Source organism: Spirillospora albida (assembly GCF_000718255.1).
GTDB classification, from domain to species: Bacteria; Actinomycetota; Actinomycetes; order Streptosporangiales; family Streptosporangiaceae; genus Spirillospora; species Spirillospora albida.
Genome location: NZ_JOFJ01000012.1, coordinates 227,158 through 283,780, shown reverse-complemented (window position 1 = coordinate 283,780; position 56,623 = coordinate 227,158). Strand labels below are relative to the sequence as shown.

At 72.8% G+C, this 56,623-nt stretch carries 49 protein-coding genes, 1 tRNA gene, 1 pseudogene and 1 riboswitch (2 of these 52 running past the window's edge); of the genes and pseudogenes, 21 read left to right on the top strand and 30 right to left on the bottom strand.

Going from position 1 to position 56,623, the window contains the following annotated elements; all coding sequences use genetic code 11:
* A protein-coding gene (locus tag IE99_RS30420; protein ID WP_157610357.1) for an SseB family protein crosses the window boundary here: on the bottom strand, positions 1 to 371 show its 5' portion. 2,761 nt of this gene lie to the left of the window's left edge; 371 of the gene's 3,132 nt are visible here — the first part of the coding sequence; its start codon is at positions 369 to 371; the stop codon falls past the left edge of the window.
* Between the two features lie 180 nt (positions 372 to 551).
* A pseudogene (locus IE99_RS29340) lies at positions 552 to 1,297 on the bottom strand (aminotransferase class V-fold PLP-dependent enzyme); the annotation flags it as partial.
* A 39-nt stretch (positions 1,298 to 1,336) separates the two neighbouring features.
* Positions 1,337 to 1,453, bottom strand: a riboswitch (SAM riboswitch).
* 49 nt (positions 1,454 to 1,502) lie between these two features.
* Between IE99_RS29340 and IE99_RS0117530 the strand changes: the two are divergent.
* Positions 1,503 to 1,895, top strand: a complete 393-nt coding sequence (locus IE99_RS0117530; protein ID WP_030171465.1) for a hypothetical protein — start codon at positions 1,503 to 1,505, stop codon at positions 1,893 to 1,895.
* A 9-nt stretch (positions 1,896 to 1,904) separates the two neighbouring features.
* Here IE99_RS0117530 and IE99_RS29335 read toward each other — a convergent pair whose 3' ends face one another.
* The 7 genes from IE99_RS29335 to IE99_RS32435 all read right to left on the bottom strand — a co-directional run bounded on the left by IE99_RS29335 (position 1,905) and on the right by IE99_RS32435 (position 9,934).
* Positions 1,905 to 4,556: a transglycosylase domain-containing protein gene (locus IE99_RS29335; RefSeq protein ID WP_051712619.1), complete on the bottom strand. Its 2,652-nt coding sequence runs from the start codon at positions 4,554 to 4,556 to the stop codon at positions 1,905 to 1,907.
* A 205-nt stretch (positions 4,557 to 4,761) separates the two neighbouring features.
* Entirely contained in the window at positions 4,762 to 5,904 is a 1,143-nt protein-coding gene (locus IE99_RS0117520) for an FKBP-type peptidyl-prolyl cis-trans isomerase (protein WP_030171461.1), read from the bottom strand.
* 158 nt (positions 5,905 to 6,062) lie between these two features.
* The gene (locus IE99_RS0117515) at positions 6,063 to 6,662 is read right to left on the bottom strand and encodes a methyltransferase domain-containing protein (protein ID WP_030171459.1); all 600 of its coding nucleotides are present in this window, start codon (positions 6,660 to 6,662) and stop codon (positions 6,063 to 6,065) included.
* 48 nt (positions 6,663 to 6,710) lie between these two features.
* A complete protein-coding gene (locus IE99_RS0117510; RefSeq protein ID WP_051712618.1) occupies positions 6,711 to 7,490 on the bottom strand; it encodes a class I SAM-dependent methyltransferase in 780 nt (259 codons plus the stop codon).
* A 23-nt stretch (positions 7,491 to 7,513) separates the two neighbouring features.
* Positions 7,514 to 8,560, bottom strand: a complete 1,047-nt coding sequence (locus IE99_RS32445) for a hypothetical protein (RefSeq protein ID WP_030171455.1) — start codon at positions 8,558 to 8,560, stop codon at positions 7,514 to 7,516.
* A 115-nt stretch (positions 8,561 to 8,675) separates the two neighbouring features.
* Positions 8,676 to 9,446: an SAM-dependent methyltransferase gene (locus tag IE99_RS32440; RefSeq protein ID WP_051712616.1), complete on the bottom strand. Its 771-nt coding sequence runs from the start codon at positions 9,444 to 9,446 to the stop codon at positions 8,676 to 8,678.
* A complete protein-coding gene (locus IE99_RS32435) occupies positions 9,443 to 9,934 on the bottom strand; it encodes an ATP-binding protein (protein WP_030171447.1) in 492 nt (163 codons plus the stop codon). The genes IE99_RS32440 and IE99_RS32435 overlap by 4 nt, the downstream gene beginning before the upstream one ends.
* A 213-nt stretch (positions 9,935 to 10,147) precedes the next feature.
* Between IE99_RS32435 and IE99_RS0117490 the strand changes: the two genes are divergently transcribed.
* Complete coding sequence (locus IE99_RS0117490; RefSeq protein ID WP_030171445.1) at positions 10,148 to 10,342, top strand: hypothetical protein; 195 nt, start codon at positions 10,148 to 10,150, stop codon at positions 10,340 to 10,342.
* A gap of 23 nt (positions 10,343 to 10,365) precedes the next feature.
* Here IE99_RS0117490 and IE99_RS0117485 read toward each other — a convergent pair whose 3' ends face one another.
* From IE99_RS0117485 to IE99_RS31940, 7 genes are all read right to left on the bottom strand, one after another.
* On the bottom strand, positions 10,366 to 13,146 hold the full coding sequence (locus tag IE99_RS0117485) for a DUF5682 family protein (RefSeq protein ID WP_245623240.1): 2,781 nt from the start codon (positions 13,144 to 13,146) through the stop codon (positions 10,366 to 10,368).
* Complete coding sequence (locus IE99_RS0117480) at positions 13,143 to 14,258, bottom strand: ATP-binding protein (protein WP_030171439.1); 1,116 nt, start codon at positions 14,256 to 14,258, stop codon at positions 13,143 to 13,145. The genes IE99_RS0117485 and IE99_RS0117480 overlap by 4 nt, the downstream gene beginning before the upstream one ends.
* Positions 14,259 to 14,268: 10 nt before the next feature.
* Complete coding sequence (locus tag IE99_RS0117475; RefSeq protein WP_030171436.1) at positions 14,269 to 15,564, bottom strand: VWA domain-containing protein; 1,296 nt, start codon at positions 15,562 to 15,564, stop codon at positions 14,269 to 14,271.
* Positions 15,561 to 16,931, bottom strand: a complete 1,371-nt coding sequence (locus tag IE99_RS0117470) for a hypothetical protein (RefSeq protein ID WP_030171433.1) — start codon at positions 16,929 to 16,931, stop codon at positions 15,561 to 15,563. The genes IE99_RS0117475 and IE99_RS0117470 overlap by 4 nt, the downstream gene beginning before the upstream one ends.
* Positions 16,931 to 17,416, bottom strand: coding sequence for a hypothetical protein (locus IE99_RS0117465; protein ID WP_030171430.1), 486 nt, complete (start codon positions 17,414 to 17,416; stop codon positions 16,931 to 16,933). The genes IE99_RS0117470 and IE99_RS0117465 overlap by 1 nt, the downstream gene beginning before the upstream one ends.
* 90 nt (positions 17,417 to 17,506) lie before the next feature.
* Positions 17,507 to 19,699: a hypothetical protein gene (locus IE99_RS0117460; protein WP_030171427.1), complete on the bottom strand. Its 2,193-nt coding sequence runs from the start codon at positions 19,697 to 19,699 to the stop codon at positions 17,507 to 17,509.
* Positions 19,700 to 19,701: 2 nt separating this feature from the next.
* A tRNA-Gly gene (locus IE99_RS31940) sits at positions 19,702 to 19,773 on the bottom strand.
* 81 nt (positions 19,774 to 19,854) lie between these two features.
* Here IE99_RS31940 and IE99_RS0117455 point away from each other — a divergent pair.
* Together IE99_RS0117455 and IE99_RS0117450 are read left to right on the top strand one after the other, a co-directional pair.
* Entirely contained in the window at positions 19,855 to 20,973 is a 1,119-nt protein-coding gene (locus IE99_RS0117455) for a CoA transferase (protein ID WP_051712651.1), read from the top strand.
* A gap of 31 nt (positions 20,974 to 21,004) precedes the next feature.
* The gene (locus IE99_RS0117450; protein ID WP_030171423.1) at positions 21,005 to 21,676 is read left to right on the top strand and encodes a helix-turn-helix transcriptional regulator; all 672 of its coding nucleotides are present in this window, start codon (positions 21,005 to 21,007) and stop codon (positions 21,674 to 21,676) included.
* Between the two features lie 80 nt (positions 21,677 to 21,756).
* Here IE99_RS0117450 and IE99_RS0117445 read toward each other — a convergent pair whose 3' ends face one another.
* On the bottom strand, positions 21,757 to 22,518 hold the full coding sequence (locus tag IE99_RS0117445; protein WP_030171421.1) for a DUF2249 domain-containing protein: 762 nt from the start codon (positions 22,516 to 22,518) through the stop codon (positions 21,757 to 21,759).
* Positions 22,519 to 22,566: 48 nt separating this feature from the next.
* On the opposite strand from IE99_RS0117445, the gene IE99_RS0117440 reads away from it, so the two are divergent.
* Positions 22,567 to 23,679, top strand: a complete 1,113-nt coding sequence (locus IE99_RS0117440) for a hypothetical protein (RefSeq protein ID WP_211258835.1) — start codon at positions 22,567 to 22,569, stop codon at positions 23,677 to 23,679.
* 61 nt (positions 23,680 to 23,740) lie between these two features.
* On the opposite strand, the gene IE99_RS0117435 is transcribed toward IE99_RS0117440, so the two are convergent.
* Positions 23,741 to 25,873 carry a TerD family protein gene (locus IE99_RS0117435; protein WP_037559605.1) on the bottom strand — a complete coding sequence of 711 codons (2,133 nt, stop codon included), beginning with the start codon at positions 25,871 to 25,873 and terminating at the stop codon, positions 23,741 to 23,743.
* Positions 25,874 to 26,177: 304 nt separating this feature from the next.
* On the opposite strand from IE99_RS0117435, the gene IE99_RS0117430 reads away from it, so the two are divergent.
* Entirely contained in the window at positions 26,178 to 27,638 is a 1,461-nt protein-coding gene (locus tag IE99_RS0117430; protein ID WP_051712614.1) for a hypothetical protein, read from the top strand.
* 8 nt (positions 27,639 to 27,646) lie between these two features.
* On the opposite strand, the gene IE99_RS0117425 is transcribed toward IE99_RS0117430, so the two are convergent.
* Positions 27,647 to 29,983, bottom strand: a complete 2,337-nt coding sequence (locus IE99_RS0117425) for a WD40 repeat domain-containing protein (RefSeq protein WP_030171413.1) — start codon at positions 29,981 to 29,983, stop codon at positions 27,647 to 27,649.
* Between the two features lie 127 nt (positions 29,984 to 30,110).
* Here IE99_RS0117425 and IE99_RS0117420 point away from each other — a divergent pair, with 127 nt between their 5' ends.
* Positions 30,111 to 30,683, top strand: coding sequence for a TIGR03086 family metal-binding protein (locus tag IE99_RS0117420; protein WP_051712611.1), 573 nt, complete (start codon positions 30,111 to 30,113; stop codon positions 30,681 to 30,683).
* 35 nt (positions 30,684 to 30,718) lie between these two features.
* On the opposite strand, the gene IE99_RS0117415 is transcribed toward IE99_RS0117420, so the two are convergent.
* The gene (locus IE99_RS0117415) at positions 30,719 to 31,147 is read right to left on the bottom strand and encodes an ATP-binding protein (RefSeq protein ID WP_157610355.1); all 429 of its coding nucleotides are present in this window, start codon (positions 31,145 to 31,147) and stop codon (positions 30,719 to 30,721) included.
* Positions 31,148 to 31,245: 98 nt separating this feature from the next.
* Between IE99_RS0117415 and IE99_RS0117410 the strand changes: the two genes are divergently transcribed.
* From IE99_RS0117410 to IE99_RS0117350, 13 genes are all read left to right on the top strand, one after another.
* Entirely contained in the window at positions 31,246 to 32,061 is an 816-nt protein-coding gene (locus tag IE99_RS0117410) for a helix-turn-helix domain-containing protein (RefSeq protein ID WP_030171404.1), read from the top strand.
* Positions 32,058 to 32,258: a DUF397 domain-containing protein gene (locus IE99_RS0117405; RefSeq protein ID WP_030171401.1), complete on the top strand. Its 201-nt coding sequence runs from the start codon at positions 32,058 to 32,060 to the stop codon at positions 32,256 to 32,258. Before IE99_RS0117410 ends, IE99_RS0117405 begins: the two co-directional genes overlap by 4 nt.
* 164 nt (positions 32,259 to 32,422) lie before the next feature.
* Positions 32,423 to 33,163 (top strand): hypothetical protein, encoded by a 741-nt coding sequence (locus IE99_RS30410; protein ID WP_051712609.1) that lies wholly within the window; start codon positions 32,423 to 32,425, stop codon positions 33,161 to 33,163.
* Positions 33,164 to 33,428: 265 nt separating this feature from the next.
* Positions 33,429 to 34,391: an alpha/beta hydrolase gene (locus IE99_RS0117395; RefSeq protein WP_030171397.1), complete on the top strand. Its 963-nt coding sequence runs from the start codon at positions 33,429 to 33,431 to the stop codon at positions 34,389 to 34,391.
* Positions 34,392 to 34,402: 11 nt separating this feature from the next.
* Positions 34,403 to 35,266 (top strand): SDR family NAD(P)-dependent oxidoreductase, encoded by an 864-nt coding sequence (locus IE99_RS0117390; protein ID WP_030171395.1) that lies wholly within the window; start codon positions 34,403 to 34,405, stop codon positions 35,264 to 35,266.
* Positions 35,267 to 35,361: 95 nt separating this feature from the next.
* On the top strand, positions 35,362 to 36,474 hold the full coding sequence (locus IE99_RS0117385) for a S1 family peptidase (protein ID WP_037559604.1): 1,113 nt from the start codon (positions 35,362 to 35,364) through the stop codon (positions 36,472 to 36,474).
* Between the two features lie 38 nt (positions 36,475 to 36,512).
* Positions 36,513 to 37,460: a DNA polymerase domain-containing protein gene (locus IE99_RS0117380; protein ID WP_030171390.1), complete on the top strand. Its 948-nt coding sequence runs from the start codon at positions 36,513 to 36,515 to the stop codon at positions 37,458 to 37,460.
* A 138-nt stretch (positions 37,461 to 37,598) separates the two neighbouring features.
* Complete coding sequence (gene hsaA, locus IE99_RS0117375) at positions 37,599 to 38,765, top strand: 3-hydroxy-9,10-secoandrosta-1,3,5(10)-triene-9,17-dione monooxygenase oxygenase subunit (protein ID WP_030171388.1); 1,167 nt, start codon at positions 37,599 to 37,601, stop codon at positions 38,763 to 38,765.
* Between the two features lie 67 nt (positions 38,766 to 38,832).
* A complete protein-coding gene (locus tag IE99_RS0117370; protein ID WP_051712607.1) occupies positions 38,833 to 40,455 on the top strand; it encodes a ferredoxin reductase family protein in 1,623 nt (540 codons plus the stop codon).
* A 30-nt stretch (positions 40,456 to 40,485) separates the two neighbouring features.
* Positions 40,486 to 40,974: an FMN-binding protein gene (locus IE99_RS0117365; RefSeq protein WP_030171382.1), complete on the top strand. Its 489-nt coding sequence runs from the start codon at positions 40,486 to 40,488 to the stop codon at positions 40,972 to 40,974.
* A complete protein-coding gene (locus IE99_RS0117360; protein ID WP_211258833.1) occupies positions 40,974 to 41,720 on the top strand; it encodes an FAD:protein FMN transferase in 747 nt (248 codons plus the stop codon). The genes IE99_RS0117365 and IE99_RS0117360 overlap by 1 nt, the downstream gene beginning before the upstream one ends.
* Positions 41,721 to 41,810: 90 nt before the next feature.
* Entirely contained in the window at positions 41,811 to 42,659 is an 849-nt protein-coding gene (locus IE99_RS0117355; RefSeq protein WP_084219574.1) for an SAM-dependent methyltransferase, read from the top strand.
* A 1-nt stretch (position 42,660) separates the two neighbouring features.
* Positions 42,661 to 43,569, top strand: a complete 909-nt coding sequence (locus IE99_RS0117350) for a helix-turn-helix domain-containing protein (protein ID WP_030171376.1) — start codon at positions 42,661 to 42,663, stop codon at positions 43,567 to 43,569.
* Positions 43,570 to 43,617: 48 nt separating this feature from the next.
* On the opposite strand, the gene IE99_RS29330 is transcribed toward IE99_RS0117350, so the two are convergent.
* The 8 genes from IE99_RS29330 to IE99_RS0117310 form a co-directional block, all read right to left on the bottom strand.
* Complete coding sequence (locus tag IE99_RS29330) at positions 43,618 to 44,049, bottom strand: GerW family sporulation protein (RefSeq protein ID WP_051712605.1); 432 nt, start codon at positions 44,047 to 44,049, stop codon at positions 43,618 to 43,620.
* 94 nt (positions 44,050 to 44,143) lie between these two features.
* Complete coding sequence (locus IE99_RS0117340) at positions 44,144 to 44,608, bottom strand: DUF4232 domain-containing protein (RefSeq protein WP_169744446.1); 465 nt, start codon at positions 44,606 to 44,608, stop codon at positions 44,144 to 44,146.
* A 177-nt stretch (positions 44,609 to 44,785) separates the two neighbouring features.
* A complete protein-coding gene (locus IE99_RS31935) occupies positions 44,786 to 45,118 on the bottom strand; it encodes a hypothetical protein (protein WP_030171371.1) in 333 nt (110 codons plus the stop codon).
* A 19-nt stretch (positions 45,119 to 45,137) separates the two neighbouring features.
* Positions 45,138 to 46,397 (bottom strand): TIGR02679 family protein, encoded by a 1,260-nt coding sequence (locus IE99_RS0117330; RefSeq protein ID WP_030171369.1) that lies wholly within the window; start codon positions 46,395 to 46,397, stop codon positions 45,138 to 45,140.
* Complete coding sequence (locus IE99_RS0117325) at positions 46,394 to 50,452, bottom strand: TIGR02680 family protein (protein WP_037559603.1); 4,059 nt, start codon at positions 50,450 to 50,452, stop codon at positions 46,394 to 46,396. Before IE99_RS0117325 ends, IE99_RS0117330 begins: the two co-directional genes overlap by 4 nt.
* Positions 50,449 to 51,612 (bottom strand): TIGR02678 family protein, encoded by a 1,164-nt coding sequence (locus IE99_RS0117320; protein WP_030171366.1) that lies wholly within the window; start codon positions 51,610 to 51,612, stop codon positions 50,449 to 50,451. The genes IE99_RS0117325 and IE99_RS0117320 overlap by 4 nt, the downstream gene beginning before the upstream one ends.
* Positions 51,612 to 53,144, bottom strand: coding sequence for a TIGR02677 family protein (locus tag IE99_RS0117315; protein WP_030171362.1), 1,533 nt, complete (start codon positions 53,142 to 53,144; stop codon positions 51,612 to 51,614). The genes IE99_RS0117320 and IE99_RS0117315 overlap by 1 nt, the downstream gene beginning before the upstream one ends.
* A 66-nt stretch (positions 53,145 to 53,210) precedes the next feature.
* Positions 53,211 to 54,335, bottom strand: coding sequence for a hypothetical protein (locus IE99_RS0117310; protein WP_030171360.1), 1,125 nt, complete (start codon positions 54,333 to 54,335; stop codon positions 53,211 to 53,213).
* A 130-nt stretch (positions 54,336 to 54,465) separates the two neighbouring features.
* On the opposite strand from IE99_RS0117310, the gene lhgO reads away from it, so the two are divergent.
* Positions 54,466 to 55,671 (top strand): L-2-hydroxyglutarate oxidase, encoded by a 1,206-nt coding sequence (lhgO, locus tag IE99_RS0117305; protein WP_030171358.1) that lies wholly within the window; start codon positions 54,466 to 54,468, stop codon positions 55,669 to 55,671.
* 39 nt (positions 55,672 to 55,710) lie between these two features.
* Here lhgO and IE99_RS0117300 read toward each other — a convergent pair whose 3' ends face one another.
* Together IE99_RS0117300 and IE99_RS0117295 are read right to left on the bottom strand one after the other, a co-directional pair.
* A complete protein-coding gene (locus IE99_RS0117300; RefSeq protein WP_030171356.1) occupies positions 55,711 to 56,292 on the bottom strand; it encodes a DUF305 domain-containing protein in 582 nt (193 codons plus the stop codon).
* Between the two features lie 66 nt (positions 56,293 to 56,358).
* Positions 56,359 to 56,623: the 3' portion of a DUF6153 family protein gene (locus IE99_RS0117295; protein ID WP_030171355.1), read on the bottom strand. The gene runs 92 nt beyond the window's last position; only the last 265 of its 357 coding nucleotides appear in the window; its start codon lies off the right edge, out of view — the gene reads right to left on this strand; its stop codon occupies positions 56,359 to 56,361.

Genomic DNA, 56,623 nt, shown 5'->3' with positions numbered 1-56,623 from the left:
GCCTCGATGGGGAGGGACACGCCGTCCCCGCCGGACGCGGCGTCGATTGCCAGCCACCAGCGGGCGTCCGGCCAGGTCGCGGCCAGGTCGCGGAAGCGCAGGCGCAGGAACGGGCGCTGCGCGCGGCCCAGGCACAGGCGCATCGCGGCGGCCGAGGTGTAGGCGAGGACGTGCACGCGGCCGTCCTCCTCCCGGGTCGGCCACGGCGGCTGCGCGCGGTTGGCGAGGACGTCGTCGAGGACGTCCGGGGGGACGGGGACGACGAGCTCGCTGTCCGCGACGAGGCGGAAGTAGCCCTCCTGGTCTCCCGTCCGGACGGAGTCGTGCAGCCGGCGTTCCAGTTCCGACGCCGGTCGCCATACGTCGGCCACGGTCGCCACCCCCTGTTGTCTTCCCGCCGTGTCTTGCCCGTCCCCGGCCCGCCGGAGCCAGGTGGGCGGCCCCGGCGGGAAAGTGCGCGACTGCCTACGGTACATGTGCCGCCGGCGCCGCAGAGCCCCGTCCGCCGGTCAGTACGCGGCGAGCGCCGCGACCAGCCGGTCGATGTGCGCGGCGGTGCTGCCGAGCACGTTGGGGGTGCCCGCCTCGTGCCGCCGCTCCGCGTCCGGCGCCCAGCGCGTCCCGGACGCGGTGACGGACGCGCTGGCCCCGCCGCCCCTCAGGTAGGGGTCGGCGGCGCGCAGCCAGTCCGGGCGTCCGGCGAGGACCCCGGCGCCGAACGGCGCGTACGGCTTGTGCCCGGAGAACGCGACGTAGTCGAGGCCGAGCGCGGTCATGTCGAGGGGCCGGTGCGGGACGAGCCGCGCCGCGTCCACGGCGACGCGGGCGCCGTGGCGGCGGGCAGCCGCACCGTGCGCCGCCGCGCCCCCTCCCACGGCAGGAGCGTCGCGTGGTGCTCGGTGCCGAATACGACGACGGTCGTGCCGGCCGGAAGGCAGTGGGCGAGCAGGTTCATCGCGTCGGTCGTGTTGCGGGTGAACACGATGGCGTCCCGCCGCCACGCCCGCAGGAAGCGCCGGACGGTCTCGCGCGCCCCCTCGTAGGCGTCCGTCGTGGCCTGCGACGCGTACCCCGCGCCGCGGTGCACGCTGCTGTAGAGGGGGAGCGCCCGGGTGACGGCGTCGTGCACGGCCTCCAGGCACGGCGCGCTGGCGGCGTAGTCGAGGTTGGCGTACGGGACGCGGCGCCCGTCGGACAGCGGGACGGGAACGTCCGCGCCGATCACGCGGGGAGCGGTCCGAACCCGAAGCGCCCGGACGGACGTCGAAGCGGGGGAGATGGTGAGTGCGGCGGGCATGGCGGTGCCTTCCTGGCCGGGGGATCCCGGCGAGGGCGGGATCCGCGCTTGCCGGGACGCGGTGCCGCGCCCGGCCTGGTCCTCACCCGGGGCACCCCATCGCGGACGAAGGGTTGCCGGCCGGCAAGCCGGGGCTTGACGCTGGCGCTCATGACCTGATGCGGAAGTATAGGCGGACGCCGGAGAGGCGCAAAGAGGAGGGTCAATGCGGAATCGGGTGGTTCGGTCGCTGGCGGGAGGGCTGAAGGCGGGCATGGCGGTCCTCGCGGCGTCCGGTCTGCTGAGCGCGTGCGGGACGCTGGGCGGCAACTCCGACGCCGTCTGCGCCGACACGAAGAAGGCGTTCCAGCAGTTCGTCACCCAGGTGCGGGGCGTTCCGGCGACGGACGCGGCGCAGTGGCGGCAGGCGACGGAGCGGCTGGCGGGACGCCTGGACGCGCTCGCCGCCGACGCCGAGGACGCCGAGCTGGAGAAGGCGCTGAAGTCCGAGGCGGACGCCCTGCGCGCCGCCGCCCCGGGCGTGGGCACCGGCGACGTCTCCCGGCTCAACACGGTCCTGACCGGGACCCCGAAGCAGATCGGCGACGCCTGCGCCTGACGCCCGGCGTCAGGAGTTGCCGGGGCGGCCCGGTTCCGGGTCGCCGCCGTCTCCACCGCCGCCGTCACCGTCGCCTCCGCCGTCTCCGTCGCCCGGACCGGTCGGGACGACGGTGGGAGTCGGTGTCGGCTCCTCGGGCTTGGACGGCTTCGGTTCGGTCGTCGGCGGCGTCCGCGTGGGCTCGTCCGTGGGGCGGGACGTCGTCGGCGATTCGGGACGCGCCGGATACGTCGGGCGTTCGTAGCCCCCCGTGTACTCGGACGGCTCGCCGAACTCCTCCTGCTTGAAGCCCTGGATGGAGACGGCCTCGTTCGTGTAGGAGTTCCAGATCCGGGCGGGGAGCTGGCCGCCGTACGAGCCGTATCCGGGGATGTCGAGCTTCTTGCCGTCGCTGCGGAACATCGCCACGGTCGTCGCCAGCTGCGGGATGTACCCGTTGAACCAGATGGCGCGGCCCTTGTCGGTCGTGCCGGTCTTGCCCGCGACGTCCCGGCCGTCCGGGAGCTGGGCGTTGCGGCCGGTGCCGCGCCGCACGACCCGCTGCATGGCGTACGTCGCGTCGCGCGCCACCTGGGCGCTGAACGCGCGCTCGCCCTTCACGGTGAACGTGCGGGTGTGGTCGCCGTTGTCGGTGACCGACCTGACCACGTACGGCGTCCGGTACACGCCCTCGGCGGCGAACGTGGCGTAGACGCCCGCCATCTCGACGGGGTGCATGGACGAGACGCCGAGCGGGAACACGGCGGCCGACCGCTGGGCGGGGGTCATCCGCGCGGGCGGGATGCCCATCTTCTCGGCGAGCTCGGCGATCTTTCTGTTGCCGACGTCCTGGCCGAGGTTGACGTAGGCGGTGTTGACCGAGTGCTCGGTCATGTAGACCAGGTCGATCATGCCGAAGTTCTCGCCCTGGTCGTTCTCGATGTCGTGGCCGGCGAACCGCTGCGGGGAGCTCCCGTCGTAGGTGTCGGAGAGCTGCTTGCCGTCCTGGAGGGCGGCGGCGAGGGCGATCGGCTTGAAGCTCGACCCGACCTGCGCCCAGTCGCCGAACCCGCTGGTCATCGCCTCGGTGAGGTAGTCGCGTCCGCCGTAGAAGGCGACGACCTGGCCGGTCGCCGGGTCGATCGAGACCACCGCGGTGCGGATCGACCCGCTCATCTTCTTCGGCGTGCTGGACGTCACCGCCTGCTTCGCCGCGTCCATCAGCTTCTTGTCGAACGTCGTGGTGATCTTGAGCCCGCTGCGGTTGATCTCGTCCTCGGTGTAGCCGTGCTTCTCGATCAGTTCCTTCTTGGCCAGGTTGACCATGTAGCCGCGCTGGCCTTTGAGGATGTCGGTGACCCGCTGCTTGACCGGCGCGGGGAACGTCAGCGCGGCGGCGCCGGCGTCGGTGAGCGCGCCGTCCCGCACCATGTTGCCGAGGACGGCGCGCCAGCGCTGCTCGGCGTGCGCGCGCTGCGCGTCGGAGGGGTCGGCGAAGCTGCTCGGCTGCTGGATCGCGGCGGCGAGGTAGGCGCCCTCGGCGGCGGTGAGCGCGGAGACGTCCTTGCCGAAGTAGGCCTTGGCGGCGGCCTGGACGCCGTACGCGTCGCGCCCGAAGTAGATCGTGTTCAGGTACTGCTCGAGGATCCAGTCCTTGTCCTTCTCGCGGCCGACCTTGAGCGCGACCATGATCTCTTTGAGCTTGCGGGTGACCGACCGCTCCTTGCCGATGCCGCCGTAGTAGTTGCGGACCATCTGCTGGGTGATCGTCGAGCCGCCCTGCAGCTGCTCGCCCGTCGCGGTGGACCAGAACGCCCGCGCGGTGCCCTTCAGCGAGACGCCCGGGTCCTGGTAGAAGCTGCGGTTCTCGGCCGCGATGACCGCGTCCCGGACGCTCTTGGGGATCTGCTCGAGGTCCACCGCGTCGCGGTTGACGCCGGTCTTCGCGATGCGGGTCTCGCCGTCGGAGTAGTAGAACGCGGGGCCCTGCGCGATCGCCTGCCGCTGCGGCGACGGGACGGGGGTGAACGCGTACGCGACGCCGAACGCCAGCAGGAAGAAACCGGTCGCGCCGAGCGCGATGAACAGGGCGCGGCGGGCGATGCGGGAGCGGCGGCTGCGGGCCTTCGTCGCGCTTTTGCCGCCGAACCGTGATATGTCGTTCTTTGTGGCCTTCGTTGCCCCTTCGAGGTCGTTTCCGGACGCGATCGAGGTCGCGGTCGCCGCCGCTTCCGCGGTCTTCTCCGCGTCCGCCTCTTCGGGCTCATTCCCGATGGGCTCTTCGGCCGGGTCCGCGACGCTTCCGTCCGTTTCCGGATCGGCCGGCGTTTCAGGTTCGGGTGCCGTTTCCGGTTCGGCTTCCGTTTCCGTTTCGCCCTTCAGAGCGCCGTTCACAGCGGTATCCGCCGCCGCTTCCGCCGCGCCGTCCTCCGCTGGGTCTTCCCCGTGGTCCCCGGGGGTGTCGGCCGTGGTGTCGGCCGTGCTCTCCGCAGGGTCGTCCGTGCTCTCCGGCGCGTCGTCCGGCGCGCCCGCGGCCGTCTCCTCCGCTGCCTCCCCGGCGGTTCCCGCCGCCGCGCCGTCCGGCGTCTCCTCGGTCAGCGTGGTGGTCCCGGCCGAAGCCCCGTCCATGTCCGTCGCCGTCTCGGGGCCGCCGACCCCGGACGCCTTTTCCTCGCTGCTCACAAGCCCCCCGTGATTATTGCGCCACCGACGATACCCGAGGGGAACCGCACACCCGACCGCCCATTCACACCCATCGGCCTCCTGAGAGAAGGACGATCAAAGAACGCCTCCGGTTGTCCGCGTCCCGTACCGCGACGCGCCCAACTTGTGGAAAAGCCGGAGCGGCGGGACCCCCGAGGATTCCGCCGCTCCGCCCGCGACCGTGCTACTTCTGGACCTTCGCCACCACGTCCACGATGAACACCAGCGTGTCGGTGCCCTTGATCCCGGCGGCCTCGTTGCCGCCCTTGCCGTAGCCCTCCTTGGGCGGCAGGACGAGCATCAGGCGGCTGCCGACCTTCGCGCCGGTCAGGCCCTTGTCGAAGCCGGGGACGGTGCCGCCGGTGCCGATCGGGAACTTGGCGGGCGTCCCCGACTGCCAACTGGAGTCGAAGATCTTGCCGCCCTTCCAGATCTGCCCCTGGTAGTTGACGACCGCCTCGTCGTTCTTGGCGAGCGCCGGGCCGGTGCCCTCGACGAGGGTGGTGACCGCGAGCTTGCCGGGCGCGTCCACCTTCGGGATCGTGACCTTGGGGGCCTTGCCGGCGCCCTGGTCCTCCACCTTCGGCAAATTCTTGTCGTTCTGCTTCTTGGCGGTGCCCTGCGGGGCGGCGTTCTTGCCGACCGTCGCCTGGACGTCCACGACCATGACGACCGAGTCGTCCTTGCCCATCCCGTACTGGGACGCCTGGTCGCCGAAGCCCTGCGACGGCGGGATCTGCAGGAGGACGCGGCTGCCCGCGGTCTGCCCGACGAGCCCCTTGTCGAGGCCCTTCAGGCCGCTCTTGCCGACGACGAGCGGGCGGTCCTGCTGGCCCTGCTGCTGCTCGTAGGACGAGCCGATCTTCTTGTGCGCGCTCTTCTTGCCGTTCTCGTCGCTCGCGTCCTTGCTCCAGGAGTAGAACACGAACTTGACGTACATGGTGTCGCCGTCCGCGATCTTCGGGCCGGTGCCCCTGATCGGCGTGGTCACCACCAGCTTCTTACCCGGCAGCAGCTTCTCGGGGATCGTCACCTTCGGCTCGGCGCCGAATCTCCCGGACACCGAGATCTCCGGGCCCGGGCGCGTGACCAGGTACGTGGTACCGCCGGCGATCGCCAGCGCGGCCACCACGAAACCCGCGATCATCCACCGGCGGCGCTTGCGGGCCTGCGCGGCTGTCAGCCCCGACGGGCGGCCCAGCCCGCTGCCCCGGCCCGCGCTGATCCCGTGGGGGGTGAACTGGGGGCTCCGGATGTTCTTGGCGTTCGGGATCTTGGCCTTCGCCTTGACCGCCGGTTCGCCCCGGGGCTTGTCATCCTCGGCCATGTTTCCTCACTCGCTGGTCATCAGTCGCAAGAAGACCACCCTGCCAGCTGCGTTCTAAGAACAGCGTGAAATCCGTGCAAAGGCGGCCAATCCCGCAATCTACCGGTCGCGGGAGCGGGCGGCGGGAACCGCCAGGATACTGCCTCGCCGCGCCCCCGTCAGGTGGGCGATCTCCGGGCGAGCAGCCGCCGTTTGCCCGTTTCCAGGACGTCCACCTGGCTGAGGACGGTGAACCCCGGGGGCAGCAGCGCGGCGGGCTCGCCGGCCTTGAGGCACCACTCGGCCGGCAGCTGCGGCCGGGCCGGCCGCCCGCAGGCGGCCCCGGCCGTGAACGCCTCCCAGGCGAGGACGCCGCCGTCCGGCAGCACCGCCTCGGCGGCCGGGCCGAACAGGCCCGCGTCCCAGTACCCGGTGCACAGGACGAGCGCGAACCGCTCGGGCTCCGGGCGCCATTCGCCGAGATCGGCGTGCACGAGCGTGATCAGCCCGGCCAGGCCGCGGCGCTCCGCCTCGGCCGCCAGCCGGTCGAGGGCGACCTCGGAGATGTCCACGGCGGTCACGCGGCGGCCCGCCGAGGCCGCCGCGAGGGCGCTCCCGGACGGCCCGCTCGCCAGATCCAGGACGGGGCCGTCCGGCGGCGGCAGCGCCAGCGCCCGCTGGAGCAGGGGATGCGGCGGCGCGTCGGCGCCCCCCTCGTACTTGGCGTTCCAGCGGAGCCGGTCCGGATGGCCGGCGAGCCGCGGCGGAACATTCCTCATGCCCCGACCCTACCCACGGGCGGGTCGGGGAGCCGTCACGCCGGGTGATCAGCGCTTCTCGGCGATGAGGAGCATGAACAGGGCGGTCGGGAAGCCCTTGCGCCACCACGGGTCGTCGCGCAGCAGCTCCGGGGACGGGTGCGGCTCGCGCAGGTCCGCGATCACGAACCCGGCGTCTCGGAGCGTTCCAGCGTAGAACTCCAGCGGACGCAGCCAGGACGTGATCATCGCGGGCGAGTCCAGGCCGTCCACATGGAACCGCTGGTCGATGCCGCGCGAGCCGAAATAGCGCTCCGCGGGGATCCCGGTCAGCGCGCCGGCCTCCGCGTCCTCGACGTAGAAGCACGGGTGCAGGGTCAGGATGATCAGCCGTCCGCCGGGGCGCAGCACCCGGGCGAACTCGCCGATGGCGCGCGACGGATCCGGCAGATGGCTGAACAGGTGGTTGCACAGGACGAGGTCGAACCCGTCGTCCTCCACCGGGAGGTCCTCCACGCTGGCCCGGGTGAACGACACCGACCCGGGGCCCTCGCACGGGAAGGCGGAGGCCGCGTCGACCAGGTTCTGCGCCGCGTCCACCCCGACGACGTCCGCGCCGAGGCCCGCCAGCGTCCGCGAGAAGTAGCCCTCGCCGCACCCGGCGTCCAGGACGCGCAGCCCGTCGCACGGCCCCACCGCGTCGAGGACGGCGGCGTCGGTCAGCTCCGTCCGGTAGCGGTCCCGCCGCTCACGGATGATCTTGACCCAGTAGCCGGCGTTCGTCTCCCACCGCTCCCGCGTCAGCCGCGCGAGCGATGCCGTCGTGCCCGCCGGTGTGCCCTCCACCATCGACCCCAACCTTCCGCATTGGATCACGCCATGCCCCTGAGCCTCCGCGCGAGTGCCGCGCAGGCGTGCCGGACCCTTCCGTCCTCGCATCCCGCCCCGCGCCTGTCGACCGCGACCGCCAGATCGGCGACCCTGCCGCCGAACGCCGGGTCGCGTCTCAGCGCGAGCGGGATATAGGTCGACACCAGGTAGTACACGTAGGCGTCGTTGTAGACCGCCAGCTCCCGCAGGATCTCCCGCGCCGTGTTCCGCAGCGACAGCGAATTCGGCAGGGTGAAGTCGGAACTGATGCGGCTGTCGCGGGTGTAGGTGGGGAACGACCATTCCTCCAAAGCCGCGTACACCGGTGTCGTCTCCAGTTCCCGCCGGTACCTCTCCGCGAGTTCCACATCACCGGAACTGATCAGCGAGCCCATCACGACACCGCGCATCATGAACGCCGACCTGCGCCCCGCGGCCTCGAGCCCGAGATCGCCCTCCGGGGTCCCCATCACCTTGCTGACCTGGTGCGTCAGAATGTTCAGTGCCAGAATCGAATGGAACGAGTACGTCTTGCGGTTCAGCCGCGGCGCGAGGTCGATGGACGCCTCGAACAACCGGTGCGGATCGTCCAGCAGGCCCGTTCCGGGCTCGTTCGAATAGAGCGTCTCGAGCGCGCGGTCCTGGTCGCGGCCCCAGAAGCGCGCGATGTAGGACGACACCCGCTGGTTCGCCTGCCCGCGGACGATGAGCACCGCCGCCTCGAGGGCGTTCAGCAGATGCGGCTGCGCCACGTCCGAACCCTCCAGCGCCCCGGGATCGACCGAGAGGCCCTCCCGGTCCAGCGCCGTCATCAGCGCGTCCCGGCGCCGGTGGAGGGAGTGCGCGGCGGAGTACTCCGCGATTCCCGGAACGGACGACATCAGGTTCTGCAGCGACCGGCCGGTGATCCGGTCGAGCCATTCGGGGTTGTCCCACAGCCGGCAGACCGTGCTCTCGTCCAGCCCCGAGAACGCCGCGACATCGGACATGTTGAAACCCATGTCCCGGGTGATCTCGGAAAGGGACTTCGGCTCGCTGTCCGCGGTCATCGCTCGCCTTTGTAAGGACCCTGATCGGACCCTCGATCCTAGCGAATACTCCGCATCCCGGGACGCATCATCGCCATCCTGGACGGGCGGGACCAGCAGCGCGGCTCGCATCGGTTCAGCCGCGTCCGCGGCCCGCGCAGCCGATCAGCGGAAGCGGCGCGGACGGCGCCGCCGGAAGCGGAGCCGGGAACGGCTCCACGATGTCGATTCCACCGCAGATCTCCGCGATCTCCGCGCGGCTCCGCGGCGTGAACGGCACGTCCATCGCGCCCCGGCCGGCCAGCCGCGCGATGTCCGGCGTCCGCTCCGTGTGCGTGAGGACCAGCGCGCTGCCCGGCGGCAGCCCGCCCATCAGCGCGTCGACGATGCCGCGCGGGTCCTCGGCGTCCGTGACGAAGTCCAGCACCCCGAACAGCAGCACCGCCACGGGCCGCCCCGGCTCGAACAGCCGCCCCGCCGCCCGCAGCAGCGCCGCCGGCTCCCGCAGGTCCGCGCCGAACACGCCCGTGCCCGCGTCGACGTCCAGCAGCGCCCGCGCGTGCGTCAGCACCAGCGGATCGTTGTCGACGTACGCGACCCGGCATTCCGGGTGGACGCGCCGGGCGACGTCGGCGACGCTCGCCGCCGCCGGCAGCCCGCAGCCGATGTCGAGGAACTGCCGGAACCCCTTCTCCGCCAGGCGGGTCACCGCCCGCTCCAGGAACGCCCGGTTCTCCCGCGCCATCCGGGTGAGGACCGGCGCCTTCCGCAGCGCTTTCTCGGCGAGCTCCCGATCGGACGCGTAGTTGTCCTTACCGCCGAGAAAGTAGTCGTAGATCCGCGCGACGCTGGGCGCGATGACGGGTGCCGTCCGCACCGGTTCCCACGCCAGCGTCCCGAAGTTCACGGCAGCCTCCACCCCGCACCGACCAGGACCCCGAACCAGAAGGTCGCCGTGCCCCGTCCGCCCCGGTGCGTCCCGTAGTCGGCCGAGAGCTCCCGGATCAGCGCGAGCGCCCGCGCCGGCAGCGGCTCCTCCGGAACCCGCGCGCCCCCGTCGATCACCTCGATCCGGACGTACCGGTCGACGTGCAGCGCCGCGATCGTCACGGTCCCGTTCCGGCGCGGCTTGGAGTGCAGCACCGAATGCGTCATGACCTCGCTGGTCAGCAGCTCGAGGTCGCCGAGCTCGGAGCGGTCCGCGCCGAAGTACTGGCCGACGAGCTCCCGCACGTACGACCGCGCCGGCCGCACCGCGGCGGGCGTCGACGCCAGGTCGATCTCGCCGAGCAGCCGCGCGGGCGCGGCCCCGCCGCCCCGGGTTCGCGGGGCGCCGAGTTCCAGCGACGGCGCGGGACCGGTACGCGTCCCGGACCATGCGTCCGATCCGTTCATCGCAGCGACGGTTTCACGTCTCCGTGTCGGGCTGTATCCGAACATGCGCTCTCTGGGCCTGGTTGGCGGGGGTGGGCCGACTCCCACTCTGACGCAGTGCCCGACCCCCGGTCACCGCCCCTTGCACGCACGCAACCCCCTTGCTCCCACCTGCGCGACCGCTGAACGCCGGACGGCCCGGCCCCGGCGGGCGCATCATGGAACTCCGGACCGATGGACGGAGGTCTCCCGCCGGACGACCACGCGGAGGGCACCCGCAGCCGTGCCGGGGTGTGCACCTGGGGCGGCGAGGCCACCTGCGGGGCCGCCGTCGAGTTCAGCGTGCGCGACCGGGCCGGGGCACGCTGGGCGGCGTGCCCCGGCCACCTGGTCGACTACGTCCGCGACCGCCTGAAGCACGGCGCGTAGGCGAGCGCCAGGACGTCGGGACGTCAGGGCGTCAGGGCGCTGAGCGCCTTCGCGGTGTCGGGATACCGGGCCAGGAGATCCGCCACCGCCCGGTCGTCCCCAAACGACGGCGCCCGCCACTCGAGCGGCTGCCCGAGCAGACCGGCCAGCGCGTCGGTCGCCGCCGGGTGGGCGGCCAGCAGCTCCGTGACGGGCCCCGGCGGCGCGGCGGCCGACGGCGCCGCCGGTCGCGCGGGCGCCTCCCACGGGGGCGTCCAGGCGTCGAGGGCGTCGAGCGTCGCGGGGAACGTGCGGGCGGCCTCGCGGACGAGGGTCGGGACGAGCTCGCGGGCGTGGTCGCGGAGCGTCGTGATCAGGCCCGGCAGCCACGGCAGCAGGACCTGGTCGGGGAGACGCGCGAACGCCTTCGACAGCACCTCCACCACGAACGGCGCCAGCGTCGGCACCGGCTCGAGGGCCTGCACGAAACCGCTCAGGTAGAGCGGGAACGACCCGACCGTCAGCGGGCCGGCGATCAGCTCGTCGCAGCGGGCGCGCAGCTCGTCCCTGGACATCAGGCCGAGCTGGGACCGCGCCGCCCACAGCAGTGCCGCCTTCGCGGGCGCCTCCGGATGCGACTGCCGGACGGCCAGTTCCAGCTGGGCGTGGTCGCAGCCGAGGGACAGCGCGAGGCTCTCCATCCCGAACAGGAACCCGAGCATCGCCGCGACCTGCCGCACCCCGATGTCGTCGTCGGTGAACGCCGTCGGCAGCAGCGTGCAGTACCGCGCGTAGCCCTCGGTGACGAACGCGCCGCACCAGGCGGGCAGCTCGGGCTCCGTGGCGCGGAAATGGGTGAGGAGCCGGCGGATCCGGCGGAGCACCTCGGGCGCGTCGTCGACGGTCCGCTCGGCCGCGAGGAGCTCCACCGCGCGGGCGCCCAGCTCGTCGGCGACGCGGCGTCCGCGGAGGAAGAGCAGCGCGTCCTCGACCGCGGCGAGCGCCACCGCGGCCGTCGCGCGGGGCGCGTGCACGGCCCTGCGCAGCCGCCGCTCCAGGACCTGCTCCACCGTGACGCCCTCGTACCCGAGCTCCACCAGCTCCCGCTGGTACTGGCCGAGCGCGAGGTCCCAGCTCTCCTGCCGCGACCGCTCCCCGAGCCTCCGCGACCCCATGATGGGGCGGACGGCCCGCTCCGGCATGAGCCGCTTCAGCGTCCACAGCAGATGCGAGCACGGGACGAGGTCCGGGCTCGCGTCCAGGTCGAGGAGCGCCCGCTGGATCGTGCGCTTCTCCAGGTCGAGGCCCAGCGGCGCGAGCCGGTCGAAGACGTCGCGGGCCAGCGGCGGCAGCGACGCGTAGCCGACGGAGCCGATCCGGTCGCCGCCGAGCAGGATCTCGCACAGGTGCCGGACGTCCCGGCGGCCCGGCACGGTGTCCTTCTCGATGCAGGTGACCGCCGCGTCCTGGAAGTCGTACGGGGTGGGGCGCGACCGGCCCCGCATCCCGGCCAGCAGCACCGACGTCTCGAACACGGCGATCGCGTCGGCGGTGCTCGACAGGTACCCGTTGCGGCGGGCGAGCCGGACGATGTCGACGCACCAGCCGAGCAGCTCCGCCTCGTCCAGGCCGCCGGGTTCGGGCGCGGTGGACAGGAAGCCGGTCAGCCGGTCGGCGCCCGGGGCGTCCGGCGCGCCGGCCTTGAGCGGTCTGCCCTTGCCGGGCTGGTCCTTCAGCCGGAACGGCGTGACGCCGCCGCGCTTCACCTGCTTCGCGAACGTCGCCGCCGCGATCGACACCGAGCCCCGCGCCAGACCGAACTGCGCCTCGATCGCCGAGTGGCTGGACGGGATCAGCCCGTACTGCCAGCGGGTCTCCGTCCGCGGCGAGATCTCGTACGCCGTGCCGGCCGCGTCCAGCCCGAACTGCTCGACGCGACCGGCGGCGTGCGCCGCGCCGCACACGTACAGGCAGGCGGACGGGTCGGTGCCGGTCGCCGCGAGGTGCTCGCGCATCCGCGTCCACATGTACCGCTCGCGCTCCTCGTCGCGGCGGTCGCGGTCGCCGCGCTCGGGGGCGAGCCGCCGGAACAGGCTGCCGATCAGCACCATGACCTGCCGGTACGTGGCGTGGTCGGCGCCCGCGAGGGGCTGCTCGACGTACTGGTCCCACCATTCCGACCAGTGCCGCACCTTCCCGTGGTGCAGGAGGTGCTCCTCCAGCTCCGCGAACCGGGGCCGCAGGTCGCCGATCTCGACGCCGACCGCGTCGCCGTGCAGGGCCTCCTCGTCGTCGGGCCCGGCCTGCTCCCGCTCGTCCGGCTGCCACTGGAAGACGTGGTCGGCGGACCGGTCGACGAGGACGATCTCGACGCCCGGGGTGTCGAGCGCGTACGCGATCGCCTGGTACTCGGCGGACGCCTCGGTGATCGGCGCGACCACGCTGAGCGGCGCCCACTCCTTCGGGAAGCCGGCGGTCTCGTTCGCGAACGCCTGCAGCGCGACGGGCAGCCGGCAGTTGCGGAGCTCGTCCAGCAGGGGCCGCAGGTCCTCGCAGAGCTCCAGGTAGATCACGGACGGCCGCTTCTCCCGCAGCCGCCGCGCCATCGCCAGCGCGGACGCCGGCGAGTGGTGGCACACCGGGAAGATCTCCAGACGTTCGCCCAGCGCCCGGTCGACGTCGTCGACCATCCCCGCGAGGATGCCGGACACCGCGTCTCCGCCGAACGCCTCCGCCGCGCCGAGCAGCTGCTCGCGCAGCGCCGCGAACGTGTCCGCGCCCCCGCGCGCGCCCTCGATCTCCGCCTCCCTTCCGCGCCCGGTCACGACAGGGTCTTGATCGCGTCGCGGCCGCCCTCCAGGAAGCCCTGCCAGGTGCCGTCCCCGTCCTTCTTCGTGCGGGGCTCGACGACGCCGTGCCAGTACTTGTTGAGGATCGCGAGGTCCTCCGGGGTGCGGCGGGCCAGGGACCCGACGAGCGAGGAGCCGAGGGTCTCCGGGCGCAGCGTCCGGTCGCCGAAGAACTGGCTGTGCAGGATCGCGTCCTCCAGCACGCCGATCTGCTCGGCCGTCGACAGCGCCGATTCGAGCTTCTCGTCGTCGCTGGTCGCGGACGCGGCGGCGGTGCGCAGATCGGCGAAGCTCTGCAGCAGGACGTCCAGCAGCGTCGGCGGCAGCTCCAGCTCGATCTCGTGCCGGCGCAGCAGCTCCGTCGTCCGGAACCGGACGATCTCCTCCTCGCTGCGCTTGTTCGTCACCACCGGGATCTTCACGAAGTTGAACCGGCGCTTCAGCGCGGACGACAGGTCGTTCACGCCCCGGTCGCGGCTGTTGGCCGTCGCGATGATGGAGAACCCGGGCTTGGCGAACACGATGTTGTCGTCGTCCAGCTCCGGGATCGACACGTACTTCTCGGACAGGATCGAGATGAGCGCGTCCTGCACGTCGCTGGTGGAGCGGGTCAGCTCCTCGAACCGGCCGATCACGCCGGCCTCCATCGCCGTCATGATCGGCGAGGGGATCATCGACGCCCGGGACTGGCCCTTCGCGATGACCATCGAGACGTTCCACGAGTACTTGATGTGGTCCTCGGTGGTGCCGGCCGTGCCCTGGACGACGAGCGTCGAGTTGCGGCAGATCGCGGCGGAGAGCAGCTCGGCGAGCCAGCTCTTCCCGGTGCCGGGGTCGCCGATCAGCAGCAGCCCGCGGTCGGACGCGAGCGTCACGATGCTGCGCTCCACGAAGCTCCGGTCGCCGAACCACTTCTGCGGGATCTCCCGGTCCAGTCCGTCGGCCCGCTCGGAACCGAGGACGAACAGCCGGACCATCTTCGGGCTGAGCCGCCACGAGAACGGCTTCGGGCCGTCGTCGATCGACTCGAGGTAGTCGAGCTCCTCGGCGTACTTCACCTCGGCGGGCGCGCGCAGCATGTCGGTCATTCGCTCTCCTTCAGTCGAGGAAGTTCTTGAGCTCGAAGACGAGCTTGCGGATGTGGCCGGAGACGACCGGGGTGCCGAGCGCCTTGAAGCGCTGCCGGAACCACGGGTTCACGATCTGCGTGCCGGAGCTGTTCACCGAACCCACGGGGATGAACTTCACCCCGGACCGGTGCAGCCCCTCGATGCCGGTGAACAGCGGCTGGGAGCGGTCGAACTCGTAGAAGTCGGAGATCCACACCATGACGGTGTTGCGCGGATCGGTGATCTTCGGTCTGGCCGTCTCCAGCGCGACCGGGCCGTCGTTGCCGCCGCCGAGCTTCGTGCGCAGCAGGACCTCGAACGGGTCGTGCACCCACGGCGTCAGGTCGATCGCCCGCGTGTCGTAGGCGATGAGGTGGACGTCCACCTTGGGAAGCCCCGCGAAGATGGACGCGAGGATCGTGCAGTTCACCATGGAGTCGACCATGGAACCCGACTGGTCGACGACCACGATGAGCTTGGCGGGGGTCGTCCGCTTGGCGGTGTGCCGGTAGAAGAGCCTGTCGACATAGAGCCGCTCGTCCTCGGGGCTCCAGTTCGTGAGGTTCTTCCAGATGGTGCGCTCGAGGTCGAGGTTGCGGAACACGCGCTTCGGCGGGACGGACCGGTCGATCGTTCCGGCGCTCGTCTGCGCCACCTGCGTCCGCAGGACCTCGGCGACCTCGTCCACGTACCGGCGGATCAGCTTCTTCGCGTTCGCGAGCGCGACGCCCGACAGGTTCGCCTTGTCGCGCAGCAGCTGCTCGACGAGCGACATGCTGGGCGTGAGCCGGGACGCCAGCGCCGGGTCGGCGAGCACCTCCCGCAGGTGCATCCGCTTGACGAGGCCGCCCTCGATCTCGGCCAGGAGGCCCCCCATCCCGCCCGCGCCCTCCTCACCGAGGGCTTGGCGGAGCCGGCCCGCGTCCTTCTGCCAGCAGGCGAGCTGCGTGGCCGACACTGAGCCCGATCCGGTGGCGAACACGTTGAGCAGCAGCTTGGACGCGAGGGCCGCGCGCCGCACGCGCTCCCGGGGCTCGCCGTCCCCGGCGGGGGACATGACGCCGTCGAGCTCGTCGGCCAGCTCGGGGAACCGCTGGACGAGGTTGTCGATGGAGATGCCCGGGTCGAGCACGGGGGCGGGCAGGCCGGCGTCGCCGACGACGGCGACGCTCGCCGCCTCCAGCGAGGGCTGCTCCTCGTGGTCGAACAGCCGGCTCAGCAGCCGCCAGTACAGGACCTGCCGGTGGTTGTCCTCGCGCGCGCCGGTGTCCTCGTGAGTGCTCACTTGCGCAGCAGCCTTCCCGCGCGCTCGCGCAGGACCGCGACCACGTCACCCGATCGCGCCTCCGCCTTGACGACCTTCGGATCCGTCGGGCCCTGGGCCCAGTCGCCGTTGTGCGCCTCGACGGGCTTCTTCCGCACCGTCGCCTGGACGGCGAGGGGCTGCACCCTCCAGCGGTCGTCCCAGCGGACCAGCCCGATACAGGACGTGGACGCGGCGACCAGCTGCGGGGTGAGCGGCCCGGACGGGGGAAGGCGGTCGAGGTCGAGTTCGATGGAATGCCCGTCCAGCTCGAGCTTGCCGTCCTTCACCGTGTAGCCCTCCAGGAGCACGGGCTCGGCGATGCGCACCGGGTGCCGCTCCAGGGGCGGGACGGCGGGCGCGGACGCCTCCGCCAGCCGGACGCGGGCGGTGGCGAACGGGTCGGCGGGCTCACCGGCATTGGCGCGCCCGTCGTCCCAGACGAGGTCGCCGCCGCCGGCGACGGGCATGTCCTGGACGTCCAGGCCGCGGTGCTCGGCCAGTGCCGCGAGGAGCGCGGGGTGATCGCCGAGCAGGTTCCACACGGCCGGGCCGGTGATCGTGTCGACCTTCGCCGCCGCGACGCCCGCCCGCACCAGGCGGGGCCCGTCGCCGCCTTCCAGGATGCCGTGCACCCGCACCTGGACGGCGGTGGCGTGCTCGTGCACCTCCGCGCCCAGGATGAGCAGCCGACCCGAGACCGTCCCGGCCGGCACGGTGGAACCGGCTCCGCGGGCCAGCAGCAGCGCGCGCGCCCACAGGTCGGCCCAGCGCCGGACGGGCAGCCGCTCCATCGTCGCCACCGGCGATGACGCCCGCAGCTCCGCCGCGAACCCGTCGAGCAGGACCGCGAGGCGCCGCAGCCGGGGCTCGGCCAAAAGCGCCTCCACCACCGGGTCGGACGCCGACACCAGGTCGTGGTCGACGCCCCGCCAGCCCGCGATGGCCAGCTCGCCAAGCCAGGAGCGGCATCCGCTCAGCAGGTTCGCGGCGGCGGGCTCACCCGCCGGCCCGTCCTCCCAGGCGATCCGCTCACGCCCGAGCGCCCCGTCCAGCCGGGCGAGCAGCGCGTCGTGGACCGCGCCGAACACGGCGCTCCGCCCCGCCGCCATGGCGGTCAGCCGCTCGTCGCCGAGACCGCCGATCGCGATCTTCTCCGCCGCCTCCGCGGCGACCGGCCCGAGCGGCGAGCCCGCGAGCGCGCCCGCGAGCGCCTGGAGCGACCCGTCCTCACCGAGCCGCCCGAGCCCCCGCGCGAGCGCCTCGTCGAAACCCGCGATCACGTCGAGGGCGGCCCCGACGCCCTCCGGTGCCCCGTCGAGCAGCTCGCCGAGCTGCACGGCCAGCATCAGCGCACCGCCCCGAAAGCCGGGAACCAGTCCATCTCCGGCAGCGGCTCGGCCGTCCCGGGCACCTCCAGATAGGACAGGTGACGCAGGAACCGGCTGAACACGGCCGCCGCGGGGGCCTTCGCCCTGGACCCGCCCATCGCCCCCACGAGGTCGCCGTCCTCACCGACCTCCACGCGCAGGTAGCGGGCGACCCGGTCGAGCCCGTACTGCTTCACGGCCTCGTCGGCGAGGGCGTGCAGATGCTTGCAGGGGTACCCGGACAGGCCCCCGCACGGACGGTTGTTGTTCGTGCTGCAGCCGAAGTCGTGCGAACCGGCCTCGAACGACGAGACGTACACCCGCGCCATGTCGGACCCGCTCGACACGACACCCCGCAGCCGGCCGTCCGCCAGCTCGACGAACGGCACCTTGGCCAGCTTCCGCGGCTGGACGGGCGGCACCACCCGGACCGCGCTCGACCGCTCCCAGGGAGCCTTCTCCACCTTCGACCTCCACCCGTGCCGGAGCCCGTCCGGGCCATCGCCCGGCAGGTGGTGAAAGCCTCCCAGCGGGGTCCGACATTCGGCGGAGGATCAGCTCAGGATCCAGTGCCCGCCGGTGCTCCAGCCGGTGAACCGCCGCGCCGCGGGCGAGGCGCCGATCTCGGCGCCGGTCAGCGCCTGCCGCAGCCCCGCCACGGCGGGGCCGAGCCGCCGCGCGACGTCGCCGGGGGAGCGGTCCAGTTCGTCCTGCATCCATGCCAGGACCGAGACCTGCTCCTTCAGGCCGCACAGGGACAGGAAGAAGACGGCCTGCCGCCACGCGTACGCGGCGTCCTTGACCGTGCCGAGCGGGCGCGGGCGGCCCGCCAGCGACCTGACGAGCCGGCGGGCGGCACCGAACGCGCGCCGCGCCAGATCGTCCCACCCGGCGACGGGGTCGGCGCCCACATGGACGAGCGCCGCGAGGTTGTGCGTCGTCAGGATCTGCGCCTGCTCGATCACCATTCCGTTGGCCGCCACCCACGACCCGCCCCGGCGCACGTCCGCCCGCTCCCGGCAGAGCTGGGCGAACCCGTCGGACATCGCCCGCACGGCCGTGTAGTCGATCCCGTAGTAGCGCGCGTACAGGGTGCCGTCCAGCAGCTCTCCGGCGAGCTTGGCGGCACGAAGGAACTTGGGAGCGAACGCGCCCATGAAGATGTCCGCCGCGAGCTCCTCCACGAACGGCGCGTCCACCCCGGCGGTCTTCGCCAGGGCGGTCAGCTCCCGGACGAACGTGTTCGGCAGGAGCGTGCCCGGGAAGCCCTGGAGCGCGAGTTCGCCCAGCTGGACCAGGACCTCCCGCGCGCCCTCCCGCTCCGCGGCGCCCCGCCGCCGGTACGGCTCCACGGCCTTCATCCACGGAAGCTCGTCCACCCTGACCTGGCTCTCCAGGTTCAGCAGCAGGAGCGACCGCCGGTTGCGGAAGGCCCGGTAGGTGGCGGCGACCACCTTCTGGAGCGCCTCGTCCTCGTACGCCCGCGCGACGGCCGCCGCCGTCAGCTGCGGGACGAGCCGTGCCAGCACCTCCGCCGAGGGGACGAGCCCGCGCTCCACGAGCGTCTCCACGGGAGCGCGCAGGGCGCTCTCCACGCAGGCGCGCAGCCGATCGGGCAGCTCGGTCCCCTCGGGCACCCCCGTTCGCCGCTCCTCGTCCGCCGTGACCGCCCGGACGTAGGGCTCCGTCGCGGGCAGCCCCGCCTGCGCCGGCACCTCCGAGAGCCGGGCCAGGACGATCCGCGCCATTTCGTGATGCGTCGGCCGCGCCGCATGACCGGCCTGCCGCGCCCGCAGGGCGGCATGGGCCCCGGTCCCGGGCAGCCCGCGCTTGGCGACCATGCTCTCCACCGCGCGCGGCAGCAGCCGCGACGGCGCCCGCCCGTCCAGCACGTCCTCCAGCGACTCCCGCAGGACGGCCAGGTTCTCTCCGGGCTTGTCGTGCTTGGTGCACAGGGTGTTCTCGGACGCCAGCCGGCGGTACTCCGCGATCAGCTCGGCGCCCCGCTCCCGCCACCCGCCCGGCTCGACGGCCCCGACCCGCCCGTCCCGCACGGTCTCGAGCCAGTGCGCGAGCAGGACGTCCGCGAACGGGTTCCAGACGGTGAGCGCCTCGTTCATCGCCGCGACCCTGGCGTTCGGCCGCCGCGACGCCAGACCGCCCCGGACCTGCCCGACGCTGGTGCGGCACACCAGGGAAGGGTCCTCCTGGGCCGCGCCGGGGCGGGGCCGGAACCGCAGCCGGTCGCTGAACGGGCCGATCGCCTCCAGGACGTCCAGCGCCCGCGCCGGGTCGCCGGCGCGCAGCAGCCACGCCATCACCGGCAGCGCGGTCTCCTCGGGCAGCGCGGCGTCGTACCGGCCGCTGTCGAGCAGCCCGGACAGCTCCGCCATCCCCGCGTCCGTCAGGGAGTACAGGAACAGGGCCCGCCGTGTGGGGGCCACCCCGGCCCGCTCGGCCGCCGCCTCCTCGTGCTCCAGCAGCGGTCCGCCGGCGGCGGCCGTCCCGGTGGCGAAGCCGCCCCGGACGACCTCGGGCGTGACCCATGCGGGCAGTCCCTCGACGGGCGTCCGGGACCCGATCCGCAGCGTTCCGTCCACCATGCCGGCGGCGACCTCGGCCCACCGCCGCAGCCGCTCTTCGGCCCGCCGTCGCGCGGGGGCGTCCTCGTGCGCGAGCGCGGTCACGAACGCCTTTGCCATCTGCCCTTCGGCGTAGGCGGGGTTCGCCTGCGTCTTGTCGTCCATAGCCAGCGTGGCGGGTTCCGCCCCCGCGCCCTCCGGGTAGGAAGCCCGGTGCTCTCCTGCTGAGCTACACGCTGTCGCCGCCCAACCTAGGTACCGCGCCGTCCCGCCCGCAACGGGTTAACCGGCCGCCTGGTAGACATGGCGCGGTGACCGACATGTTGCCGCTTGCCGGGATGCGGGTTATCGAGCTGTCCAGTTTCGTCGCCGCGCCGCTCGGGGGGATGACCCTCGCGCAGCTCGGCGCGGACGTGATCCGCGTCGACCAGGAGGGCGGCGGGCCCGATATCGACCGGTGGCCGCTCGCTCCCTCCGGCAAGAGCCTCTACTGGGCGGGGCTCAACAAGGGGAAGCGGTCCGTCGAGGTCGATCTGCGCTCCGCCGAGGGACGGACCGCCGTGGCGCGCCTCATCGAGGACGCGGGGATCGTCCTGACGAACGCCCCGCCCCGGCCCGGCCTCACCTACGAGGAACTCAGGCGGAAGCGGCCCGATCTCATCCATGTGCAGCTCGTCGGGATGCGGGAAGGCGGCAACGCCGTCGACTACACCGTGAACGCCGCCACCGGCTTCCCGTCCCTGACCGGTCAGGAGGGTGCGGACGTCCCGTCCAACCACGTCCTGCCGGCCTGGGACATCGCCTGCGGGCTCTACCTCACGGTCGGTCTTCTGGCCGCCGAACGGCACCGACTCCGCACAGGGGAGGGACGCGGCGTCCAGGTGGCCCTGAGCGACGTCGCCCTGGCCACGGCAGGAAACCTGGGCTATCTGGCCGAGGCCCAGCTGGGCGGGCGGCGGCCTCGCCTCGGCAACTACCTGTTCGGGGATTTCGGGCGCGACTTCGCCACCGGGGACGGGCGCGTCATGGTCGTCGTCCTCACTGCTCGCCACTGGCACGACCTCCTCCAGGTCACCGGAATGGGAGAGGTGGCAGAGGCCCTTGAACGAGCCCTCGACGCCGACTTCCGCACCGCCGGGGACCGCTACCACCACCGCGAGGCCCTCGCCGGGATCCTCACGCCCTGGTTCGCCGGGCGAACCTGCGCGGAGGTGGAGGAGAGGCTGAAGGGGACGTCGGTGCTGCACTCCCGGTACCGTGACTTCGCCGACATCGTCACCGACCTGCACACGCGCCCGCTGATGGCGGAGCTCGACCAGCCGGGCATCGGCCCCCATCTGGCGCCCGGTTCGCCGCTCGTCTTCGACGGCGTTCCCATCGCCCCGGTCGCGGCGCCCGCGCTCGGCGGGCACACCGGCGAGATCCTTGGCACCCCCTAATTTCACTAGTCACATTGTGTAAAATAGGGGGATGGGTAAGCGGGAACACGTCGACGCCGAGCCGGAGCCGCCGCTCGGCGACAGCCGCGCGGCCGTCCTCGAGGCGCTGCGGGCGCACGGCCCCTTCGGGGTCAGGGAGGCGGCCGAGCGCACCGGCCTGCACCCCAACACCGCCCGCTTCCACCTGGACGGCCTCGCCGAGGCGGGCCTCGTCCAGAAGGAGAAGGGCGGGAGCGGCGGCCCCGGCCGTCCGCGCACGCTGTACCGCGCGGTGGAGACCGGCGAGGGCGTGCGCAGCTACCGGCTGCTCGCCCGCATGCTGACCAGCCTGGTCGCCGGGACGATGCCGGACCCGTCCGGCGCCGCGGTCGAGGCGGGCCGGGCCTGGGGGTCGTATCTCGCCGAGCGCTCCGCCCCGTACGAGAGGATCGAGCCGGACGAGGCGCTGGAGCGGCTGTCGGGATTCCTGTCCGGCATCGGCTTCGAGTCGCGTCCCGATCTGGCGCGGAATCTGATCCGTCTCGTGCACTGCCCGTTCCGGGAGATCGCCGAGGAGCACCGCGAGGTCGTCTGCCCGCTCCACCTCGGCCTCATCCAGGGCGCGCTCGCCGAGATGGGCGCGCCGCTGTCGGCCGACCGGCTGGAGCCGTTCGTCGAGCCCCACCTCTGCCTGGCCAGGCTGAGCCGGCCCGGCGACGCCTGACGTCCGCCCGGGGGTCGGAGCGCAGGACGCGGCAACGGCGCCTGACGGTGCGGGCCGCCAGGCGCCGTTGCGCCATCGGGTCAGGGGCGCCCGATGCGGACCCGCCACACCTCCGGGCCCTCCTCCAGGTAGTCCCAGGTGAACCCGCCCGCGTGCTCCGCCGCGAACTGGTAGCGCAGCGGCTTGGGATCGTGGTCGTTGACGAGGGTGAACGCGCTGCCCGCCGTGAGCGCCTCGAACGCCGCGAAGATCTGCTGGTGGCGCTGCGCCGGGACGAGCGTCCTGACGTCGAGCACACCGCCGTCGACCTCGGCCTTCGCGTTCGGGTCGCCCGGGTCGTCGTGGCCGCCGCAGGTGCAGTGGTGGTCGGAGGCGGCGGCGGGCTCGCCGAGGATGTCGTGCATGCCGTCGAGCAGCGTCGCGATGTCCACGCCGGCGTTGACGAGCGCGGGCAGCAGGGCCTCGTTCTCCTTCTCCAGGTGCGCCTGGAAGAGCGCGTTGACCGCGGCGGCCGCGCCGACGATCTCGCCGGGAGTGCGCGCGTCTCGCAGGGCCGCGATGGCGTTCCGCAGGACGACGTGCTCGGCCGTCATCGCCTGGACGAGCAGGGCCGCCTCCGGCAGGTCGAGCGCCGCCCGGTAGAGGGTCTCCTCCTCGGCGGCCGCGTGCGGGACGATCTCCTCCGCGCAGAAGGCGACGAGCAGGTCGCGGCGGTCGGTCGGGGAGTGGAGCTGGTCGACGGCGCGTGCGATCGTGACGGCGTGGTCGGCCATCGTCCGGCCGAGCCGCTCGTGGTGGTTCCGGATCGCCTGCACCGTGTCGGTGGCGGTGGCTGTCGTCATGCCGAGCTCCTAGTATTTACGAACTGTCTTGTAATTATACTGCCAGACATGAGCAAATCCGAGCGCCGAAGGTCCCGGGTCGCCGTACACCGCCTTCCGCTGTTCGCCGGAGCGGCCCTCTCCCTGGTCGCGGGCCTGTGGGGCGGCCTCGGCCTGCTGGGCCTCGGCGTCCCCGCGCCCCGCACCTCGTTCGCGCAGCAGCACGGCGTGCTCATGGCGCTCGGCTTCCTCGGCACCCTCATCGCCCTGGAACGCGCCGTCGCGCTCGGCCGCCCCTGGGCCTACGCGGCGCCCGGAGCGTCCGCCGCCGGGGCGATCGTCACCGCCGCCGGTTTCGGCCTGCCCGGCCGCGTCCTGCTCACCGCCGCCGGCGCCTGGCTGGTCGCGGTCTACGTGGCCGTCTTCGGCCGCCGCACCGGACGCGACCTGACCGTCCAGGCGGCCGGCGCCGTCGCCTGGTACATCGCCGGGATGCTGTGGATCGCGGGCCGCCCCGTCGCCGACCTCGTCCCGTGGCTCGCGGCGTTCCTCGTCCTGACGATCGCCGGGGAGCGCCTCGAGCTCGCCCGCGTCGCGTTCCTGGGTCGCCGCGCGTCCGACGGCCTGCTCGCCGCCGCCGCACTGATCGGCGCGGGCGCCGCCGCGTCCGTCGCGTGGCCCGGCCCCGGCTGGCGCCTCACCGGCCTGGGCATGCTGGCCCTCGCCCTCTGGCTCGGCTTCCACGACGTGGCGCGCCGCACGATCCGGGGCGCCGGCCTGCCCCGCTTCGCCGCCGCCTGCCTGCTCGCCGGCTACGCCTGGCTCGCGTTCGCCGGGACGGCCTGGCTGATCGCCGGGCGCCCCGGCGGCGGCGGCGTCCGGGACGCCGCCCTGCACGCCCTGTTCCTCGGCTTCGTGATCTCGATGGTGTTCGGGCACGCGCCGGTGATCCTCCCGGCGGTGCTGCGGGTGCGGCTCCCGTACCACCCGATCCTGTACGCGCCGCTCGCGCTCCTGCACGCGTCGCTGATGCTGCGCGTCGCGGGCGACCTCGGCGACCTGCCGGACGCCCGGACGATCGGCGGCGTCCTCGGCGAGGTGTCGCTCGTCCTCTTCGCGGCCTGCGCGGTGACGGCGGCCCGCCTGAAGAAAGAAGAAGGGCGAGGAAAGCGAGAGCGCTAATCTTTTGCAGAGATGGCAGAAGGAAGCTCTCTCATGGCCTCGCCAATGGCCACTGTAGCAGTCAGGCGGGGATCAGTTCACGCAGATTCTCCGGCGTGAACACCTGCGACTCCGGGTGCAGCCCCTCGGGCCGCTGGAGCCCGATGAACGCGACCGGATGTTCGGGGACCGACTCGCCGTCCCACGCCGTCGCGTCCTCGGCGTCCATCAGATCGACCAGATGGCCGACCGTGAGGAAGCGCCGCTCGACGATGCCGCGGACGAGAGCCGCGGTCGACAGCCTGTTCTTCTCGACCTGGTTGAACCGCGGATCGCCCAGCAGGTTGAGATGCAGCCAGACGGCGCCCCACCGGCCGCCGTCCCGGACGAAGACGAGCGGGAGCGCCACGCGGCCGGGACCGCGCAGATCCGACTTCATCCGGACGGTGCGGGGCTCGAAAGGCCGTCCCGCCCGCTCGGCATCCCGCATCATGAAACCGAAGAACGACTCCGCGACATCGTCGAAGCCCTCCCCGTCGAAGACGTTCACCTGCGGGACGATGAAGCGCTCACCGATCTCGCCGAGCGACAGATTGATGAATTCCGAAGCGCCCTCCGGAGCCTGGGTGATGTCCCCCGAATGCTCGCCGCCCGCCACCTTCAGCGACGTGTACGAAAGCCATCGGGTGGCGTGGTAGCGCTCATCGAGCAGTAGTGCGGAAAGGTCGAAGTCGGTCTCGGTGCTCCGCTCCCGCCAGTAGATGAAGAACCGCAGGAGTTCACCGTCGACGGGCGTCCGCGACCCGCGCGGGAGCACCCCGAGGCCGTCCCCGGCGGCCTTGCCGCTGAGCGGCAGCGCGACGTCCAGCACATCCGGGTCGATGAGCAGGCGGCCCATCGGGGGGAGCCGGCGCCGCACCTCCGCGTCGATGAGCGACGCGAGCCGCCCGATCACCTCGGGCTCCAGCGGTGCCCGCGTGTCGGGGCCGCACCAGCCGCGCCCGAGGCGGTTGGCGAAAACGCGCTGCGCCGCGCCCGACTCCCGGTTGAGCAGATGCTCGCGCACCGACAGCAGGACCCGACCGGAAACGGCGCCGGCCACGTCCTGCGCGGCGTCCAGAACGGCGTCCGGTGCGCCCGGCCGCGCGCGCAGCAGCCGGTCGAGGGAGCGGAACAGCACGCCCGGCGCGTTCTTCCCGAACGCCGCCGCGGCCGCGATGTCCCCAGCCGCGGCCAGCGCCTCGAACCGTCCGGCGAAGGACGGCACGGACATGTCCCCGCGCGCGACCGCGAACACCTGGGCGGCATGCGGCCGGCGCGGGTACTCGTGCGGATGCAGCCGCTCCCCGAGCCGCTTCCATTCCTCGCGCCGCGCCCGGACATCGGCGAGCTTGCCGGGGTTGTCGCGGACGACGCCGTCCAGCGCCGCCAGCAGCGCCCGCCGCACGGGACGCTTCAGCGAGACGAACCGCGTCCGTTCCGCAAGGGTCACGTCGCCATCGGAAAGCGCGCATGCGAGCCGCAGCACATCGGTGACGGTGTCCACGAGCAAAGGCGCGCCGGCGTCGAGCCGCGCCCGGTTGACGACGGCCAGATTCTCCCGGACGGGGACCTTCCCGGGCTGCGGCCCGTCCGCATACTCCCCAGCGAGTGCTTTCAGCGCCTCCGATTCGTCACCGCTCAGCGGAGTGACACTTCCCGCGAGCCGGAGATAGAGCTCCGCGCCCTCCTCGGCCGCCGTCCGCCCGAGATGCAGAACGGTCACGCGGTCGCCGATCCCCGCGAGCAGTTCGTCGTGCGCCGCCAGCATCTCCTCGTACGTGTGCTGGTAACGCCCGTACCGGGGCAGCGCGAGCAGATTGATCCGGTACCGCGACAGGATCTCCTCCGCCGCGTCACCGACCACGTCACGCAGGCAGTCCGCCCAGAACTCGAACGTCCCCGGTACGTTCGCCGGGAAGTCCTTGAAGTACGCGTTGTGCCGCACGTGGTCCCCGGCCATTTCGCGGACGACCGGCAGCACCCGCCCCGCCAGGTCCAGGACGGCGGACTCGTCGAGTCCGCCCAGGTGCTCCAGCAGCTCCCGCGACAGCTTGAACCCGGCCGCCATCAGCGCCGCGTCGAAGCGCCGCGCCGCGCCGGACCCGTCTCCGGACGTCCCCTCGGGACGCGGGATACGGAACGTCTGCCGGAGGACCAGCTGGTCAATCCACATGCTCACCCGACGAATGCTGTCAGAACACCCGAACGCCCGCACGCCGGTTTCCGGTCCGAAACCGTGGAGGGAAATAGCGCACGTTCGCCGCATCCGGCGGGGACGAGATGGCCTGAACCGGCCACGCCGCTATTCCGAAATAACCCGTGGCACGTGATCACCAGCGCTTATGACCGTACGTGACCGCCCTTGTGCGTGCCCCTCTTATACGAAGCACATGGCGGGCTCGTTAACCTCCCACGCCATCCATCCGAACATCCAGCGGTGCCATATCGGAGCGGGGGAGCGAGTGGCGACTCGCGGAATGGCCGGTGCGGCAACGCGCGCCGATGAGCGACCGGTCACGGAATCTCCACGCCCGCGACGGCTCCGGCTCCTCCGCGAGCACCGGCCCCTCGCCCTGGCGATCGCGGCGGCGGCGGCACTTCGCGTCGTGACGATGCTCGGCTACCGTCCGGCGAAGCTCTATTGGGTCGATTCCTTCACCTATATCGACGTGGCTCTGCGGATGCGTCCGTCCGGGGGCTACCAGCCGGGCGGATTCCAGCCCAGCGGCTATCCCGCCCTCCTCTGGCTGCTGCGGCCCTTCCACAGCGTCGCGCTGGTCGTCGGCCTCCAGCACCTGATGGGCCTCGCGATCGGCGTCATGATCTACGCGGTCCTCCGCCGCCGGACGGCCCTGCCGAGCGGGTACGCGGTCCTCGCGGCGGTCCCCGGCCTGTTCGACGCCCGTTTCCTGCGGCTCGAGCACGCGGTCCTCTCGGACACCCTTTTCCTCTTCCTCGTGGTAAGCGCGCTGACCGTTCTGCTCTGGTCGCCGGCGCCTTCTCCGAGAGCCGCCGCGGCGGCGGGTTCGCTGCTGGCCTGCGCGGCGCTGACGCGCACCATCGCGGTCCCGCTGATCCTGCTCGCGGGCGCCCATCTCGCGCTCGGTCGTTTCGGCCCGAGGCCGGTGCTCGCCCTCGCCACGGCGGGTCTGCTTCCGCTGGCCGCCTATGCCTGCTGGTTCCATTCCGCCCATGGACGCTTCTCATTGGCCTCGGGCGACGGAGTCTCCTTATGGGCCCGCACCATGACGTTCGCCGACTGCCGGAGGATCGAGCCGCCCCCGGACCTTGCTTCGCTATGCCCCACCGGCGTACGGCAGGACGCCGCGTCCGAATACGTGTGGGCCCCCGACTCCGCCATCAACCGCGCCCCCGGCGGCCTCGCCGGGAACAACGACAGGGCCCGCGCCTTCGCCGTCCGCGCCATCACCGCGCAGCCCTTCGACTACCTCGGCGACGTCGCGCACGACACCGCGCTCGCCTTCACCTGGACGCCCGTCCCGCACCCTGGGCGCGTCAGGCCCGCCTTCGGCTTCGCGCGCGAACGCTCAGAACTCCCCGATCAACCGGCGATCGCCGAAGCCCGCACCAGGTACGCCGGCGACATACGGGGGCAGCACTCGGTCGATCCCTACGCGGGATTCCTGGCCGCCTACCAGTACCCGGCCTACCTGCGCGGCCCCCTGCTGCTCGCGATCCTCGTCGTCGGCGGCGTCGGCGGCGTCGGCGGCGTCGGCGCGCTCGGAAGGCGCCGCGCGGCGTCGCTGCCATGGGCGGGAGCCGTCACGCTCCTCGTGGCCCCGGTGGCGGTGCTCGACTTCGACCACCGCTACCTGCTGCCGGTCATTCCCATCGCCTGCCTGGCAGCGGGCCTCGCGGCCGGCGACCTGCGGGAGAAGCGAGCCGCGCGCCGCCGGGAGCCGCCACCGCACCCGTGAACCGCCCATCACAGGGCGATGTCGTACCCGCCGGTGCTCAACTCGGCCGAGGCGCCGCCGGGCCCGAACCGGTGCTCCAGGGCCGCGTGCAGCAACGCGACCACGACCCGGACCTCGCGCGGGAGTTCGCCGGACGCCCGCAGGCCCGCCACGACGCGGAGATGACGGGGCTCGAGCCGGTCGCCCGGCCGCTCCGCGATGTGCGGCAGCTCGCCGGCCCGCAGGTCGTACAGGTCGGCGCGCTCCCCGTCGCGGACGATCGCGAGGAAGGCCCCGTCCGGCGAGACCGCCACGGCGGTAGGCCGGCCGTCGCCGGGGAGCGCACCGAGGGAGCGAAGCGCCGAGGTCTCGAAGAAGTGCAGGTCACCGTCCTCCTCCACGGCGAGGAGCCGGTCGGGGTTCGGGGCCGCCGCGATCCCTGAGAGCCACGGGAGCCAGACGCTCTGCGCCTCTTCGAGGGAGCGGCCCCGCGCGTCCAGCGTCCTGATGCTCCCCTCCCGGGCGGCGCACGCCAGCCTGTCCCCGGAGATGAACACGGCACCGAACGCCGCCGACTCGGTGGCCGCGAGGGGCCGCCGCCTCGCCGGGTCGGCCAGGACGGTCCGCCGCCCGAGAAGCGCGACCCGTCCCGACTCCGGGTGCGCGGCGATCGCTCTCGGCCAGTCACCGCGCCGAAGCCCCAGCGACGACACCCCTCGGGTGCGCACCGGCCCGCCGCCCGCGTCGCCCACGACGAGGTGTCCTGACCGGGTCCCGGCCGCGAACGCGCCGCCGTCGCCCGTCCTGGCGAGCGCCGTGACGGATCCGCGTGCGAGGTGCAGGGGCGCGGTCTCCCCTCCGGCGCACCTCATGACGCGGCAGGCGCGGTCGGCATCCCTGGCCCGTTCACCCGCCACCAGCGTCCCGTTCCCGACGTGCAGGACACATCCCACGGACGCCTGGAACCCGCGGTACCGCTCGACGAGCCGCGCCGCGCCGAGGTCGACGACGCCGACGGTCCGCCTGCCGTTCGCGACGGCGAGAAGCGGCGCGTCCGGGGCGAACGACAGACCGTTGACGCGCTCCCCGAACCGGATCGCCGCCCGCCATCGCGCGAGCGGCCACCCCTGCGCCATCCGGGCGAGGGCGGCCTCGACCTGGGACGGATCCGTCTCCAGGTACATCTCGAAGAGCCGGCGATCCTCGTCCGGCGGGAGCCACCCGTCGAAGGACCGGATCAGGTCCACCCCGACCCTGAGCGGTAGATCCCGGACGAGTCCCCAGAGAGCGGTCCAATCCTCTCGCTCCGCCAGGTGTGCCGCGAGATGCCGCGCCTCATCGGCGGAGAGCTCCCGTCGCCCGTTCCCGGTGAGGACCCGGACGGGGTCGTGCCCTCCGGCGGCCGCCATGGCATCGCGGATGGCCTCCCGGACGTCCGGCGCCGCGGCGGCGTAACCGGCGGCGAGGAGCCGGCCGTCGGGATCGATGTCTCCCAACTCGCGCGTCTGCCCGGTCACCAGGAAGAACACCGCCCGCTCCACCCTGTCGCCGGGCATGAGCCGGTGCCGGACGCAGAACCAGGCGAGCCGCCGATCCCGCAGCGCCGCCCGGCAAAGCACCTCGACGAGTTCCCGCGTCCGGACGAGCAGGAACCTCTCGCTCGCGATCTCCGCGAGCGGATGGTCGCCGAGCGCGATCGCCTCGATCAGCGACGTCCGGTAGCGCGGCTCGCGCAGGACGAACGGGTTCGGCCCGATCGCGATGACGGCGGTCGGGACCTCGAACTCGGGCCATGCCGGAAGCCCCCACTCCACGAGCGCTCGCCACAATTCGTCCGATGGCGCCGCCCTCCACTCCTCCCACAGTTCGCGAAGCACCGCGCGCTCGGGGGGCTCGGGGTTCCGCAGCAGCAGGGACCGCCCGCGCCCGTCTCTCCAGAGCGCGTTGAGCGCCGCACCGCGCGCCGTCCGGTGGAAGTCCTCCGCGGACGCCCGCACCACCGGGTCGGAATCATCGAGGAGCGCCGCCAGGTGACCCGCGTCGTACCCGATCTCCAGATCATCGAGCCGCCCGAGAAGCGCGGCGCACTGGATGAGGGCGGGCCAGTCCTTCGCGAACGCCTCCGTCTCGAGGACGACCTGCCGGAACACCGGATCGCGGGAGGCCACCCACCATCCGGCGACGGCCTCCTTGGCGGCGTCGCGACACCGGTGCCCGCTCCTCCCGGCGATCTCCACGACCGACCGGACCGCGACCGGATCGCCCTCATCGGCCGCCCGGAACAGCCGCCGCTCGGCCCGGCGCGCCCGCACTCCACCGGCGGCCGATCGCTCGACCCACCGCCGCGCGCGCCCCTCGTCGATCAAGCCGCGTCCCTCCGTGCCGCCACCGCGAAGACCCTCGCACCCTCCCGGGAGATGCCGAGAACATAACAAGACGGAAGCCCGTCCATTTCGCCGATGAGTTTCTTTGCGGCCCCTGGTCCAATGGATCATGAGCGAACACACCGATGCCCTGGCGACCGCGCTGAGGCAGGCGTCCGACGTCATCTCCCGCGTCCGTCCCGAGCAGGCCGCGCTTCCCACACCCTGCGGATCCTGGAAAGTCCGTGCCCTGGTCAACCACGTGGTCGACGAGGTCGGCCAGTTCGCCGCCGTCACAGACGGAGGCGAGCGCGACCACCGGGGCTCCGACCTGCTCGGCGACGACTGGACGGCGGCGTTCGACGCGTCCGCGGAAGCCCTCCTGGAGGCATGGAGTCGCCCGGACGCCCTGAATCGCACCCACCGCCTACCGTTCGGCGAGGTACCGGCCGCATGGGCGATCGAGCAGCACCTCACCGAGATAGCGATCCACACCTGGGACATTGCGAAGGCGACCGGCCAGCCCACCGAACTCGACCCTGCGGTGGGGGCGGTCGCGATGCGCTGGGCGCAGGAGAACCTGCTGCCCCAGTACCGCGGCGACGAGGCGTCCGGCGCGCACATCGGCTCGGAGATCCCGGTCCCGCCCGACGCTCCGCTCTACGACCGCCTGGCCGCCTTCGGAGGCCGCAACCCCCGCTGACCACGACCGCGGGGAAGGGGCCCCCAGAGGTCGGCTCAGCAGTCGAGCCTCGCCCAGATCCATTTGCCGCCGCCGGGGTCGCGCGTGAGGCCGCACCGCGCAGCGAGGGTCTGGACGATGCAGAGTCCCCAGCCGCCGTTGGCGTCATAGTTCTCCTCCGAGCATTCGAGGTCGTCGAGGGAGAGCTCGAACGCGGGCTTCGGTGCCGGGACGGCGGGCGACGAGTCCCAGACGGCGATGAGCGCACCACTGGATTCGCGGCTGAGCCGAAACCGGATCTCCTCGTTCGGCGTTTGCCGCGTCGCGTTCGTGACGAGCTCCGAAATGATGAGAAGCGCGTCGTCGATAAGGTGGAAATAGTCCCATTTGCGGAGTCGTGCGTCCGCGAGCGTGCGCGCCAACCCCACCGCTGCCGGCGTCCCCAGGATGGGAATGATCAAATCCCCGCTCCGTGCCATCGCCATCGTCCCGTCCTTGACTCGAGTCTCCGTTCCGATGCCAAGGATCACTTCGGCGCTCTACGCTTCTCCTGTTAATGAAACAAGACGAAACAGGAGTGCCGATGCCCACCGTCCGGGACCCCCTCGACCCCAAGATCTCCATGTGGCACTTTCTGGCCTTCTACCTGCGCTTTCTTCGCGAGAAGGCGGGGCTCTCGCTCACTCAGTGCGGGGCTGTCATCGGTGTTGCCCGATCGACTGTTTCGAATATTGAGGCGGGCAGAATAAGGCCGCATGAAGACCAACTTGAGAAGTTGGACGCAAAATACGGAACGGGGTCGCTATTGCGACTGTTGCTCTGGTTTGCCCGAATGGCGCATGAGCCTGACTGGGGTCGGCAGCTCGTGAAGTATGAGGAGCAGGCGAACACGATCAGGAGCTACCACGGTCAGGCGATTCCGAGGCAGCTTCAAATCGAGGATTATGTGCGCGCCTTGGTGGACGTCGGTACGGAGGAAGGTGCCGACGAGATCGTGGCAAGGCGCCTCGCTCGTCAGAAAGCGCTCAACGATCGGGAGAAGCAGCCCTTCTACTGGCTGATCATGGACGAGGCCGTGCTCGCATCCTGCGTGGGCGGGCCAGAGGTGATGAAGGCCCAGTTGCTGCACCTGCGCCGAGCGATGGATCTACCCAACATCATCATCCGGTTCGTCCCACCGTCTGCGGGTGCCCATCCTGGTGTCGACGGGCCATTCCAGGTGATCAGCCTGGCGACGCGAGACGTTGCGTATGCGGGTGCCCAGAACGGCGGTCGGCTCATCGAACAGCCCCTGGAAGTGAGGGACATGTGGACTAAGTTTGATCGCATAGGCGCGAAGGCGCTCCCAGAGGACGACTCGCGCGCCCTCGTTGAGAAGTACTTGGAGCAGTACAGATGAACCTGCAGTGGCGAAAGAGTACTCACAGTGGCGGTGTTAGTGACGAGCACTGCGTTGAGATCGGACGCCTTTCGCTCGTGGCCGGTGGGGTCGCTGTGCGGGATTCGAAGGATCCGGACGGCGGGCACCTCACCCTGACCGTCTCCCAGTTCGGTGCCCTGCTGGACGAGATCAAGCGCACTACCTGTAACGCCTGATCAGTCGTTCCGCGAAGTCGGGTCTGAGCGCCGGGCGATGCCGGTCGTGGAACCGGGAGGGCAACGCGCCGCTGTCCACAGGTTGTCGAGCGTCTGTTGATCGCGGACCTTCTTGGGTGCTCGCAGATTGACGACCTCGAAGCAAGATCGACAGGCTACTCCCCATGACGAACACTGCCTGGCTGAATCTCAACGACGAGCCTGTCGCCGGGCAAGAGATCCTGCGCAGTGACCGCACGTTCCAGCTGTGGGCTTACTCGCCGTCGCACAGCCGACTGCTCCTGCGCAGTCGGGCGCACCCCCCGCGTCACCCGGACGGACGCGGTCGCGCGCACCAGACGACGTTCGAGGTGCTGTTCGCGCCGGTCTCGCAAGTGAGGATCAGCGCCTCTTTCGACGGTCTGATCCTCCGATACGCGACCGTCGAGGAAGCCGCCACCATCCTGTCCGAGACGCCGGACTCCGGTTCCTACGGCGACCAGCAAGTTCTCGTCCTGGAATCCCAAGGTGCGACCGGCCACATCATCACCGGTGCGGTCGGCTGGCACGACGACATCCTCAGCCCCACCAGGCTGAGTTTCTTCGCCAGCATCGATCCCGACCAGCCTGGGTGGCCCAGGCACGCGCTGGGGCCCGGCTACGACGCCGGTCTTGATATGGCGTCCGCCCAGGAGTTGATCGAAGCGCTCACGACGGCTGAGACGGGCGCCCCGATCCGAAGCAAATACCGGACCGTCCATGTCGTGATGACCCGCATCGCGTACGAACGCAGAGACCGCGAGCCGATCGTCGGAGTCCGTCCTGCGGGCGCCTTTCTCACCCAGATCGATGCCGAAGACTTCGAAGCACGACTCCAGCCACTGGTCGCCGAGTCCTGGATCGAAGAAGTCGCGATCGCGGTGTGAAGCGTGGGAGACGAGCGCACGTCCATGCCACCGACATTTCTGGGGCCGGTTCGCGCATGCTCACCGCCCGTGAAGCACAGCCTCCCGCCCCTACATTGCGCTGCGCTACCGCTTCATGACTATTCGTTGACCTTCGTTGGGCGCCACGGCGCTCGCCTGGTTGCGCTCCGGGGCGGCTGTTTCCGCTCAGCAGGATCGGTGCGGTCCGGGGGGCGGGGATGGGGCAGGGTCGGGGCGTCGGGTTCCCCTCAGCGGGAGGTGTGGCATGGCCGGCTGGAGCCATCGGTACGCGGCCGTCAACGGGCTGGACGTCCACTACGTGGAGCAGGGGACGGGGCCGCTCGTGGTCCTGCTGCACGGGTTCCCGCACACCTGGTTCAGCTGGCGGCACCAGATCGGGCCCATCGCGGACGCCGGGTTCCGGGTCGTCGCGCCCGACATGCGCGGCATGGGGGAGACCGGCGGGCCGCGGGACCACCGCGAGTACGGCCCGGACCGGATCGTGGGCGATCTGATCGGCCTACTGGATCACCTCGGGGAGGACCGGGCGGTCTTCAGCGGGCTCGACTTCGGGCTGTTCGCGGCCTACGACCTCGCCTACCACCGTCCCGAGCGCATCGCCGCGATCATCGGGCTGGAGAATCCCTTCTTCACGCCCAGCGAGGAATCGCCGCTGACGCTCGCGGCGCGGCAGGCGAAGCGGCACTTCAACCACATTCATTACTTCACGGCCTCGGACGACGCCGATCGCGACCTCGCAGCGGCGCCCAGGGAGTTTTTGCGCAAGCTGTTCTACGCGCTCTCCAGCGACTACCACTACCTCGATGTGTGGCGGAAGCCTCCCGGGACGACCTACATCGACGCGCTGCCGGAGACGCCGCCGTTGCCGTGGGCGTGGCTCACCGAGACGGAGCTCGAGTTCTACGTCGCCGGTTACAGCCGCAGCGGGTTCACCGGCGGGCTCAACTGGTATCGGGCCATGGATCTGTCCTGGGAGTACCGCAAGTCGTACGAAGGCAAGAATCCCGTGCCGTACTTCTTTCTGGGCAGCGAACAGGACGTTGACCTCGAGGCGTGGCACGGCGCCGATCCGCTCGGCAGGCTGGGCGAGCACCACGAGGACGTGCGGGCCGTTCGGATGATCAAGAACGCCGGTCACATGATGCAGATGGAGAAGGCCGCCGAGGCGACGGCGGCGATGCTGGAATTTTTGGCCGCCACCAAGTAAGGGAGACGCAGATGGGCCTCGCCGAAGACCGGGTCGTGGTGGTCACGGGCGCCAGCCGTGGTGCCGGGAAGGGCATCGCGTTGGCCCTGGGCGCTACCGGAGCGACGGTCTACGTGACCGGGCGCACCCGGTCCGAGGGCGAGTCGGCGCTTCCGGGCACGGTGTTCGCGACGGCCCGGGAGATCGACGAGCGAGGCGGCACCGGGATCCCGGTGGTCTGCGACCATTCCGACGACTCGCAGGTCGAAGCCCTGTTCAAGCAGGTCGAGCGCGAGAGCGGGGCACTCGACGTCCTCGTGAACAACGCCTTCACGATCCCGGACGGCCTGGCCCGCAAAGGCCCGTTCTGGGAAAAGCCGCTCGCACTTCAGGACATGTTCGACGTGGGGATGCGCTCCGCGTATGTCGCCGGCTACTTCGCGGCTCCGCTGCTGGTGAAGAACGGGGGCGGCCTCGTGGTCAACACGTCCTCCTTCGGTGGACGCTGCTACATGCACGGCCCGGCCTACGGTGCCGGCAAGGCGGCCGTCGACAAGATGGCCCACGACATGGCTGTGGACTTCAAGCCCCACAATGTGGCCGTCATCTCCCTGTGGATGGGCCTGCTGAAAACCGAGCGGACCCAGGCGATGTTCAAGGGCGTCCCGGACCAGTACAAGGCGTTCGCCGCCGCCGCGGAATCACCGGAGTTCAGCGGCCGGGTCATCGACGCCCTCGCCCGCGATCCGCGGTTGATGAGCCGCAGCGGGCAGGTGCTCATCGGTGCGGAGATCGGCGCGGAACTCGGCGTCACCGATGTCGACGGCACTCGCCCGCGTTCGCATCGCGACACGCTCGGCGACCCGCCCACGTACAACCCGGCCGTCGTCCGGTAGTCGGCGGCACCGGTTCGGCGCGCCCTTGAACTCCGGCCTCCGGCATTCGCGTATCTCCTCCCGAACCAATGGGATCGCGGAGTTGGGAGAGGTCCATGAGGCGCCGACACACCACGAAGATGATCAAAGCCGCGCTGGTGGCCGCCGGTTCCGGCGGGCTCGTGGCCGGGGCGGTGTACGTGGTGCAGGCCGACGCACCGGATGGGTCCGGGGGCGGGCGGACGGCCGCGCTGGCGGGCAGCGGGGCGGGCGGTGTGGGACGCCCGGACGCCGCCGCGCTCGCGGCACGGGTCGCCGACCGGCTCGGCGCCCGCACCACGGGCGCCTACGTCGACGGCGCCGGACGTCCGGTCGTCACGGTCACCAACGCCGCGGACGCGGCGACGGTGCGGGCGGCGGGCGCCGTCCCGAAGACGGCGCGGCGCAGCCCGGCGGCGCTGAACCGGGCCACCGCGACCCTGCGCCGGTCGGCGGCCGGCGTCCCGGGCACCGGCTGGGCGGTCGACCCCGCCACCTCGCAGGTCGTGATGTGGACGGACGACTCGGTCACCGGCGCGCGGATGGCGGCCGTCCGCGGCGCGGCGCGGCGGCTCGGCACGACCGTGCGGATGGTGCGGATCCCCGGGCGGCTCCGCCCGCTGGCGCTCGGCGGCGACGCGATCTTCGGCGGGGGCTCACGCTGCTCGCTGGGCTTCAACGTCAAGCGCGGCGGCCAGGACTTCTTCCTCACCGCCGGGCACTGCGGCAACATCGTCCGGACCTGGACGGCCGACCAGCAGGGCGCGCAGCCCGCCGGCACCACGGTCCGCAGCAGCTTCCCCGGCGACGACTTCGCGCTCGTCCGGTCCGCGCCGGGCGCCGCCGGGGAAGGCGAGGTCAACCTCTACAACGGCCGCACGCAGGACATCACGCGGGCCGGCGACGCCGTGGTCGGCCAGCGGGTCACCCGCAGCGGCAGCACCACCGGCGTCAGCACCGGGCGGGTCACCGCCGTCGGCGCGACCGTCAACTTCCCGGAGGGCACCGTCACCGGCATGATCCAGACGACGGTCTGCGCGGAGCCGGGCGACAGCGGCGGCCCCCTGTTCAGCGGCGGTACGGCCCTCGGCCTCACCTCGGGCGGCTCCGGCGACTGCCGGACGGGCGGCGTCACCTTCTTCCAGCCCGTGACCGAACCCCTCCGCGCCTTCGGCGCCCAGGTCTTCTGATACCGGCTTCTGTCACCCGCGCGTGCGAAGCTGGACGGGTGAGCGTCGAAGAGGAGCGTGCCGGGGTACGGCTGACGAATCTCGACCAGCCGTTGTTCGACGGGGCCGGCGCGACCAAGCGCGACCTGGTCGACTACCTGGACGCCGTCGCCGGGCGGCTGCTGCCGCTGCTGGCGGGGCGTCCGCTGTCGGTGATCCGCGTGCTGCGCGGCCAGAAGCCGTTCATGCAGAAGAACGTCCCGAAGTACACGCCCGAGTGGGTGCCGACGGTGAAGCTGTGGGCGGAGTCGTCGCACCGTGAGGTGTCGTACGCGGTGTGCGGCGACCGCCGGACGCTGCTGTGGTTCGCGAACCAGCGGGCCGTGGAGTACCACCCGCCGCTCATGCGCCTGGACGGCCGCCCGACCCATCTGGTCCTCGACATCGACCCGCCGGAGGGAGCGGGGTTCGAGGCCGCGGTCGCCGCCGCCCACCTGGTCGGGCGCGCCCTGGACGACTCGGGAATGGCGGGCGCCGTCAAGACGAGCGGCGCGAAGGGCGTCCACGTGTTCGTCCCGCTGGCGGGGGAGCCCGATCCGGCGGACGTCGCCGCCGCGACCCGCGCGCTGGCGGTCCGCGCCGAGCGGCTCGACCCCGCGCTGGCCACCACGGCGTTCATCCGCGAGGACCGGGCCGGCAAGGTGTTCCTCGACTCGACGCGGGCCGGGACGGGAACGGTCGCCGCCGCCTACAGCCCCCGGATCCGTCCGGGGACGCCCGTCTCGTTCCCCGTCGCCTGGGACGCCCTCGACGGCGCCCGCCCGTCCGACTTCACGATCGGCACCGTCCCGGCCCTGGTCGGGGACGCCGACCCGTGGGCCGACCTCATGCCCGCCTCGCAAGAACTCCCGAAGGACCTGGTCGAGCAGGGCCACACGCTCCCCGTCGCCCGCGTGCAGGCCATGCACGAGGGCAAACGCCGCGCGCGAGCCCGCCGCGCCGAGTGACCGCCGATCCATCCCACTCACCGGAACCGCCGGAAACCCCGGGAAACGCCGCGCCTAACGTGAACGCGACTCCTCCATGGGCCACGCGACCCGGCTCACGCGGGAACGCGGATGGGGATGGCGGACAAGGAGCGTGACATGAGCGAGCAGGTTCTCGAGGCGGTCCGGGCCCTCCTCCCCGCGATCGCGGAGCGGGCCCATGAGGCCGAGAAGCTCCGGCGGATCCCGCAGGACACCGTCAACGAGCTCGCCGCCGCCGGCCTCTTCCGGCTGCTGCAGCCGAAGCGGCACGGCGGCTTCGAGGCCGACCCGGTGCTGTTCTACCGGACGGTCCGGGAACTGGCCGAGGTGTGCGGCTCGACCGGCTGGGTCGGGTCCGTGCTCGGCGTCCACGCCTGGCAGCTCGCCCTGTTCCCCGACCGGGCGCAGCAGGACGTGTGGGGCGCCGACCAGGACACCCGGATCTCCTCGTCGTACGCCCCGACCGGCACGGTCATCCCCGCCGAGGGCGGCTACCGCCTCACCGGCCGCTGGAGCTTCTCGTCCGGCTGCGACCACGCCGAGTGGGCCTTCCTCGGCGGGCTCGTCCCGGGAGCGGACGGCGCCCCCGCCGACATGCGGACGTTCCTGCTCCCGCGCGCCGACTACCGGATCGACGACGTGTGGCACACGATCGGGCTGCGCGGCACCGGCAGCAACGACATCGTGGTCGAGGACGCCTTCGTCCCCGCGTACCGGTCGCTCCGCTTCGCCGACACCAGCGCGCTCAGCTGCCCGGGTCACGAGGTCAACGCGTCGCCGCTGTACCGCCTGCCGTTCGCGGCGATGTTCACCACGACGATCAGCGTCCCGGTCGTGGGCATCGCGCAGAGCGCCCTGGACGTCTACCTGAGGACGACCCGCGAGCGGATCCGGGTCGCCTACGCCGGGCAGAGGGTCGCGGAGGACCCGCACGCCCAGGTCCGCATCGCGACGGCCGCCAGCGAGATCGACGCGGCGTGGCTGCAGCTCACCCACAACATCTCCGAGCTGCTGCGGGTGGCCGCCGCCGGCGAGCAGCCGTCGCCGCGGCTGCGCCTGCGGACCCGCCGCGACCAGGTCATGGCGTCCCAGCGCGCGATCAAGGCGATCGACCTGCTGGTGGAGAACGCGGGCGGCCGCTCGCTGCGGGAGGGCGACCCCATCCAGCGGGCCTGGCGGGACGCGCACGCCGGACGCGTCCACGCCGCCAACGACCCCGAGCGCGCGCTCGCGCTCTACGGCCAGGGCGCCCTCGGCCTCGAGGTGACCGACGCGATGATGTGAGGTCGCGCGGCCCGGTCACTGGGCGGCGCATCGAACCGGAGGTCGGGGGACGGCCGTACGACTGGGCATGACCGCGCCCCTCTCGTCCTATCCGCGCGCCGCGCCGGACCGGCAAACGGTGCCCGACCTCCGCACCCCGCTCGACGCCCGCGGCGCGAGCGCGGCCTCCGACCTGCGCACCGTCCTCGACTCCCGGGCATCGGGCGGCCCGCGCACCGAGTTCGGCCCACGCGACGGGTTCGCCCCCCGGACCGACGACCCCCGCGCCGGGTTCGGCTCCCGCGCCGCGCACGGCGCGTCAGCGACGGCCGACCCGCGGAGCGCGTGGCCGCCGGCCGGCGGGGAGGCGCGGGAGACGGAGCCGCCGGCGGCGCGCGTCGCGGGGAACCGGCTGCTGATCGTCCTGCTGTTCTGGGGGATGTTCGCGACCAGCGTCGGCCTGTGGGTGTTCGCGACGCCGCCGAGCACCCTGTCGGGCAAGGCCGAGATCGTGACCGGGATCGGCCGTGTCACCGGCATGATCGGCGGGTTCCTGCTGCTCACGCAGGTGCTGATGATGAGCCGGGTGTCGTGGCTGGAGACCTGGATCGGCGGCCACGACCTCATCCGCTGGCACCGCTGGATCGGCGGCTGGCTCCTCGTGTCGGTGCTCGCCCACGCCGGGTACACGACCGTCGGGTACGCGCTGACCTCGCGGTCCTCGGTGGTCGACCAGACCGTGACGCTGTGGACCGACTACGACGACATGGTCGGCGCGTTCACCGCCGCCGGGATCATGGTCGGGGTCGGCGCGCTCGCGATCCGGGGCGTCCGGCGCCGGATGCCGTACGAGCTGTGGCACTGGCTGCACCTGACCACGTACGCGATCCTGATCCTCGGCTACGGCCACCAGTTCTCGGCGGGCGCCGAACTGTCCGAGGAGGGTTTCGCCCGCCTCTACTGGACGGCCCTCTACGCGCTCGTCATCTCCTGCCTCGTCTGGGGCCGCGTCATCGAGCCGCTCTGGTTCAACCTCCGGCACCGCCTCTGCGTGATGGACGTGGTGCCCGAGTCGGACTCGATGGTCTCCATCTACGTCGGGGGACGGAACCTGGACCGGCTGGAGGCGCGCGCCGGGCAGTACTTCCGCTGGCGCTTCCTCGGCGCCCGCGGCTGGTGGCAGTCGCATCCGTTCTCGCTGTCCGCCGCGCCGAACGGCACATGGCTGCGGCTGACCGTCTCGGCCGCCGGGCGCTACACCGCCGGGCTCGGCCTGGTCCGTCCCGGTACCCGGGTGTTCGCTTGCGGGCCGTCCGGGACGTTCACCGCCCAGCACCGGGTCCGCCGCGCCGCGCTGCTGATCGCCGGGGGGAGCGGCATCGCGCCCGTCCGCGCGCTGCTGGAGGAGCTGCCGCGCGGCACCGTCGTCGTCTACCGGGCCGGCGGCCCCGCCGACATCGTGTTCGGCGACGAACTGCGCGGCCTGGCGCAGCGGCGCGGCATCGACGTGCGCTACGTCCTCGGCTCGCGGGACGAGCCGGGCCCGCGCCGGCTGTTCACACCGGAGGGCATGCGGGAGATCGTCCCGGACGTCAAGCAGCGCGACGTCTACCTGTGCGGCCCGCCCGGCATGGTCAGGGCCGCCCTCGCCACCCTGAGCGACCTGCGGGTGCGCCGCCGCCAGATCCACCTGGACCCGTTCGAGTTCTGAACCACGTTCTGACACCACGGAGGAGAACCGATGCGCCGAACCAGCGCCGCCGTGATCGGCACGGTGACGAGCGCGGCCCTGATCTTCGCGGCCAAGCTCGGAGCGGACGCCGTCGAGACGCCGGACACCGGCCAGACCGCGTCCGGCGACCTGGCGCCCGCGGCCGAGGCACCGGCCCCGGCGTCGAAGGCGCCCGCGTCCCGGGCGCCCGGAGGCAAGGCCCCCGCGCGGCGGATCGGCCTGAAGGACGGCGTGTTCAAGGGCGCCGCGTCCGTCAACCAGTACGGCCCCATCCAGGTCACGATCAGGGTCGCGGGCGGGAAGATCACGGCCTTGCGGGCGACGCACGCCACGACCCCCGCCACGACGCGCCAGGTGAACACCCGCGCGATCCCCGTCCTCCGCCAGGAGGCCCTGTCGGCCCAGAGCGCCCAGGTCGACACGGTGTCCGGCGCGACCTTCACCAGCGGCTCGTTCCGGACGTCGCTGCAGTCGGCGCTCGCGGCCGCGCGGCGCTGATGTTCCACGTCGAAGAGGTGATGGGGACGGCGGTCACCATCGACATCGCCGACCCCCTCCCGCACGGCACCCTCACCGGCCTCGTCGAGCGGACCTGCGCGTGGCTCCACGAGGTGGACGAGCGCTTCAGCACCTACAAGCCCGCCAGCGAGGTCAACCGCCTCGACCGCGGCGAGCTCCCTGCCGGAGGGTGCTCGCCCGACATGAAGGAGGTCCTGGACGCCTGCGCCGAACTCCGGCGGGCGACCGGCGGCTATTTCGACGCGTGGGCGACCGGACGCCTCGACCCGTCCGGCTACGTGAAGGGCTGGTCGGTCGAGGTCGCCTCCGCGCGCCTGGCGGCGGCCGGATCGCTGAACCACTGCGTGAACGCGGGCGGCGACGTGCGCACCCGGGGCCGCCCGGAGCCCGGCCGGCCGTGGCGGATCGGCGTCCGCCACCCCTGGGAGCCGGGCGAGCAGGCGTGGGTGCTGTCCGCGACCGACCTGGCCGTCGCCACGTCCGGCACCTACGAACGCGGCGACCACGTGATCGACCCGCACTCCGGGGAGCCCGCGACGACCCTCCGCTCGGTGACCGTCACCGGCCCCGACCTCGCCGTCGCCGACGCCTACGCCACCGCCGCCCAGGCCATGGGCCTCGACGGCCTGCTGTGGCTGGCGCGCCTGGCCGATTCCGGCTACGAGTCCGCCGCCGTGACGGGCGACGGCCACGCCTACCGCTCCGAGGGCTTCCCCACGGTGTAGAACCCTTGAGGGCGCCCGCGCCTGGCCGGTACCTGCCGTTTCTGTTCAGACAGGACGTCCGGGCGGCCGCGTCGTCCTAGGGTGGCGGTCATGGTTCCGACTCGGGAGGTGGGCCCGGTGGCCGCGGACGGTCCGAAGACATCCGGCCTGGAATCGTCCAGGCAGATCGATACGACCGTGTCGCATTCGGCGCGCATCTGGGACTACTGGCTCGGCGGCCGGGAGAACTACCGGGTCGACAGGGAGCTGGGCGACCGGATCGAGGAGCTGCTGCCCGACATCGTCACGCAGGCCCGCGCGGACCGCGCCTTCCTCGGACGCGTCGTCCGGTTCTTCGGCGAACAGGGCATCCGCCAGTTCCTGGACATCGGAACGGGCCTGCCCACGGTCGACAACACGCACGAGGTCGCGCAGCGCGTGGCGCCGGAATCGCGGATCGTCTACGTCGACAACGACCCGCTGGTGCTCGTCCACGCGCGCGCCCTGCTGTCGGGCACGCCGGAAGGCGCCATCGACTACCTCGACGCCGACATGCACGAGCCCGAAGTGATCATCGAGAGGGCGTCCGCCACGCTGGACTTCGACCGGCCGATCGCCATCACCATGCTCGGCGTCCTGTGGCACGTGCTGGACGACGCCGAGGCGCAGCGCATCATCGACCGGCTGATGGACGCGGTGCCGTCCGGGAGCCACCTCGCCGTCGCCCATCCCACGACGGAGGTGACGGGCCAGAAGATGGAGGACGCGATCGCGCAGTGGAACCGCTTCGGCTCCCCGCCCGGCCGGTCCCGCACCCCGGCCCAGCTGGCCGCCCTGTTCCACCGGCTCGAACTGGTCGAGCCGGGTGTCGTGTCCTCCACGCGGTGGCGTCCCGAAGCGCTGCCCTTCGGGGAGCCCGAGGAGATCGACCGCTTCTCGGTCGTCGGCCGTAAGCCCTGACGTGAGCCGCGACGACGCAGCCCGCGACCAGGCCGGGCCGGTCCTGGCCCGCTTCACCCTGGGGCAGCGCATGCGCGGCCACCGGGAGGGCCACGCGCTGGCCGTGGAGGAGGCCGCCGGCGCCCTCCGGATGCCCGCCTCGGACGTCCTGCACCTGGAACGCGGCGGTGCCCCCGTCCGCCTCCGGACGGTCATCGAGCTGTGCGACCTCTACGGCGTCCACGACCACCACGAGCGCATCACCCTGCTGGAACTGGCGCGGAAAGGGAACACCAGCGGCTGGTGGGCGCAGTACACCGCCGCCATTCCGAAGTGGGGCGAGCCCTTCATCGCCTGGGAGCAGTCAGCGCAGGCGATCCGCTCCCTCGAAGTGCAGTTCGTGCACCCCCTGCTGCAGACGCCCGACTACGCGCGCAGCCATATCCGGCTGGGCGGCCGGGCGCTCACCGGTGGCGACGCGGAAAGGCGGCTGAGCATGCGCCTGGAGCTGCGGCTGCGGCGCCAGGACATCCTGCACGGCGCCGATCCGCCGCATCTGTGGGTGATGGCGGACGAGGCGTCCCTGCGCCGCCCGCTGGGAAGCCGCTCCGCGATGTTCCGCCAGCTGGAGCATCTGCGGGAGATGTGCGAGCTGCCGCACGTGACCCTGCAGATCATCCCGTTCAGCCGGGGCGGGCACGCGGGCTGCGGCGGTGCCTTCACGCTGCTCAGCCTGCCCCGCCGCCGGTGGGGCAGCGACGGCGGCCGCGCGGACGTCGTGTACTGCGAGCAGCTGACCACGGCCCACTACATCGACGACGCGGACGACGTGGAGCGGTACCGGCACGTGCACAACCTGCTCGCGGTCCGCGATGCCCAACCGCCGAGCCGGACCCCATCCCTCCTCCGGGAGTTCAGCCTGGACCTGTGACCCCGACGCCCGCGCCCGGATCAAGACCCGGCGGGGCCGCCGGCCGGGTCAGGGCGAGCGGCGCAGGCGCCCGGCGACCCTGCGTCCGGCGGCGGGTGCCAGGGCGGCGACCAGCGTCAGCGCGATGGGCAGCAGCGCGTCCCGCAGCGGCGGCCGGATCGGCTTGAACTCCGAACCGCCGTCCCGGATCTCGATGTAGCCGATCGGCACCGCCGCGCCGCCGCCGCCCCCGCCGCCACCGGTGCCGTGCTCGCCCGCCTTGCGGCTCCGCCCGAGACCTCCGCCGAACCCGTACGCGACCCGCGCGACGGGGACGATCGTGACGTCCCCGCGGACGATGGGCTCGCCGAAGACGCCGCCCGTTCCCGTGCCGGCCGCCTCGGCGAGCGCGCCGATGAACTCGCCGGGCACGTCCGCGGCGGCGGGCCGGTCGACGGGCGCGGGCGACGCGTCCGTCGTCCGGTTGACAGGAACGTTCATGGGGATTCCAGACTCTCGTGCCGACGGCTCTGCCCCTTGCATAGCCACCGTGATCGTCTCGCAAACACCGCCGGGTGCCGTGGCCGCATGCGGCTCAGCCCGGCGGGCCCGCCTGGAGCGCGGTCACCTTGATGCGCCCGTGCGCGCACACCGCGCCGAGCTCCCACCCGGCCGTGGTGGGCGACTTCGCGCCCGGCGGGGTGACGCGCAGCAGCGCGGGAGTGTCCGCGCAGGCGCCCTCCTGCGGCTCGTCGGACGCGGGGATGACCGTCCAGCTCAGCCGCGCGTACGCGCTCCCGTCCGGCGTGAGCGTGATGACGGTGGGCTTGGGCGCGGGCAGCTTCTCGGCCTGCGTGGGGATCGGCCGGTCGGACGCCGTGAGCAGCTGGAGCCCGACGTATCCGGACAGCTTGCATTCCGACTCGGTCTCGTTCGTCAGCGTCAGATGCGCGTAGCGCTGCCCCGCCGCGGGCGGAGCCTGGGTGACCTCCGCGTAGAGCATCTCCCCGTTGCAGCCGCCCTCCAGGGCGCCCGCCGTCGGGACGGGTTCGTTGGACATGGACGGCACCGGCCCCGACACCGAGGGCGGTGCCTCCGGCTCACCCCCCTCATCCCCGCACCCACCCGCAGAAGCCACCACGACCAGGGCGACCAACCCCCAACCGACCTTCCGACCACGCATGAAGCCCCCCTTCGCCCCCTCCGTTCCCCGATGTAACGCCATGACTCCAAAGAGTCACAGTTCGAGCGGGTCCAAGAGCAACCTGCCCAACTCGGCGAGCAGGGCCGGAGGCTCGCCGGCGGTGATGTGGTCGAGGCAGTCCGGGACATTGACGGCGAGGACGGTGACGCGCGCCGCGATCCCGTCCCGATGATGGAGGGCGATCGTCTCGGAGATGATGTGCTTCGCGGCGCTCCCGCCCCGCATGCTGCACAACGCGGGGGTTCCGAACTCCATCCGGTAGCAGAACGATTCCTTCGAGACGGGCGTGCCCAGGGCGTACTCGTCGAGCGACATCGAGGTCCATTCGTCCGGCGGGAAGCCGCGCACGACTTGGAACGACTTCACGGGCGGGACGATGCCGCGCTCAGGGCCGTTCGGCGGACGCTTGACCGCATGCGGTGAGGTCGTTGAGGAGGGTGGGGAGGACCAGTTCCTCTTCCACGCGGACGGCGCGTTCCGTCATCGCCTCGGCCAGGTCGGGGTCCCAGGGGGTGGGGGAGGGGCGGCCGGTGAGGGGGGAGGGCGAGGCGGCCTCCAGGTACGAGGCCTTGTCGTAGCGCCAGGGGCGCCAGCCGATCCTCTCGTGGACGGCCGTGGCGATGCCGATGCCGCCCCAGTCGAAGTCGCCGTGGTAGGCGAATTCGGCGCCGCCGTCCGCGAGGAGTTCGAGCAGCCGCCAGACCGCCGCGGACGGGCGGCCACCGGTGCAGACCAGGGGCGGGCACGCGGCGCCGAGCGCGTCCGCCGCCGCGGCCATCACCACGGGGTTCTCGCAGATCCGCACCAGGCCGGCACGGAGGGGGAGCGGGTGGCGGCGGAGCTGGCGGAGGGTGAGGACGGCCGGTTCGCCTGCTTCGCGCATGGACGCGAGCATCTGGCCGGTGGGCGTTTCGGGGTCGCCGGGGAGGCCCAGGCAGAGGACGAGGGACGACAGGTCGTCCAGGTGCACCCCTACGGCGGCCCAGGCGGCGCGGCGGGATTCGCCGTCGCCGCCGGAGCGGTACGGGGATCCGGCCAATGCTCGGGCGGCGGAGAGGGCCAGGGTCGCCAGGGGGGAGCCTTCGTCCAGGGCGTGCGCGTCGCCGCATGTCTCGGCGGCCAGCCTGCCGAGGGGGATGTCGGGAGACGGGAGGCGGCGGAGAACGGCGGCGAGGCGGGACAGGACGGGGGCCGCTTCGGCGGGGCCGGGTACGAGGCGGCGAACCAGGCCGGTCGAGTCGAGCCAGGTCCGCCAGCCCGCCAATTCCTCCCGTCCGCAGACGGCGTCATCGAGGGGGGCGAAGGCGGCTCGCCAGGCTGCCGTCTCTTCGGCGGCGCGGCGTGCCCGGTCGTCGACGGGGCCGTCCAGGAACTCGATGGCGGCGGAGAGGCCGTCGGGGGCGGCGCCGCTCTCGCGGAGGGTCCGGTCCACTTCCGCCAGTGAGACCGAGAGGGATGTGCCCGTTCCGGCGCGACGGCCCAGGAGGAGTTCTATCGCGCGCCTCTGGGCGGGGGTCGCCTTCGACAGCGTGACCGTTCCGGTCAGGGGGCGGCCGCGTTCGAGGCGGTGGCGGACGCGTTCGCGCAGCCAGGCGATGTCGGGGCCGCCGAGCAGGCGGCGCAGCCGGTCGGCGTCCGCCGTCATGCGAACAGGCCGGCCTGTTCCGGCCGGTCGCCGGGCAGGTCGGCGCGGGTGCGTTCGCGGCCGTCCCACCGCCACGGGGTCACCAGGACGGCGTCGATGCCGTCGCGGCGGGACAGCTGGCAGATCGCCAGGCCGGGCACCTGCGGGTAGCAGCCCCATTCGCGTTCGCTGGTCATGACGACGTCCATGTCGAACGTCGCGAGCAGGCCGAGGCATTTGGCGCGCGAGTCATCGTCGACGCCCGCGAACGCCTCGTCCAGCGCGACCAGGCGGGGCGCGTGCGGGTTGCCGGCCGACTTGTAGTGCGCGGACGCCGCCGCGAACAACGGGACGGACGCGGCCAGCACCCGTTCGCCGCCGGACGCGGGCCCGGCCGCCGGGCGCCACTGCCCGTCCTGGAGCCGCTGGATCGCGAACGCGTGCCAGGCGCGGTAGTCGAGGGCCTTCGTGAGCTGCTCCGTCCAGCCGGAGGCGGGGTTGTCGGCGTGCTCCCGGGCGATCTGCTCCTGCAGGAACCGGCCCACGGCGGCGCGGTCGTCGGCCGACCACGCGTCGATGGTCTGCCGCAGTTTCTCCCGGACGCGGTCTAGCCCGGCGGGGGCGTCCTTGGCGGGCTTCCACACGAGCCGCAGCCGCATCCCCGTCGAGGTGGGACGGGCCGTCAGCTCGGCGTTCATCTCCCGGACCTCGTCCTCGGCGGCGGCGATCAGCTCCTGGAGGGTCCCCGCGACCTCGTTGAGGAGGTGGTTCTCCAGGATCTCCCGCTCCCGCGCCGACAGCAGGTGAGCGCGGTGCCCGGTCTCGTCCTCGAGCGCGCCGGCGAGTTCGGGGACGTCGCGGCGGCGGCCCTGGAACAGGACGTCCACGACCATGACCCCGTCGTGCAGGGTCAGGCCGACGGAGTGGCCGTGCCGGGACATCGCGTCCGACAGGAGTTTGTGCTCTTCGGTGACCTTCCTTTGGCTGCGGTCCCAGGGGCCGTCGCCGGCGTTGACGTCGTCGAGTTCGGTGTTGACGGCGCGCGCCAGCAGCACGGCGGGGCTGGGTGCCCACTCCTGCTCCGGGTCGGGGACGTCCAGGCCGGGGGCCGCCACCGCGAGAAGCCCCGTGGCGGCGAACGCACGGAACTCCGCGACGGCCTTGTCGCGGGCCGTTTCGGCCTCCGTGATCTGCTCACGCAGCCGCTCGCAGGTGCCCTTGGCCTCGCCGCGGGCCTCCAGCGCATCCCGCTGCCGCAGGCCCGCGTCGGTCTCGGCGGCGTCGCGGGCGCCGAGGGCGCGCCGCACCTCGTCCAGCCGCCGGTGCAGCTCCTCGACGGCGGCGCCCGCCGTCTCCACCAGCGCACGGTGCGTCTCGGCGGCCGCGTCGGCCTGCTCGCGGGCCTCCGCGGCCCGCTCCGCCGCCTCGCCCAGGCGTTCCCGGACGCGGGCCAGCTCGTCGGCGGCCTCGCGCTCGTTGTCGCGGGCCGTCAGCAGTGCCCGGGCGGCGGGCCAGAGGCCGGCGAGCGCCAGCCGGTAGTCGCCGACGGCGGCGCGCACCTCGCCCAGCTCGGGGTCCTGGGTCGGCAGGCCGACGTCCCCGGCGAACTCTGCGGCCCCGTTCTCCGCCTGCGCTACCGCGTCCCGTCGCTCCGCCACGACGGCGAGGGCGCCGACGTGCGCGCCGTCCAGTTCGCGCCGCCTGCGGTGCTCGGCCGCGAGGACGACGTGCGCGTCGCGCAGCGCGGTGTCGCGGGGGAGCGCCCGGTGCTCGGCGGTCACGGTCTCCCGCCGGGCCGCCACATCGGACAGCTCGGCCGCCAGCGCCTCGATCCGGTCGGCGGTCGCGGCGAGCTCCGCCCTCAGCCGGACGATCCGTGCCCGGCGGGCCGCCTCGCGGGCGCCCTCGCCGATGTGGGCGGCGCCGTCCTTGTGCCACGAGCCGGCCAGGACGCCGTTGGCCCAGCGTCCGTCGACCGCGACCCAGGTGCGGGCGCCGGGACCGAGGCCGATCCCGGCGAGCACCGCCCGGACCGCGTCATCGCCGAGCGCGGCGGCCCGCGGGTCGGCGCGGTCGACGGCGGGACGCAGCACCAGCGCGCACGACGGCCCCTGGACGGGCCCGCCGGCCAGCACGCACGTGTCGTCCTCGCCGAGCAGCGTGCCCTCCGGCGTCACCCACGCGTCCAGGATGCCGGACGCCTCCAGCGCGGCCTCCAGCCCGGCGCGGTGATCGCCGGAGACGGTGTCGGTGAAGTCGACCGCGCGCCACAGCGGCGCTCCGGGCCGGTCGTCTCGGGTCCGCTCCCCGCGCGTGTACGGGACGGGCGGCGCGTCGTGCCCGCCCGACTCCAGCCGCCCGATCTCCTCGGTGAGCGCGTCGCGCGCATCCCGTTCGGAGCGGAGCCGGGCGCCGACGCCGGCCTCGAGGCGGCCGAGTTCGGCGGTCGCCTCGCGGGCGGCGTCGTCCATGGCGGTCGCTGCGGGGTTCTCGCCATCGGCTGTCTGCGCCCATTCTTCCAGGGCGGCCAGGACCGCGTCCGGGTCACCGACCTTGATCTCCCGCAGCCGCGCGAGGTGCGTGACGTATCCGGCGAGCAGGTCCGCCGCCCGGGTGCGGGTCTCGTCCTCCGCGGCCGCGATCCGTTCGGCGGCGGCGCCGAGTTCGCCGAGCAGCCGCTCGGCCTCGGCCGTGGCCGTCGCCAGGCGGCCGCGCGCCTGGACGAGCCGTGCCAGCAGCCGGTCCAGTTCCGCGAGGGCGTCGGCCCGCTGCCCGGCCAGCCGGTCGCCGTCGCCGCGGGCGCCCGGCAGGTCGGTCTCCCACCGGCCGGCGATCTCCCGGTGCGCCTCCGCGCAGCCGGCCCGTCCGGCGACGGAGTCCGCGTGTTCCCACGCGGAGCGGAAGGCGTCACCGGCCTCCCCGGCACGGAGCCGGGCGTTGTCGGCGCCGGCCTGGCGGCGTTCCGCCTCGGCGCTCAGCCCGTCGCGGTCGCGTTCGCAAGTCCGCGCGTGGTCCTCCCGCCGCCGGGCCTCCTGCGCCATCTCCTCGATCCGCTGGGCGTCGCGCATCTCCGGGCTCGCCCGCAGCGCCTCCCGCCGCGCCTCCAGGCGGGTCCTCTCCGCCGCCAGTTCGCCGAGCGAGCGTTCCGCCGCCTCCAGCGCGGTCTCCGCCGCGGTGAACCGTTCCTCCGCCTCGATGAGGTCGCGGTTCAGATGCTCGTACCGGCTCTGCGTGAGCCGTGGCCCGGCCGCCTTCCGCTTGGCGGCGATCCTCGCGTACTTCCCGTAATGCCCGAGGAAGTCGATGGCGGCCTTGTGCGCCTCCTCCAGCGCGCGCAGCGCGTCCCGCTCCTCGTCCAGACCCCGGAACGCCTCCGCCACCGTGGTGATCAGCGCGGGGCTGAGCGGCGGCAGCGCCTCGGTCAGCGCGCGCGACAGCAGTCGCTCGTCCGGCTTCTTTGACAGCTGCGGCTGGCGCAGCTGGATCAGCAGGTTGACCAGCGCCTCGTAGCGGTGCTCGCCGAGCCCGAACAGCGCCTCGTCCACGGAGCGCCGGTAGTCGGACGCCCGGTCGTACACCATCCCGTGGCCCTCGACGGCGTCCCGCAGGCGCTCGCGGGTGAGCGCCACCCCGCCGGGCGAGACGACCTCCAGGTCGACGCCCACCCTCCGGGTGGTGACGAAGAACCAGTGCCGGACGATGCCCCGGTCGCGGACGGCCTTCAGCCCGCAGCCGAGCGTCCGGTACTCCTCGGTGCCGTCCTCGGCGCGGCGCCCGAACTCCAGCCACGTGTACCCGAGCCGCTCGGGATGGGGGTGCCTCCCGCCGAGCAGCAGGTTCCACTCCATGCGCTTCTGCCGGTCGCCGTCCGGCTCGACCCGGTGCGGCGCGAGCTCCCCGTCCAGCAGGAACGGCAGCGTCAACGCCAGGACCTTGGACTTGCCGGTGCCATTGTTGCCGCGCAGCAGCAGCCGCCCGTCGTGGAAACGGAACTCCTCGACGTCGTAGTAGAACATGTCGACGAGCCCGGCGCGCAGCGGCTTCCAGCGCTCGGAAACGGGGACGGGCGGTGTCACGAGGTGGCCCTTTCACGGATGGTCGGCTCGTCCACGGCGTACCGGGCGATCGCCGGCAGCGGCCGGACGCCGCCGGGCGCGACCTCGACCAGCCGCAGTGCCGACAGTTTCTCCAACGCGGTGTCCAGCAGTTCCAATTCGGCGCCCGCCTCCGTGACGCCCTTGCGCCAGAACGACTTGTGGGTCTCGGCGGCCTTGCGGACGAACGCGGCCAGCTCGGCGCGCGCTGTCTCCCCGCGCTCGGCCAGGTACTCGGCGACCAGCAGCGTCACGTGCCCGTCGGTGCGCTGCTCCGGCATCCGCACGTCCGTCAGCTCGTCGTCCGGGTCGACCATCGCGACGCCCTCCGCCCTGATCTCGGGGATCAGGCCGGTCATCTCCTCGATCCGGCGGGTGATCGCGAGCCGCTGCGACACCAGATACGCGTGCTCGGCCTCGTCGAGATCGGCGTAGTACACGACGGGATCGTCAAGGAGGCGGCGGGTCAGGCGGCGGCGCAGTGCCTGGTTGCGCAGCTCATCGGTATCCGGGACGAGTTCCTCGGCCAGCGCCGCGAGCCGCTCCTCGAACGTCCCCGCCGTGACCGTGGACGGCCCCCGTACCCCCGTCAGCAGCGCGGCGAGCACGACCCGCCGCACGTCGTACAGGACGTCACCCGCCGCCGACAGGTACGACTCCTCGTCACCGGCCACCCGGCGCAGCACACCCCACCCCAGCAGGATGCGCACCACCGCGACGAGGTCGGCGCGCTCGGCCCGGCTGTCCAGCGTGAACGGGAACGCCAGATCGGGCTCCGCCGCCGCGTTCAGGACCTCCTCGGCCAGCCGGCCCAGCGTGGTCTGCGCGTCGGCGCGCTCCAGCGCGGCCAGGGCCAGGCACAGCACCACGTACCGGCGCCTGCCGAACGGCTCCTTCGACTTGCCGCGCGCCGGATGCGTGCCGTCGTCCAGAGTCGGTGCCGTCTTGAACAGCCGTGCGGTCTCCGCGTCGACGTGCAGCCGCCAACCGGTCTCCCGCCCGAGCCACGCGCGCAGCTCCGTCTGGTGGCGCCGGACGAGCACGAGCGCCTCCGGATCGGCCTCGGCCGTGAGCAGCGGCCGCAGCAGCAGCGCCCGCAGCGCGGCCCGCCGCCCCGCCACCTCGTTGTCGTCGCCCGCCATCAGGACACCTCGGCGAGATCGGTGATCTCGATCAGATGCTCGGGACCGGTCAGCACGCCGTCCTCGGTGACGACCCGCACGAGGCCGCCGTCCGGGACGAGGGACAGCCGGACCTCCATCGACCCGTCACCGGTGACCGTCTTCACCTCGGTGTCGCCCGGCAGCCGGGCCGCCAGCGCGTCACCCAGCAACGCCAGGAACAACCGGAACGTCCGGGGATCGAGGACCCCGAGTTCGGACAGCAGCGTGGGGCCGTCGGTCCGGAGCCGCGCCCGCGCCGCCGCCGTCTCGGCCGCTTCCCGCTCGGCGTGCTCGCGCAGCAGCCGCCGCGCCTCCGACCGGTCCTGGACGCGGTTGGGCCTGCCGCGCCGCTCGTAGGAACCGGTCCGGCGGAGCTGCGGCGAGATCCGCACGGGCGGCGCCTCCGCCCACGGCGGGTTCGTCCCCTCCGCCGCGAGCGTGTCCGCGGTGACGGTGAGGTGCCGCGCGGACGTCAGCCCGAACGCCGCGCGCCACAACCGGTGCATCGCCGCCTCATCCGGCGCCTCCGCGAACCAGCGGGCCAGCGCGCGGAAGTCGGCCGACCGGTCCGACCGGCCCGACCGCCGCTCGTTCAGCATCCCGACCGTGTCGATCAGCTGCTTGATCGCCGTGACCGCCGCCTGCCGCAGCAGCCGCGCCTGCGACGGGCGTCCCGTCCCGGCGGACACGAACCAGTCGCGCAGCCCCCGCCACCGGTTGCGCCAGGACGCCAGCGCGTCCGCTTCCGCGCGGGCCCTCGCCTCGGCGGCGTCGGCGCCCTCCGGCACCGCGTCGGCCGCCTCCCGCCGTGCGGCAAGCACCAGCAGCCGCTCGTGGCCGCGTGCCTCCAGCTCGTCCAGCAGCGCGGCGATCCTGGCCCCGGAGTTCGCCAGGTCGGCGATGAACCGGTCGATGTAGTCGATGAGCCGCTCCTTGTAGGCGATGAACCCCTGCACATCGCCGTCGGAGAAGTCGATCGCCCGGCGCAGCGACGACATGAACGCCTGCGCGTTGTCGGCGAGGGAGGAGAACCGCTCCGCCAGGGTCAGCAGCAGCAGATGCGCCTTGGCCGGATCCGGGTCGGCGGCGCCGGCCAGCGCCGACAGCGCGGCGAGCTGGTCGGCGATGTCGGCCAGCGCCACCGACTGGAGCGCGCCCCGCCGCCCGATCGCCTCCTCGTAGAACGCGATGGCCTGCTCGGCCGCGTGCCCGGCCGCCGTCAGCTGGAACAGGAACCGCCTGCGGTGGAAGTCCTCGACGGTGGTGACCCGGCCGGTGTCGGCGTCCGCCCGCAGATTGCCCCACTCGACGAGCTTCTGCAGCGCCTGCGCCAGCTGCTCGTCGTTCTCGCGCCGCAGTTCGGCGGCCACGTCCTCGGGGCGCAGATGGACGATGAACCGCTCCTTGGCCCGCGCGAACGCGAGCAGCACCTCCCGGTACAAGGCGGCGTTCGGGACTCCGAGATGCGCGAACGGTTGCGGTCCGTGCGCCTCCGATACCGTCTCGGTCACCGAGCCATTCTGCACGATCGCGGGCATCTGCGGCGGCCGTTCGCACGCAGATGTGAGGCGTCGCGCTCAGGGGGTCGTCGTCACTGCTACCGGTTGCTGGTTGTCGCCGTTGCGCTTGAGGCCCACTCCCCAGATGCCGGACGTGCCGGGCACGCCGGTGACGGCCTGGAGGGTCACCGTGGCCGCGGGGGCGGGCAGGCGCGTCCAGGTATCGCCGGTGCGGCGGAACAGGACGGTGGGGAAGCCCGTCACCTGGCGCTCGGCGACGAGGAGCGGGGCGCCGTTGCCGTCGGCGGTGACGCGCTGGACGCGCACGTCGGTGTCCGCGGGCAGGGGGACGCGCGTCCAGGCTGTGCCGGTCCAGCGGATGAGGGCGGTGACGGGAACGTTGTCGTCGGACGGTCCCGCCGTCGCCCAGACGCCGTCCCGGGTTGCGGCGGCGCTCGACAGCCTCCGGGCGCCGAGGTCGCCGGGCAGGGGCGCCTCCTTCCACGTGCCGTTCCGCCACCGCACGGCCATGGGGACGCCGCCGACGCCGTCCACCAGGCGGGAGCCGACCGCCCACGCCTCGCCGGGGGCGGTGGCGACCACGTCCGTCAGCAGGTGGGTCCTCGCCGGCATGGGCTGCCGCACGAACGCGCCGCCCTCCCAGCGGAACAGGCCCATGTTGACGTCCTGCTCCCGGGAGATCAGCCACGTCCCGGCGGCCCCGGTGACGATCTCCAGGGCGTACAGGCCGGACGGCGGCGCCACCTGGACGAACGCCGTGCCGTCGAAGCGGGCGGCGTAGGGGCCGTCGGCGTCGTGGCCGCTGATCCAGACCTCGGATCCGTGCGCGGACACGGTCGCGATCCGCCCGCCGCCGGTGAAGCCGTTCAACGGGTACTCGTGCCACCGGGCACCGTCCCACCGGCGGACGACGGGGTTGCCTTCCGTCCAGACGATCGTGCCCAGCGGCCCGGAGAAGATCGGCACGCTTCCCTGGTGCCCGGTGATCCACACGTCCCGAGGGCCGGTTGCGGCGACGTCGTGCAGCCGGTTCCGCGGCCACAGGTAGGGCAGCCCGATCTCCCGCCAGCTCTCCGCCCGCACCGTCACCCCGGCGGCGGGGGCCGCCTGGCTCGGCGCGGCGACCCCGCCGAGCATCACGAGCGGAACCGCCCCGACGACCAGGACCCGCCGTACATCCATTCCGGCCTCCTCCATCGCACCGCCAACACCGCCACCATATGGTGGCAATGTTGTTGGGCGGCAGGCCCAACCGGTGCGCTCCGGAGGACGGCCTACGATGGCGGCGTGCATCGAGAAGGACCGCTCGCGTATGGCTGACGAGGTCACCGGCATCATCGGGGCGGGCATCATCGGCCTCGCGCTCGGCCGGGAGATCACCCGGCGGCGGCCGGGAACCCGCGTCGTCGTCCTGGAGAAGGAGGACCGGGTCGCCGCGCACCAGACGGGGCACAACAGCGGCGTCGTGCACGCGGGCATCTACTACAGGCCCGGCAGCCTCAAGGCGGAACTGTGCGCGCGCGGCCGGGCGCTGCTGCGGGAGTACTGCGCCGAGCGGAGCCTGCCGTACGACGAATGCGGCAAGATCGTCGTCGCGGTCACCGGGGACGACGTGGCCCGCCTCGACGAACTGGAGGCGCGCGCGGGCGTCAACGCGGTGCCCGGCCTGCGCCGCCTGGACGCGGCGGGCATCAAGGACATCGAGCCCCACGCCGCGGGACTCGCCGCCCTGTACTCGCCGCACACCGCGATCACCGACTTCACCGCGATCGCGCGGGCGTACGCGGACGACATCACGGCGGCGGGCGGCGAGGTGCGGTTGTCGTTCCCCGTCGACCGGATCACCCCGGCCGGGGCCGCCATGGAGATCGCGGCCGGTGAGGAGACCGTCCGCGTCGACGACCTGATCATCTGCGCGGGGCTCCAGAGCGACCTGGTGGCGGGCCTGGCCGGGGACGAGCCCGGCCCGCGGATCGTCCCGTTCCGGGGCGAGTACATGACGGTCACCAGGGAGAAGGCCGACCTGGTGCGCGGCCTCATCTATCCCGTGCCCGACCCCCGGTACCCGTTCCTCGGCGTGCACTTCACCCGGCGCGTGTCCGGGGACGTGGAGGTCGGCCCCAACGCCGTCCTGGCGCTGGCCCGCGAGGGGTACCGGAGATCGGACCTCTCCCTGCGGGACGTCCGCGGCATCGCGGGCTGGCCGGGCACGTGGCGGATGGCGGGCCGGCACTGGCGCACGGGCGTCCGCGAGATGCACGGATCGCTGTCCACGCGCGCGTACATGAGGGCGGCGCGGCGGTACGTCCCGGAGATCGGGCCGGGCGACGTCGTCCGGTCCGGGGCGGGGATCCGCGCGCAGGCCCTCGACCGCGACGGCGGGCTCGTGGACGACTTCCGCATCCACCGGCTGGGCCGCGTCACCGCCGTCCGGAACGCGCCCTCGCCCGGCGCCACGTCCAGCCTCGCGATCGCCGAGCACATCATGGACGTCATTGACGGCACGAAGACGGAGTGAGCGGGAGGCGGGCGGCGCGGAACCGCCCGCCTCCACGCCTCACATCTTCTTCAGCAGCGCCCGCATCGTGGCGATCTCGGCGGTCTGCGAGGAGGCGATGCGGCCGGCCATGGCCTTCGCCGCGGGGAACGCGCCCTTGGCCTGCTCGGTCTCCGCCATCTCCACGGCGCCCTCGTGATGCACGATCATCAGCTCGAGGAACGCCTTGTCGAACGCCTTGCCGTCCGCGGCGGCGAGGTCCTTCAGCTGCCGGTCGCCCATCATCCCGGGCATGCCTTCGTGGTGCATGCCGGACGGCAGCGGGGAGCCCCACGACGTCAGCCAGGCGGAGAGCTGCTCGATCTCCGGGCCCTGCGCCTTCTCGATGTCCGCCGCCAGTGACCTGACCTCGGACGAGGCGGCGCGGGACTCCGCGAGCCGCGCCATCTCGATCGCCTGCCGGTGATGCGGGACCATCATCTGCGCGAACGTGATGTCCTGCTGGTTGTGCTGCGCCGTCTGCGCGGACGGCGACCCGCTGCCCTGCATCGGCCCGCGGGGCATGGAGGTGTCGTCGTCACCGCACGCGGCCAGGGCGAACGCCAGGACCGGGACGATGACGAGCGTGCGCACGTGCTTCATCGGTGAATGACCTTTCGTGTCGAGGTTGTGAGGTGGCCGTGGCGCACCGGGTGCGCCAGGGTCCTGTCACAGCCGCAACACGCTCAGCCGATGGAGGGACGGCCGGGGAGGCGGCCGTCCGACGGGCGCGATCCGCACCCGGGCCCGCCCCCGGACGAGGGCGGCCGTGACCGTCCGGGCACCGCCGCCCGCGGCGACGAGGGTCAGGGCCAGCGAGAGCAGTGTCAGGACGGCGAAGCAGATCTGCCCGCCGGGGTGCTGCTCACCCGGCCGGTGGTCGCCTGGATCCTCGTGCGCCGGAGCATGGTGGCGCTGGACGCTCATGCCGGTG

What these genes read in the sequence shown, in the direction of transcription:
- IE99_RS0117395 (WP_030171397.1), top strand. Translation starts at nt 33,429, where the DNA reads ATGGCCGGCTGGAGCCATCGGTACGCGGCCGTCAACGGGCTGGACGTC.
- IE99_RS32435 (WP_030171447.1), bottom strand. Translation starts at nt 9,934, where the DNA reads ATGAACGGATCGGACGCATGGTCCGGGACGCGTACCGGTCCCGCGCCG.
- IE99_RS0117530 (WP_030171465.1), top strand. Translation starts at nt 1,503, where the DNA reads ATGCGGAATCGGGTGGTTCGGTCGCTGGCGGGAGGGCTGAAGGCGGGC.
- IE99_RS0117510 (WP_051712618.1), bottom strand. Translation starts at nt 7,490, where the DNA reads ATGGTGGAGGGCACACCGGCGGGCACGACGGCATCGCTCGCGCGGCTG.
- IE99_RS0117370 (WP_051712607.1), top strand. Translation starts at nt 38,833, where the DNA reads ATGACCGCGCCCCTCTCGTCCTATCCGCGCGCCGCGCCGGACCGGCAA.
- IE99_RS0117360 (WP_211258833.1), top strand. Translation starts at nt 40,974, where the DNA reads ATGTTCCACGTCGAAGAGGTGATGGGGACGGCGGTCACCATCGACATC.
- IE99_RS32445 (WP_030171455.1), bottom strand. Translation starts at nt 8,560, where the DNA reads ATGACCGCGGACAGCGAGCCGAAGTCCCTTTCCGAGATCACCCGGGAC.
- IE99_RS0117460 (WP_030171427.1), bottom strand. Translation starts at nt 19,699, where the DNA reads ATGGACGACAAGACGCAGGCGAACCCCGCCTACGCCGAAGGGCAGATG.
- IE99_RS0117440 (WP_211258835.1), top strand. Translation starts at nt 22,567, where the DNA reads ATGAGCAAATCCGAGCGCCGAAGGTCCCGGGTCGCCGTACACCGCCTT.
- IE99_RS0117390 (WP_030171395.1), top strand. Translation starts at nt 34,403, where the DNA reads ATGGGCCTCGCCGAAGACCGGGTCGTGGTGGTCACGGGCGCCAGCCGT.
- IE99_RS0117330 (WP_030171369.1), bottom strand. Translation starts at nt 46,397, where the DNA reads ATGACGGCGGACGCCGACCGGCTGCGCCGCCTGCTCGGCGGCCCCGAC.
- hsaA (WP_030171388.1), top strand. Translation starts at nt 37,599, where the DNA reads ATGAGCGAGCAGGTTCTCGAGGCGGTCCGGGCCCTCCTCCCCGCGATC.
- IE99_RS0117410 (WP_030171404.1), top strand. Translation starts at nt 31,246, where the DNA reads ATGCCCACCGTCCGGGACCCCCTCGACCCCAAGATCTCCATGTGGCAC.
- IE99_RS29330 (WP_051712605.1), bottom strand. Translation starts at nt 44,049, where the DNA reads ATGAACGTTCCTGTCAACCGGACGACGGACGCGTCGCCCGCGCCCGTC.
- IE99_RS0117435 (WP_037559605.1), bottom strand. Translation starts at nt 25,873, where the DNA reads ATGTGGATTGACCAGCTGGTCCTCCGGCAGACGTTCCGTATCCCGCGT.
- IE99_RS0117340 (WP_169744446.1), bottom strand. Translation starts at nt 44,608, where the DNA reads ATGTCCAACGAACCCGTCCCGACGGCGGGCGCCCTGGAGGGCGGCTGC.
- IE99_RS0117515 (WP_030171459.1), bottom strand. Translation starts at nt 6,662, where the DNA reads ATGAGGAATGTTCCGCCGCGGCTCGCCGGCCATCCGGACCGGCTCCGC.
- IE99_RS0117420 (WP_051712611.1), top strand. Translation starts at nt 30,111, where the DNA reads ATGAGCGAACACACCGATGCCCTGGCGACCGCGCTGAGGCAGGCGTCC.
- IE99_RS30410 (WP_051712609.1), top strand. Translation starts at nt 32,423, where the DNA reads ATGACGAACACTGCCTGGCTGAATCTCAACGACGAGCCTGTCGCCGGG.
- IE99_RS0117385 (WP_037559604.1), top strand. Translation starts at nt 35,362, where the DNA reads ATGAGGCGCCGACACACCACGAAGATGATCAAAGCCGCGCTGGTGGCC.
- IE99_RS0117300 (WP_030171356.1), bottom strand. Translation starts at nt 56,292, where the DNA reads ATGAAGCACGTGCGCACGCTCGTCATCGTCCCGGTCCTGGCGTTCGCC.
- IE99_RS0117490 (WP_030171445.1), top strand. Translation starts at nt 10,148, where the DNA reads ATGGACGGAGGTCTCCCGCCGGACGACCACGCGGAGGGCACCCGCAGC.
- IE99_RS0117355 (WP_084219574.1), top strand. Translation starts at nt 41,811, where the DNA reads ATGGTTCCGACTCGGGAGGTGGGCCCGGTGGCCGCGGACGGTCCGAAG.
- IE99_RS0117520 (WP_030171461.1), bottom strand. Translation starts at nt 5,904, where the DNA reads ATGGCCGAGGATGACAAGCCCCGGGGCGAACCGGCGGTCAAGGCGAAG.
- IE99_RS0117320 (WP_030171366.1), bottom strand. Translation starts at nt 51,612, where the DNA reads ATGGCGGGCGACGACAACGAGGTGGCGGGGCGGCGGGCCGCGCTGCGG.
- IE99_RS0117450 (WP_030171423.1), top strand. Translation starts at nt 21,005, where the DNA reads ATGGGTAAGCGGGAACACGTCGACGCCGAGCCGGAGCCGCCGCTCGGC.
- IE99_RS0117415 (WP_157610355.1), bottom strand. Translation starts at nt 31,147, where the DNA reads ATGGCGATGGCACGGAGCGGGGATTTGATCATTCCCATCCTGGGGACG.
- IE99_RS0117455 (WP_051712651.1), top strand. Translation starts at nt 19,855, where the DNA reads ATGTTGCCGCTTGCCGGGATGCGGGTTATCGAGCTGTCCAGTTTCGTC.
- IE99_RS0117480 (WP_030171439.1), bottom strand. Translation starts at nt 14,258, where the DNA reads ATGACCGACATGCTGCGCGCGCCCGCCGAGGTGAAGTACGCCGAGGAG.
- IE99_RS0117405 (WP_030171401.1), top strand. Translation starts at nt 32,058, where the DNA reads ATGAACCTGCAGTGGCGAAAGAGTACTCACAGTGGCGGTGTTAGTGAC.
- IE99_RS0117445 (WP_030171421.1), bottom strand. Translation starts at nt 22,518, where the DNA reads ATGACGACAGCCACCGCCACCGACACGGTGCAGGCGATCCGGAACCAC.
- IE99_RS0117310 (WP_030171360.1), bottom strand. Translation starts at nt 54,335, where the DNA reads ATGGATGTACGGCGGGTCCTGGTCGTCGGGGCGGTTCCGCTCGTGATG.
- IE99_RS0117470 (WP_030171433.1), bottom strand. Translation starts at nt 16,931, where the DNA reads ATGCTGGCCGTGCAGCTCGGCGAGCTGCTCGACGGGGCACCGGAGGGC.
- IE99_RS0117430 (WP_051712614.1), top strand. Translation starts at nt 26,178, where the DNA reads ATGGCCGGTGCGGCAACGCGCGCCGATGAGCGACCGGTCACGGAATCT.
- IE99_RS0117365 (WP_030171382.1), top strand. Translation starts at nt 40,486, where the DNA reads ATGCGCCGAACCAGCGCCGCCGTGATCGGCACGGTGACGAGCGCGGCC.
- lhgO (WP_030171358.1), top strand. Translation starts at nt 54,466, where the DNA reads ATGGCTGACGAGGTCACCGGCATCATCGGGGCGGGCATCATCGGCCTC.